This is a genomic window from Parapedobacter defluvii, from assembly GCF_014642075.1.
In the GTDB taxonomy this organism is placed as follows: domain Bacteria; phylum Bacteroidota; class Bacteroidia; order Sphingobacteriales; family Sphingobacteriaceae; genus Parapedobacter; species Parapedobacter defluvii.
In genome coordinates, this window is record NZ_BMIK01000029.1 from 1 (window position 1) to 43,363 (window position 43,363).

At 46.3% G+C, this 43,363-nt stretch carries 46 protein-coding genes and 1 rRNA gene; 21 read left to right on the forward strand and 26 right to left on the reverse strand.

The window, feature by feature from the left end; genetic code table 11:
- Window positions 1-377: 377 nt before the first annotated feature.
- Genes IEX60_RS23085 through IEX60_RS23100 form a run of 4 tightly spaced genes read right to left on the reverse strand, consistent with a single transcriptional unit; the run spans window position 378 to window position 1,684 of the window.
- Window positions 378-719: a hypothetical protein gene (locus IEX60_RS23085; protein WP_188753767.1), complete on the reverse strand. Its 342-nt coding sequence runs from the start codon at window positions 717-719 to the stop codon at window positions 378-380.
- 9 nt (window positions 720-728) lie between these two features.
- On the reverse strand, window positions 729-1,127 hold the full coding sequence (locus IEX60_RS23090; RefSeq protein ID WP_188753768.1) for a hypothetical protein: 399 nt from the start codon (window positions 1,125-1,127) through the stop codon (window positions 729-731).
- Window positions 1,128-1,175: 48 nt separating this feature from the next.
- Window positions 1,176-1,475, reverse strand: a complete 300-nt coding sequence (locus tag IEX60_RS23095) for a type II toxin-antitoxin system RelE/ParE family toxin (protein ID WP_188753769.1) — start codon at window positions 1,473-1,475, stop codon at window positions 1,176-1,178.
- Window positions 1,469-1,684: a hypothetical protein gene (locus tag IEX60_RS23100; protein WP_188753770.1), complete on the reverse strand. Its 216-nt coding sequence runs from the start codon at window positions 1,682-1,684 to the stop codon at window positions 1,469-1,471. The genes IEX60_RS23095 and IEX60_RS23100 overlap by 7 nt, the downstream gene beginning before the upstream one ends.
- A gap of 166 nt (window positions 1,685-1,850) precedes the next feature.
- On the opposite strand from IEX60_RS23100, the gene IEX60_RS23105 reads away from it, so the two are divergent.
- A complete protein-coding gene (locus tag IEX60_RS23105) occupies window positions 1,851-2,309 on the forward strand; it encodes a SecDF P1 head subdomain-containing protein (RefSeq protein ID WP_188753771.1) in 459 nt (152 codons plus the stop codon).
- Here the strand turns inward: IEX60_RS23105 and IEX60_RS23110 are convergent.
- Together IEX60_RS23110 and IEX60_RS23115 are read right to left on the reverse strand one after the other, a co-directional pair.
- A complete protein-coding gene (locus tag IEX60_RS23110; protein ID WP_188753772.1) occupies window positions 2,306-2,476 on the reverse strand; it encodes a hypothetical protein in 171 nt (56 codons plus the stop codon). The two genes, IEX60_RS23105 and IEX60_RS23110, sit on opposite strands and share 4 nt — an antisense overlap.
- A gap of 399 nt (window positions 2,477-2,875) precedes the next feature.
- A complete protein-coding gene (locus tag IEX60_RS23115) occupies window positions 2,876-3,433 on the reverse strand; it encodes a hypothetical protein (protein WP_188753773.1) in 558 nt (185 codons plus the stop codon).
- A 135-nt stretch (window positions 3,434-3,568) separates the two neighbouring features.
- On the opposite strand from IEX60_RS23115, the gene IEX60_RS23120 reads away from it, so the two are divergent.
- Both IEX60_RS23120 and IEX60_RS23125 read left to right on the forward strand, forming a co-directional pair.
- On the forward strand, window positions 3,569-3,892 hold the full coding sequence (locus IEX60_RS23120; RefSeq protein WP_188753774.1) for a hypothetical protein: 324 nt from the start codon (window positions 3,569-3,571) through the stop codon (window positions 3,890-3,892).
- 4 nt (window positions 3,893-3,896) lie between these two features.
- Window positions 3,897-4,436: an SDR family NAD(P)-dependent oxidoreductase gene (locus IEX60_RS23125; RefSeq protein ID WP_188753775.1), complete on the forward strand. Its 540-nt coding sequence runs from the start codon at window positions 3,897-3,899 to the stop codon at window positions 4,434-4,436.
- Window positions 4,437-4,538: 102 nt separating this feature from the next.
- Here the strand turns inward: IEX60_RS23125 and IEX60_RS23130 are convergent, their stop codons facing one another.
- Window positions 4,539-4,892, reverse strand: coding sequence for a VOC family protein (locus IEX60_RS23130; protein ID WP_188753776.1), 354 nt, complete (start codon window positions 4,890-4,892; stop codon window positions 4,539-4,541).
- Window positions 4,893-5,056: 164 nt separating this feature from the next.
- On the reverse strand, window positions 5,057-5,980 hold the full coding sequence (locus IEX60_RS23135) for a hypothetical protein (RefSeq protein WP_188753777.1): 924 nt from the start codon (window positions 5,978-5,980) through the stop codon (window positions 5,057-5,059).
- Between the two features lie 395 nt (window positions 5,981-6,375).
- Here IEX60_RS23135 and IEX60_RS23140 point away from each other — a divergent pair, with 395 nt between their 5' ends.
- Window positions 6,376-7,278 (forward strand): hypothetical protein, encoded by a 903-nt coding sequence (locus IEX60_RS23140; RefSeq protein ID WP_188753778.1) that lies wholly within the window; start codon window positions 6,376-6,378, stop codon window positions 7,276-7,278.
- A 156-nt stretch (window positions 7,279-7,434) separates the two neighbouring features.
- On the opposite strand, the gene IEX60_RS23145 is transcribed toward IEX60_RS23140, so the two are convergent.
- From IEX60_RS23145 to IEX60_RS23155, 3 genes are read right to left on the reverse strand one after another with little or no spacing between them, the layout of a single operon-like run.
- Window positions 7,435-8,370, reverse strand: a complete 936-nt coding sequence (locus tag IEX60_RS23145) for a HipA domain-containing protein (protein WP_229717745.1) — start codon at window positions 8,368-8,370, stop codon at window positions 7,435-7,437.
- Complete coding sequence (locus IEX60_RS23150; RefSeq protein ID WP_188753779.1) at window positions 8,354-8,689, reverse strand: HipA N-terminal domain-containing protein; 336 nt, start codon at window positions 8,687-8,689, stop codon at window positions 8,354-8,356. The genes IEX60_RS23145 and IEX60_RS23150 overlap by 17 nt, the downstream gene beginning before the upstream one ends.
- Entirely contained in the window at window positions 8,689-8,892 is a 204-nt protein-coding gene (locus tag IEX60_RS23155) for a helix-turn-helix transcriptional regulator (protein ID WP_188753780.1), read from the reverse strand. Before IEX60_RS23155 ends, IEX60_RS23150 begins: the two co-directional genes overlap by 1 nt.
- Before the next feature lie 178 nt (window positions 8,893-9,070).
- On the opposite strand from IEX60_RS23155, the gene IEX60_RS23160 reads away from it, so the two are divergent.
- Window positions 9,071-9,550, forward strand: a complete 480-nt coding sequence (locus IEX60_RS23160) for a hypothetical protein (RefSeq protein WP_188753781.1) — start codon at window positions 9,071-9,073, stop codon at window positions 9,548-9,550.
- A gap of 238 nt (window positions 9,551-9,788) precedes the next feature.
- Here IEX60_RS23160 and IEX60_RS23165 read toward each other — a convergent pair whose 3' ends face one another.
- Complete coding sequence (locus tag IEX60_RS23165) at window positions 9,789-9,995, reverse strand: DUF2683 family protein (protein WP_188753782.1); 207 nt, start codon at window positions 9,993-9,995, stop codon at window positions 9,789-9,791.
- A 160-nt stretch (window positions 9,996-10,155) separates the two neighbouring features.
- On the opposite strand from IEX60_RS23165, the gene IEX60_RS23170 reads away from it, so the two are divergent.
- The 4 genes from IEX60_RS23170 (at window position 10,156) to IEX60_RS23185 (ending at window position 13,365) form a co-directional block, all read left to right on the forward strand.
- Entirely contained in the window at window positions 10,156-10,344 is a 189-nt protein-coding gene (locus IEX60_RS23170; protein WP_188753783.1) for a RagB/SusD family nutrient uptake outer membrane protein, read from the forward strand.
- Window positions 10,345-10,425: 81 nt separating this feature from the next.
- Entirely contained in the window at window positions 10,426-11,193 is a 768-nt protein-coding gene (locus tag IEX60_RS23175; protein ID WP_229717748.1) for an endonuclease/exonuclease/phosphatase family protein, read from the forward strand.
- A gap of 247 nt (window positions 11,194-11,440) precedes the next feature.
- Window positions 11,441-11,944 (forward strand): hypothetical protein, encoded by a 504-nt coding sequence (locus IEX60_RS23180; RefSeq protein WP_188753785.1) that lies wholly within the window; start codon window positions 11,441-11,443, stop codon window positions 11,942-11,944.
- Between the two features lie 14 nt (window positions 11,945-11,958).
- Entirely contained in the window at window positions 11,959-13,365 is a 1,407-nt protein-coding gene (locus tag IEX60_RS23185) for a Gfo/Idh/MocA family protein (RefSeq protein ID WP_188753786.1), read from the forward strand.
- 91 nt (window positions 13,366-13,456) lie between these two features.
- On the opposite strand, the gene IEX60_RS23190 is transcribed toward IEX60_RS23185, so the two are convergent.
- The 5 genes from IEX60_RS23190 to IEX60_RS23210 form a co-directional block, all read right to left on the reverse strand.
- Window positions 13,457-14,332, reverse strand: coding sequence for an endonuclease/exonuclease/phosphatase family protein (locus IEX60_RS23190; protein ID WP_188753787.1), 876 nt, complete (start codon window positions 14,330-14,332; stop codon window positions 13,457-13,459).
- Window positions 14,333-14,363: 31 nt separating this feature from the next.
- Window positions 14,364-15,785 (reverse strand): SusD/RagB family nutrient-binding outer membrane lipoprotein, encoded by a 1,422-nt coding sequence (locus tag IEX60_RS23195; protein WP_188753788.1) that lies wholly within the window; start codon window positions 15,783-15,785, stop codon window positions 14,364-14,366.
- A 49-nt stretch (window positions 15,786-15,834) separates the two neighbouring features.
- Window positions 15,835-19,257 (reverse strand): SusC/RagA family TonB-linked outer membrane protein, encoded by a 3,423-nt coding sequence (locus IEX60_RS23200; RefSeq protein ID WP_229717751.1) that lies wholly within the window; start codon window positions 19,255-19,257, stop codon window positions 15,835-15,837.
- A gap of 288 nt (window positions 19,258-19,545) precedes the next feature.
- Window positions 19,546-20,685, reverse strand: a complete 1,140-nt coding sequence (locus IEX60_RS23205) for a FecR family protein (protein ID WP_188753789.1) — start codon at window positions 20,683-20,685, stop codon at window positions 19,546-19,548.
- 41 nt (window positions 20,686-20,726) lie between these two features.
- On the reverse strand, window positions 20,727-21,296 hold the full coding sequence (locus tag IEX60_RS23210) for an RNA polymerase sigma factor (RefSeq protein ID WP_188753790.1): 570 nt from the start codon (window positions 21,294-21,296) through the stop codon (window positions 20,727-20,729).
- Between the two features lie 210 nt (window positions 21,297-21,506).
- Between IEX60_RS23210 and IEX60_RS23215 the strand changes: the two genes are divergently transcribed.
- The 4 genes from IEX60_RS23215 to IEX60_RS23230 all read left to right on the forward strand — a co-directional run bounded on the left by IEX60_RS23215 (window position 21,507) and on the right by IEX60_RS23230 (window position 23,549).
- Window positions 21,507-21,722, forward strand: coding sequence for a hypothetical protein (locus IEX60_RS23215; protein WP_188753791.1), 216 nt, complete (start codon window positions 21,507-21,509; stop codon window positions 21,720-21,722).
- A gap of 38 nt (window positions 21,723-21,760) precedes the next feature.
- A complete protein-coding gene (locus tag IEX60_RS23220) occupies window positions 21,761-21,976 on the forward strand; it encodes a PLDc N-terminal domain-containing protein (protein WP_188753792.1) in 216 nt (71 codons plus the stop codon).
- 185 nt (window positions 21,977-22,161) lie between these two features.
- Window positions 22,162-22,788, forward strand: a complete 627-nt coding sequence (locus IEX60_RS23225; RefSeq protein ID WP_229717752.1) for a SatD family protein — start codon at window positions 22,162-22,164, stop codon at window positions 22,786-22,788.
- Window positions 22,785-23,549, forward strand: a complete 765-nt coding sequence (locus IEX60_RS23230; RefSeq protein WP_188753793.1) for a DUF3307 domain-containing protein — start codon at window positions 22,785-22,787, stop codon at window positions 23,547-23,549. The genes IEX60_RS23225 and IEX60_RS23230 overlap by 4 nt, the downstream gene beginning before the upstream one ends.
- Before the next feature lie 262 nt (window positions 23,550-23,811).
- On the opposite strand, the gene IEX60_RS23235 is transcribed toward IEX60_RS23230, so the two are convergent.
- Together IEX60_RS23235 and IEX60_RS23240 are read right to left on the reverse strand one after the other, a co-directional pair.
- Window positions 23,812-24,969: a MalY/PatB family protein gene (locus IEX60_RS23235; protein ID WP_188753794.1), complete on the reverse strand. Its 1,158-nt coding sequence runs from the start codon at window positions 24,967-24,969 to the stop codon at window positions 23,812-23,814.
- A gap of 2 nt (window positions 24,970-24,971) precedes the next feature.
- Window positions 24,972-25,622, reverse strand: coding sequence for a serine hydrolase domain-containing protein (locus tag IEX60_RS23240; protein WP_188753795.1), 651 nt, complete (start codon window positions 25,620-25,622; stop codon window positions 24,972-24,974).
- 185 nt (window positions 25,623-25,807) lie between these two features.
- On the opposite strand from IEX60_RS23240, the gene IEX60_RS23245 reads away from it, so the two are divergent.
- Window positions 25,808-26,197, forward strand: a complete 390-nt coding sequence (locus IEX60_RS23245) for a (deoxy)nucleoside triphosphate pyrophosphohydrolase (RefSeq protein WP_188753796.1) — start codon at window positions 25,808-25,810, stop codon at window positions 26,195-26,197.
- A 158-nt stretch (window positions 26,198-26,355) separates the two neighbouring features.
- On the opposite strand, the gene IEX60_RS23250 is transcribed toward IEX60_RS23245, so the two are convergent.
- Window positions 26,356-27,147 (reverse strand): hypothetical protein, encoded by a 792-nt coding sequence (locus IEX60_RS23250; RefSeq protein ID WP_188753797.1) that lies wholly within the window; start codon window positions 27,145-27,147, stop codon window positions 26,356-26,358.
- 330 nt (window positions 27,148-27,477) lie between these two features.
- Between IEX60_RS23250 and IEX60_RS23255 the strand changes: the two genes are divergently transcribed.
- Complete coding sequence (locus IEX60_RS23255; protein ID WP_188753798.1) at window positions 27,478-27,972, forward strand: ExbD/TolR family protein; 495 nt, start codon at window positions 27,478-27,480, stop codon at window positions 27,970-27,972.
- Window positions 27,973-27,984: 12 nt separating this feature from the next.
- Here IEX60_RS23255 and IEX60_RS23260 read toward each other — a convergent pair whose 3' ends face one another.
- Window positions 27,985-28,449, reverse strand: a complete 465-nt coding sequence (locus IEX60_RS23260; protein ID WP_229717755.1) for a 3-oxoacyl-ACP synthase — start codon at window positions 28,447-28,449, stop codon at window positions 27,985-27,987.
- 125 nt (window positions 28,450-28,574) lie between these two features.
- Here IEX60_RS23260 and IEX60_RS23265 point away from each other — a divergent pair, with 125 nt between their 5' ends.
- The 3 genes from IEX60_RS23265 to IEX60_RS23275 all read left to right on the forward strand — a co-directional run bounded on the left by IEX60_RS23265 (window position 28,575) and on the right by IEX60_RS23275 (window position 30,708).
- Window positions 28,575-29,435 (forward strand): DUF808 domain-containing protein, encoded by an 861-nt coding sequence (locus IEX60_RS23265; RefSeq protein WP_188753799.1) that lies wholly within the window; start codon window positions 28,575-28,577, stop codon window positions 29,433-29,435.
- Window positions 29,428-29,919, forward strand: a complete 492-nt coding sequence (locus IEX60_RS23270) for a GNAT family N-acetyltransferase (protein ID WP_188753800.1) — start codon at window positions 29,428-29,430, stop codon at window positions 29,917-29,919. The genes IEX60_RS23265 and IEX60_RS23270 overlap by 8 nt, the downstream gene beginning before the upstream one ends.
- Before the next feature lie 213 nt (window positions 29,920-30,132).
- A complete protein-coding gene (locus IEX60_RS23275) occupies window positions 30,133-30,708 on the forward strand; it encodes an RNA polymerase sigma factor (RefSeq protein ID WP_188753801.1) in 576 nt (191 codons plus the stop codon).
- 4 nt (window positions 30,709-30,712) lie between these two features.
- Here IEX60_RS23275 and IEX60_RS23280 read toward each other — a convergent pair whose 3' ends face one another.
- From IEX60_RS23280 to IEX60_RS23300, 5 genes are all read right to left on the reverse strand, one after another.
- A complete protein-coding gene (locus IEX60_RS23280; protein ID WP_188753802.1) occupies window positions 30,713-32,380 on the reverse strand; it encodes a DUF4091 domain-containing protein in 1,668 nt (555 codons plus the stop codon).
- The gene (locus IEX60_RS23285; RefSeq protein WP_188753803.1) at window positions 32,373-33,707 is read right to left on the reverse strand and encodes an IPT/TIG domain-containing protein; all 1,335 of its coding nucleotides are present in this window, start codon (window positions 33,705-33,707) and stop codon (window positions 32,373-32,375) included. The genes IEX60_RS23280 and IEX60_RS23285 overlap by 8 nt, the downstream gene beginning before the upstream one ends.
- A gap of 25 nt (window positions 33,708-33,732) precedes the next feature.
- Window positions 33,733-35,382, reverse strand: coding sequence for a RagB/SusD family nutrient uptake outer membrane protein (locus IEX60_RS23290; RefSeq protein ID WP_188753804.1), 1,650 nt, complete (start codon window positions 35,380-35,382; stop codon window positions 33,733-33,735).
- A 16-nt stretch (window positions 35,383-35,398) separates the two neighbouring features.
- A complete protein-coding gene (locus tag IEX60_RS23295; protein ID WP_188753805.1) occupies window positions 35,399-38,683 on the reverse strand; it encodes a SusC/RagA family TonB-linked outer membrane protein in 3,285 nt (1,094 codons plus the stop codon).
- A gap of 313 nt (window positions 38,684-38,996) precedes the next feature.
- Window positions 38,997-40,142 (reverse strand): FecR family protein, encoded by a 1,146-nt coding sequence (locus IEX60_RS23300; RefSeq protein WP_188753806.1) that lies wholly within the window; start codon window positions 40,140-40,142, stop codon window positions 38,997-38,999.
- A gap of 130 nt (window positions 40,143-40,272) precedes the next feature.
- Between IEX60_RS23300 and IEX60_RS23305 the strand changes: the two genes are divergently transcribed.
- From IEX60_RS23305 to IEX60_RS23315, 3 genes are all read left to right on the forward strand, one after another.
- Complete coding sequence (locus IEX60_RS23305; protein ID WP_188753807.1) at window positions 40,273-41,619, forward strand: deoxyguanosinetriphosphate triphosphohydrolase; 1,347 nt, start codon at window positions 40,273-40,275, stop codon at window positions 41,617-41,619.
- Window positions 41,620-41,647: 28 nt separating this feature from the next.
- Window positions 41,648-42,637 (forward strand): hypothetical protein, encoded by a 990-nt coding sequence (locus IEX60_RS23310; protein ID WP_188753808.1) that lies wholly within the window; start codon window positions 41,648-41,650, stop codon window positions 42,635-42,637.
- Window positions 42,638-43,290: 653 nt separating this feature from the next.
- Window positions 43,291-43,363, forward strand: a 16S ribosomal RNA gene (locus IEX60_RS23315); the annotation flags it as partial.

Genomic DNA, 43,363 nt, shown 5'->3' on the forward strand with positions numbered 1-43,363 from the left:
GAAATCATGTACTTATTGTTGCCGATTTCTCTGTATCCTTATTTTCCATTTTCTCTGCACTTGTATTTACCGATTACAGCTTTGTGATGAGTTGGTAGAGAGGGTTCTTATTTAGCCAGGCTACTGCTAACTTTTAACTATATACTCCCGATGCCAATTCAGCTTATCAAGTTGAGGCAAGTATTTTGTCGATTGAGGCCCATTGATTCTCTTGCCTTGTAATTTTCGTAGGCTGCAATTCCACGAAATGGTCAATATTGGTTAGGCGCGGAAAAGAAAATTGAAGATGTAAAGCTCGGAATTGCAAAGTTACAATTGTTCCTGGGAAAGGAGCGGAAAACGTCCGAACATTTTAGCCCAATGGTCATATGCCAAAATCAACCAAACGCATATCCTAAAACGCATTGTTGTAATACCTTTCTTGAACCGCTGGGGCCAAGCCCACTGAAAATCACGGCTGACATATCAACATTGCTGGGATAGTTGTTTAATATAAAATGTTTCAAATCCCGAATAGTGACTATACCGAGCTCTTTCAGGACATTGACACGATGCTCGGTAACATTGAATTCCGATAGTTTTTTAGCAAGTTTATCGTCATCCATTTCCAGCAAACGGATGACAAAGTCGAACTTCGCTACCCTTTTCTTGCATTCAAGCAGGTAATGGTATTTTCCGAGATTTATAGTTATTAATTCATCTCCATCAAATTGTTCCATACGCAGCTATTATTTAATTAACGTTTTATTTATTGCTATTGCAACGGTTGGATTGGCCGAAGCTGTTTGGCTCTTTTTATAAATGGTCTCGCCAGTGCAAATTACAAACTTACTTTTAAGTGTCCAAAAATCTGCTGAAATACGACTATGCAGAGTTTGGCCGTGTGGTACTGTCGAGAATGGTTTTGGGTCATTCAAGGATTTATCTAACTCATCAAACATACTTTTGAAATCAAAATCCTTGATCTTGGAGTCTTCTTTGGCTTGATTTTGCTTTTTGAGACGCTCAAGAACTAATTCGGCATTACTTTTAATTTCTTGAATATAACATCGATGCTTGCTCCGCAATATCCACTTGTTGGTATTTCCCGAATACTGCGAAAAAATAGATACAAATAAGATGGACAAGCCGATACCCGGGAATTTGCTGATAGGAAAACCGTAATGTAACGCCGATTAAACCGAATTAATAATTAAGCGGCGATCCGCTTGTGTGCCTAAATCGTACGATGCGGATTTCTTTTTCCATTCCCTGTAGGAAACTCGGAAATGGTACTTTTCAAAGGCTCGCCAGGCACCGTCATTGTTCGTTTTGTATTTATCCAATGGATGTTTTAAAGGATTTTCTGGAAGCGCCAACGTTAGATCTACTATGGTTTCCACCACTTTCCGCGCATTCTGAGGGGACTCCAGCGAAATGTATTCGAAGGCTTTGGTCAGTTCGTTTTTGGCGCGTTTGCTCCAAACGGTCACCATTTCTTTATTTCGGCTTTTAGGTCGGTTGCTGTGATGTATTCACCACGTTCGATTTCGGAATCGCCTGCTTCCAAATCTTGATTGTATTCCGCTATGGTCTGTCGCTTTTCCACGGTTTGGAAATCTATTCCCATCAACTTCAATGTGCTCAAAAGCCACTTTTTCTTTTTGGCTTCCTTGATGTTGTCTATATCAATAATCAGTTCCATAGCTTTGAAGCTTTATATTTCCAAAGTTAGCTTTTCTGGAAACAAATCCAAAATCCCCCCGATGACTCCGGTTATTTTTAATGTATCTGTCACAGATTGTAAAGATAAGGGAAAGATTGTACCTTTAGCCAAACAAAACCGTGCCTGCACTGTAAATTGAGCAACGATGAAAATAATGGTGATTGTAGTGATTTTGGGCTTGTTGGGGGTTAGTGGCTGTGGTGATGGAAACAAGGTGGATGGGCAACTTGAAACGGGATGGTACCATGTGGTAGACAGCGGAGCAGGAGTTGAAAGAAAGCTGGGTGATAGCCTAACCTGCTACCTGGATCCGCAACCGGTGGTAACGGCAGCTCATTTTAAAACCGTGAAGACGGAAGCACTTCCGCACGATAGCACCCATTGGCAGGTGGTTGTGCAGTTGGATGGACGTGGCAGGGAGTTGTTTGCCAAAGCTACCGAAGAGCTTATTGGTAAGGACTTGGTTTTTGTACTTGATGATTCCCTATGGAGTGAGCCAATAAGGGTACAGGGAAAGATTCCAAACGGCGTGATGGTGATCAGTAAACGGCAGTTTTCTAAGGAGGATGCGGAGGAATTGAGGGGGAGGATAGATCACCGTTAAATGATTAAGGTCAGATATTCGTGTGCAGGTAAAAACACTATCTTTTTGCCGTCCTTTTCGAACAGATCCCGCTGTGCATGGGTAATCAACAACCCTTCGTTCAATTTGAAATATTCGAGGGCTTCGGTCATCCCATTCAGCTCCCGGTCCAGGTTATCTGCGTTCAACTGGTGGCACACCTGTATTACCGTCTGGATGTTGCCTTTCTCGTATCAGAATGTCTTCCAGTACATAGTTTAAGATGTCATCCACACGTTGTTTTACATATTCCGGGAAACCTCCCACCTGAAGGTATCCGCTTACGGAATCTGATGACGCTTTCTGATGCGTAAATGTGATAAATTCCCGGTAGGAAAACGGGAAAAGTTCTTTGCTTACACTACAAATGTATAAAATTATATATTACTAATATAAGCTTTTATTCATTACTGATGCATAAGATATGTTGCGGTATTCCGAACGGATTATTTAGGTGCTAAGGATTGTCACTCCGTAGCCGGGGGGTGTTGTGCAATAGCAAAAGATTCAGCCGGCGATGGCTAAACGATTTGGCATCGAAGCTATCACTACACCCCGACGACGAACCTATAAAACGTCTTAACCGTAACGGTTAAGGATTTGGTCGTACCTCTCCTTGGTTTGACATGTAGTGTATAGTCAAACTTTTTCTTCATGATATACGGTTTCAGATCCACCGCCCCGTCTGTTACAGGAATAGACAGCGACGTTTCGTATACATCCGGATTGTTGGCGATCTCCGCTATAACCTTCTCTTCAACACCATCGGCTCCGACAGCCATCCGGATAGTTTCCAGGTTTTGGAGGTTGTTGTCCTCGTCTGCATCCGCCAGTTCGATTGTAATGCCGGTGAGATTAATCTCCCTGATATTGTCGGCACTGACCAAAGGGGCATTTTTCTGGATGATCGCATCCAGATCCATCGCTACTTCCTTGGTCACTTCAATGCCTTCGCCTGCAATCGGTACCGCCGGTATAGTCACGGTAATGGCCTCTGCTTCATAGTCAAAATCTGCTTTCAGATTTTCTTTGATTTTCTTGCAAGAAGTCAAAAAGCCTGCAGCGAATATCAAAATGAATACTAAAACTGGATGAATCTTTTTCATATACTAATGAGTATAAATTTTGTCAAAAACTGTTGGCCAGCTTCCATTTCTTCATCGTGTAAGCATCCCAAAGTGCTGGGCCGTGTCAATGTAAGTGATTTCATCAGAACGCTTGTTGTGTTTTAACCAAAACGGATGCCAAAAAGACGTTGCCCCTACAAATTACTCCACCATCCGTCTCTTTGTTCATCACGCGCTCTGAACTTTTCATTCCCTGAGAGAGGGTGTTTATTCCTCCATACTGGGTGTTCATTCCGAGCGGTGCTGGCAGGCAAAGAGCAGATTCGTTTTTTGGATAGCCAATTGAACGAACAAAAGTCCTATGAAGGAATCGTGCAGACGATAGAAAGATTTTTCTTGCCGGTAGTGGATTTCACACCCATAGACGCCGTAATTGAGGAAGCCTTACTTCAAATCAAGAAAAAAAGCGGTGTTGTTTCTATCAATACGCTGATTTGAAGAAGTGAGTATCCAGGAAGCAAGGAAACAGTTGGAAGTAAATTTAATTGGATTGGCCAGAATAACGCAAGTTGTTATTCCATATATGCGAAAACAGCAAAGCGGAAAAATTATCAATATCTCCTCGGTGGGCGGTAAAATGGTTGGTCCATTTGGTGCCTGGTATCATGTTAGTAAATTTGGGGTCGAGGCATTAAGTGATGCCTTACGGTTGGAATTGAAACCTTTCGGAATCGATGTCATCGTAATTCAACCCGGTGGCATACAATCGGAATGGAGTGGTATTGCCATGAACAACTTAAAAAGTACCGCCCATAACAGCGTTTATGGAAGTGCTATTGCCAAAGTGCTTTCAAGTAACGAAGAATTGGAAAGACAATATTCCAAGCCCGCTGTTATTGCCAACTTGATATTAAAAGCCATTCAATCAAAAAAACCTAAAACTAGGTACAGTGGAGGCTATATGGCAGGTTTTATTTTGTTTATCAGACGGGTAGTACCAGACAGAATCATCGATAAAATGATTTTGAGTAAGATCGCTTAGTATTATGTTAGGACTTCAAACAATCATCTTAATTTACAACCCTTACTTTAAGCTCAAAATTGACCAACGGCATCCGCTAAAAATTTGGTGGCCTTGGTTCTTCTAAGAAGAATGCGAAAGAATGTTTACCGTTTTCCCGAAAGGATCCTTCACATAGAACCTTCTGACTCCCCACGGCTCATTTGCTGGGCCGTAGGTAATCGGGAAACCTGCGTCTTTCATTTTAACGTGTATTCCGTCTACATCGTCAACCTCGATTGAAATGTCAGGAACCGGTGTGCCGGACCCTCCTTCGGTAGCGAAACTGATTTGGACCCGCATCTTGTTGTCTGTACCATACGTGCAGATCCACGTTTGATCCATGAGAACCTCAAGCCCCAGAATTTCACCGTAGAAATGCTGTGCCGCTTTGATGTTTTCCGTTGCAATGTTCAAAACAATTCTTCGTACTGCCATAACTCAAAGGTAGTTAAATAAACGATGACTATTGGTTAACAATCCGGGATTTTAACTGTGGCGAATTCGCCGCAATTAAGGGTTTAGTGTAGTGTGTCTGCATCTTGTTCTTGAAGTGAGCGAAGACTTGCTAAAAATAGCTGCTTAAAGGAAAAAGGTCCTAATTACTCATCGACGCTGCCCGCCAACCGTTTGAAATCTTCTTTAGTATGTATGTCAGTGCTTTCAAGCCAATCTACCACCCGCTTAAGCACATTTGCTGCGGTGTAAGGTCTGACCCGCTCATAATTTGTGGATTGCGGTATAATGGCGATCGTGATCTCGTTTTTGGGAACTAATTTATAGGTATCTTTGCGGTTTTTTGGAAATTCGGTGAGTCCCAATAAGGCCATGTTTAAAAGCACCGACCCTTCGCCCAGGTTGTGTGCTGGCCCCTGGTCATTTACGATGGCATACACCAAACTGTCATTTGCGGGATTATATGCGATGACTAGGTCGCCAACCCTGGCCCCAAATTCCCGTACTGTATTGTTGCCCCCTGCCAGCACTAACCCGGGTACCTCCAGGGGGTTTACTTGATCGTTGCAATCACACGCTCCCTTATTGGTTGTTAAGCCGTTGCGCAGCGAGGTCAACGATCCGAAATAGCCGGCGTAAGGCCCGGTCTTAAGGATGCATGGCTTATCGATACCACCCACCCGCTCTGCTGCCAATACATTTTTCCAGGTGATCTCATACCCTTCGGGAATGGTTTCGAAATTTGAATCTCTGTATGCGGCAAACACGTTTACCGCTTCTTTATAGGTATTCTTATCGAGGCAAAGGTTTTTTGACGATCCTTTTTTTCGTACCGCTATGGCATTGCCTATGGTGTTGATCGCCTTGGTCTCTCCATGAAGATCGTAAGGGTGATAGGAGATGGGAGTGCCGTCAGTATTGACCTGAATCTTCGTTTTGAAAACGATAATTTTTTTGTCAGTCAGTGTGTCCTGAAGCAGGAATACTTTCTTCTGCTGAGGCTCAAACAGACCCTGGTCTGCGACCCTGAAACGCTGGGCATAGGTGGAATGTCGGCACGATGAACGCAAGACTGAATAAGAGGGCTGATAAGTTCATAATTAACTAACTTAATGTGTTGGGAATCCGGATCTAATTTTGGAAAAATCCGATACTTCGGAAATACCTGAAAGTGGGTATTTTAATCATGCATTCCGAACTTTTCATTCCTTGAGAAAGGGTGTTTATTCCTCCATAATAGGTATTCATTCCGAGCGGCGCTATTTGATACAGAAAAATCCAGGGTTCAGCACAGGATTGAACGGTCGCCGCAGGTAGTCGTAATTGCTACTGTGGAGGAAAAATACCTAAATGTAGGTATTGTAAGTTTCTGAAAATCATTGTAATTTGGTAACGACACGACTTAAGCCTTATCGCTCATGCGTTCGGACCGTTTAAGCGTGCCGCTGGGTGTAAAATTATTACCATGGGACAAAAATCAACAAAACACGTAAATGACGCGATGAACGACATGGTCGCCAAAAGTGTCAAACCGCCTGCCCTCGAAGAAGCCGAAAGACTATTGGAGGTAAAAAGAAATCAGATTTTCATAGAAGACGATGCATTTATTGGTAACCCATATGCATTGTTAGGCAGAGTGCTTGAAATAAGGTCGAAAAACGGCGTTTGCACAAGCGATGTTAAGGATGGATATGCGGACTTTTCGGCTTTTCCGATTCCAGGGATTGTCGTTGACGAGAATTCCAAAATAAAACAGCCGCAGCAGGTGAAATCCTTCATTGTGGACACAAAACTCAGCACAGAGGTGGGTGTGTTAAATTACTTGAATGCCTCGCTTGATACGGAATCTATCTTTAGCGTAATCATTTCGAACCAAGCTGTAGGCTTGCTCAATATACAGGACGGCAGCTATTTAAATGGGGTAAGAGCATGGGTTAACGATAATCAAAATATAATCAATGATCCCAGTATTTGCCATTTGTTAATTGTGACTGGGGTGGTTATGAAGAATATCATAAGAAAAAAATACAAAAAATTTGATGTCACCTTAAAAGGTGGGGGCTTCGGAATAAATTTCGATGGCAATCTGTACACAAGCGCGGAGGATTATTCGCTTGATATCAGGTTTGGGCTTTCCTATCTTAAGATCCCGATTCCAAACAAAACTGAACTGATAGCAAATGATTTACGGGTTGGGGATCAATTAATTACAAATCAGGATGTGGGCGGTTTCTTTGAAACGGGCATGCTGAAAGGACTGCGCATAAACCAAATGAACAGCGATATCAAACTTGATCTGATTAATGTGATGTCAGAACCTACGGATGACGAGCGGGCATTTATTAATAAGGTTCAATATAGAAAATAAGATTATACCGTTTGTTGTGTGACCAAGATTGCAAAGCAATAGAGCTTGCTGCCAGAAAATTGGAAGAAGCCGAAGGTAAATTTCTAAAAAGGGCGTTATAAAGGCAAACTCACGTGGCTATACGCTGAGTTGGCTACTAAACGGCGATGGAGGAGACTACAAGCCTATCTGGTTCAGTTTCTTCAACACAATTGCAGTATACTCCTCTTTATATCCATCAATTAAAAAGCTCCGATCAATCCAATCCTGAATTTGATCGGCTCTTATAGAAAAGTCTTGATATACGTTATCTCTAACCTTACCCGCAATGCCCAAACTGGTCGCAAACTGATCAAAGTCAGCACGCTTTATTTTGCGTTTTCGAGCATTTAAAGTCAAAGCTAACTCTTCCTGGTCTTTGGGGTAAATCAAATTCACATTCAATAAATCATACGCCGGTGAAAGCAAAATACCCCTTTCGGTATGCATCAACGAAAAGTTTTTTAAATGCATATCATTATTGCCCGTCAGAAAACAGAACAGCACCAATCTAAAGTACTTAATTACGTCCAGTCCCGAATTGGTAGCATACTGTTTGATAATTTTACCGACACGTTCGTACGAACTCTTATATTTTTGCTCGGTAAGCAACTCGGAAAGTTGGCAGAGGTCTTCGATATGAACCTTCTTCCTTTTTACACGATCAAAACGTTTGGTTATATAGGCTAATTCACCACTTGAAGTTTGTATTAACGCATGTTCGGCCGTTTCAATTTTGAATAATTTCGCTAGGTGCATCGTTAGATCCTCTACCTCCGGCATTGAGGGAAAGTCCGGAGATTGGGGTTTCAAAATATAATCGCCCCATAGACCTACCAACGTCAAACGCTTATTACCTTTTTCTCCTTCCAGACTCAAGGATAACTTGGGTTGTACGCCAGTTACCGCTAACCTTTCCTTGACGGTAATTTGAGCCAATTGGTTTAATTTTTCTTTATCTAACTCCAATAACGGAACCTGTGTAGTACCAAAGAATTTCTTCGAACATGCCGGATGATATGTACCAGCCTCAACCTTCTGATAACAGAACAAACAATTAGCCATTTTCTTCATCCTCCACCGGGTATACGGACACAGCTCCTATGGCGTCTCTACATAGGTTGATCAACAATTCAAAGCGATCTCTTGGATCAAGTTTCCAATATTTTTCTCCTATATCCAGCAACCATCCTTCTGGGATTAGCCCATCAAAAAACGGAAACAGTATTTTGCTGTGATATGGATTCTCTGAAAGGGGTAAGGTCAAACTAATAGGCCTCGGATCGACCCCTTTCATATAATCATCTAAATAACTGAATGAATAACCATCATCTCCTTCCGTGAGATATCCAGCCAATTGATCTTGATAGAATATTTTTGCTCGACGTGACATTATCTTTCAGATTTATCAGTTACCCCTACTTCTTTGCCAAACAATGCTAAAACATCATTTACTTTGTCCAGGCGAAGTGTTTTTTTCCCTTGTTCAAGATCACGCACGAATTTCAAACCCACTCCTGCATGTAGGGCGAGCTCTTCTTGCGTTAATTTGAGTTCCTTTCGTTTGGCCTTTACAAAAGATCGTATCGTTGACATAGTATACCCTTTCGGATATAAAGATAGAAAAATTTCGAGAATTATATCTTATCGGATATAAAATAAAATGTTTTGGATAAATTATATGAGATGGGATATAGCCAACACTTCGAAATTCGACGGGGTTGAAAGCAAGCGCTTTTTTTCCTACCTTTAGTCTTGTATAATCAATTGTTCTATGACAAAAATCATCGTAACTATCGTGTTGTTCTTAACGGTCAAAGTTACGTTCGGACAGTCATATCGTTCCTTAGAGAATGAGGAAATTGTGGAGAAACTCACGGCTCTTTTTGATTTGAAACCGGAAGATGCAAAGAGCAGTGGCTATTTATTTGCATCGCATATATTTTGCCTGTTATGTGAGGTAGAGCGCCCGTTTACCCGTGCGAGGCCATACGATCTGGAGCATGAAGAGTTTGTAACCAAATTTTGGGCGGATGTACTATCCTCCGGATGGTTACAAAGAGCCCAAGTTTCTGACCGGGTTTTTATACAGGAAACATTCAACGACCCGGTCGAAAGAAGTGATTATATCGTCTTCTTTACCACACACAAAAAAGATGAAGTGGCAAAGGGGCACGAGGGTGCCCAGTTGGGAATATATTTTAAAAGGGAAGACGGTGTATTAAAGATCAGCGGGTTTGAAACGATCCCTTAGCACGCGCGTTGTGGATGCCTACGATTGCAATAAAAAGCCCCGCGCCGGGGAGACGCGGGGTTCTCAAACTAACCAATTATAAACCTAAATTATGAAAAGACAATTCTACAACCAAAGGTCTTCAAATGGCGTGCCGGGTTAAGCTCGGAATCGTTAAAATTTGTTAAACTTCAACACGTCTGCGCTACGTGGGCGGAAATGAATCTTCGCCTATTATATTGTACAGATAACCACACAGCTATTGGTTTAGTAGCGCATTTAGACCTTCGTATTTTTTAACTCTGCCTGCTTTTACGTCTTTTTGCGCCTTACGCACATCCGCTATGACACACTCCGGAAAAGTGACGGGTTTTTCGAGTTCATATTTGACTCCTAAAGCATCCAAAACAGCTTTGACTGCTTTTTCGGATTTTTTGTTTTCGATATGGACTGTTAATGTAGTCATCACTAAGAAGGTACTTGCTAACAAAGTTACATAGATTGATGCATACAATCAAATTTTGCCCATACGCTTTCTTTGGATAGCTCGAATATAGGCGTTGAGGTAGGAGTAGTGAACGATTGTTTAACAGGTTTATGCACGGCAAATATAATATTGAGGTAACATGGGCATGTTATTTTTGCACGAAAACAGACAAATCACCCATGTACAGAAAGACAAACTCTCTGAGGGAACTTCCGGTCACGTGATTTGGGGTGCGAATGAAGAGCGTAGTTTTGAAGATAAAAAGTATCTTTATCCGATTTCGGATATTGTGCTCAATCCGAACTTGGTGCAAAATCCGGGTTGGTAGCGACGCATATTGACAGCATATCATTTATAACTGCATGTTGAGGTTCCGGGTAGGAACATCAACATGTTAATTTTACTGAGCGTGCCAAACAAAAACTTCTTTTTTTACGGGGTCAGCCTGTTGTTCATGCTATCCAGCTTGCCTTCAAGCGGCCAGAACCTCAAGGTGATGAGCTATAATATCCATCACGGAGCAGATGCCGTAGAGCAAATGACGCTGCACGAAATCGGAGCGTTTATCAAAAAATCAGGAGCAGATTTGGTGGGGTTGCAGGAAGTAGACAGCGTTTGCAGGCGATCGGGAAACGTAGATCAGATGAAAGTGCTCGCCGAGATCACGGGCATGCATTATGCGTTTTATAGGCATTTTGCCTATGATGGAGGTGCTTATGGCTTAGGGATTTTGTCTAGATATCCCATCAAGGAGCAACGCAATAAACGCATCACTTCCATGCAAAACGGAAAGAAAGCGTCTTTGGCCTTCTTGTCCGTCAAGCTTCATACAGGTAGAAAAGAACTAGTGTTCTCCACGGTGCATTTGGCCCTAGATCAGGCGACAAGATTGATCCAGGCGGAAGAAATCATGCGTCATTTAGCAGGGAGCGATCCCGTGATATTGACCGGTGATTTCAATGCCCTGTCCGATACGAAAGAGATTGAATTGATTTCGGAGCGATTACCTTTTATGGATCAGGGGCTGGCGCATACTTTTCCGGCAGCTGAACCCGTCAAAAAAATAGATTATATTTTTGTGTCCTCGTCACTTCTTAAAAAGAAGAATAGCACCCTCGTCCGGAAAGAGATTCTATATTCCGATCATTTGCCGCTGGAGGCAAAACTCAAATTATAAGTCGATACCGGATTTTAATCGCCGGAGCAATAGCGTTTCGGCTTTTTCATTTTTATATTATCTTTAGCAGCAATTATATTAATGGGAATCGCCTTAAAAAAGCAATTTATTCGAATGAAACCGTCATGATTTTCAAAAATCACACAGTGAAATAATTAAACCGAGCTTGCGAGCTCTTGAACACCTTTTCAACAAATAACTGTGAAAAATCATGACAGCTTCATCGCCGATAAAAAGCAAATTTAATATGATGAAAAATATAGTTATCATCTGCACGGTTCTGCTTGCGCTCGGCATGGGGTGCTCCAAAGAAAAAATAGAAAATGAAGACACCGGGGAATTCACTTTCCGGGTAAAGAAAAACGGGAAGGACTGGAAGGTAAACGGAGCCCAAGGCCACCTCAACCGCGAGGATGGTACCTTTTACGTGCAGGCTTCGGGCGAAAACAATGAACTCATCTCATTTAATTTTAGAAGGAATCCGTTGTCTACCGGCAGGTTGGCAGAGTTCAATGCCGATGCGGTGGTACCGGCCTGTGAGCTCTGTGCCGCTATTGCTGCCAGCTATAGCCTGGATCCGGCCAAAGATAATCGCTTCGAAATACTTGGGTTCGACAACCTGGAGAGCCGTATTCTGGGGAAGTTTTCTGTCAATCTGAAAAAGAACCGGCTGCACGATGGCGAATTCACCGAAGAATCCAATGTATACGAAGGGACTTTCAACGTGGTTTATAAGGAACGTGCCTGGTAGTTAGAAACTGTGATATGAAGCAAAAGGAATATTCACGCAAGGAATTTGTAAAAGGAATGGCGATTGCGGCTGCTGGATTTATGATCGTTCCCAGGCATGTGCTGGGAGGAAAAGGGTTTTTAGCGCCGAGCGATAAAATAACGGTAGGGATCGTTGGGGCGGGCGGTAAAGGCAGGGAGAACGCTGCTGAGCTTTTGAAATTGAAGGATGTACAAATTACGGCAATTGCCGATCCTGCCAGCTATTGGGATTTAAAAGATTTCTATTATAAGTCTAAAGCGGGCCGTGAACCGGTAAAGGAAATGATCGAAGGTCACTATAAGTTGATCAATTCTAATTACCGCATCAGCGAATATATCGACTTCAGGGAGATGCTTGAGAGGGAATCTTCGCTTGACGCCATACTTTGTTCGACACCCGACAATACGCATGCTTATGTGTCTATAAAAGCATTGCGGGCCGGTAAACATGTATATTGTGAAAAACCGCTGACACATAACATTTGGGAGGCGCGGAAGGTAAGAGAGATTGCCAGGGAAAGTGGTTTGGCCACGCAAATGGGAAATGTGCTGCATAGTGGGGATGGGATACGGCAGACGGTTGAGTACCTTCGTGACGGTGCAATCGGGAAAGTTGAGGAAGCACATACCTGGGTGCCTGCTTCGCGGTGGAATCCGGGTTTAAAGGGACTACCCGCCGGGCCGGCAATCGATGAACAAGCGATAGGATGGGATTTATGGCTGGGACCTACACCGTATATGCCCTGCCATAAGGAGTATGTCCCGGTAGCCTGGAGAGATTTCTGGGCACTCGGTTGCGGTGCATTGGGCGATTTTGGTTGCCACGATCTGGATGCTTCGGTTTGGGCATTTGACCTCCATGCTCCGGAAAGTATTGAAATATTCCCTGCGGGGTATAGCGATGCGGATATTGCTCCTTATGGTGAAATGGGATATTATCATTTTGCAAAGAAAGACAGCCAGCCTGAATTTAAACAGGTTTGGTATTCCGGAGGTTTAAAACCTGCCCGGCCGGAATTGCTGCCCGATAATGTGGAATTGCCTAGCCGCGGTTCGCTTTTTATTGGAAAGAAAGGTATTATCGTAACAGGTGCAGGAGGTTCAAATCCTCAGATATTCCCTGAAAAGCGCCGCGAGAGATATAATCCACCAAAGCCTAGTATTGCCCGTTCAAATGGACATTTCAGAGACTGGATTGATGCGATAAAGGGCGGGCCTGTTGCAAGTGCTAACTTTGAATACGGGGCACGCCTTACCGAGATTACGCTTCTTGGTGTGCTTTCGCTCCGATTGGGTGGAAAAAAGATTTACTGGGATAGTGAAAACATACAGGTGAAAGGCTTACCGGAAGCAGATCAGTATATCCGGGAGCCGGTTCGACCGGGATGGGAAATGGTTTAATTTGTGCCTCAGGGTTAGTTATTGGTTTTCTATAAACCCATGAGGCTGCCTTAAAAGACAGCCCCATGGGTAAGATAAAGGAAAACGGGGCCTAAAACGTCAACAACGAGGTAACGGGCAGGTGATCCGATGGGTAATGGTTATCGTTATAGACATCGGAAATGACTTTGTAATCTTCGACCTCGAAATGCGGTGTCAGGAAGATATAATCGATGCGATTTTTGGGCTCACCCTGGAAAATGCCCCCGCCTAAGTTGGTGTTTTCCACTCCCTGCCGGGGTGTCTTGCTGCGGTCGTACGCATCGTGGAGTAATGTTTTTATGGCTTTAATCTGCGAGGTTTCAACCGTGGAATTGAAATCGCCCACGCAAATGGCCGGGGCTTCTCCGGCGATTTCCTTGACTTTCCGAACGAGCACCGGGCCTGACTCTCTTTTGGCTACCTCTAATCGCCAGTAGAAATGGACATTGAAAAAGAAAAATTCCTTGCCGGTTTCTTTCACCTTGAACTTTGTCCAATTGCAGATGCGCCGGTCCGTAGCATCCCAGCCAATGCTAGGCTCATCGGGAGTCTCACTGAACCAGAATACACCGCTATCCAGCACTTCAAACAAAGCGGTACGATAAAAGGTGGCGCAGTTATGCAAATCGCCCTTACCACCGTAGGGGTAACCGACGTAATCAAAGCCCGGCAGCATGCCCTTCAGATCGGCCAATTGATTGGCGTGGCCTTCCTGGGTGCCGAATACGTCGAATTGATGGTTGCGGATCACATCAGACAAGGCTCCTTTGCGTACGTCCCAACCGTTGCCGGATTGCTTATCGGCGTCGGCGTCGTAGCGTATGTTGTAAGTTGCTGCACGGAATTGTGTTTTCTCCGTGGAAGGTTGTTGTGCTTCGCTCGTGGAATCTCCGCAGTTAAAGAAAGCGAAACACAGCGTGAATAGATATAATAAGCTCGTTTGCATGATATTGTTGTTTTGAAAGTTACGCTAAAATTCAGTTAACATCCCACCACAGTTTGAAATTAATATCGTCGCCCCCCATCCGATCGATCGCACTTTTGTAATTTTCGGGGTTATAAATTTGTTGTATGCCTGGATACAGCAACCGGGAAGGCATGACTCCATCGTTGAGCATGGAGTTTGTTTTGGGTAAAACGGGGTATCCTGTTCTGCGGTATTCTGACCACTGCTGGAAATCTGTAAAGTACAGGGCGAGGTATTTGTGCAGCATGATGCGTTCCAAGCTGCCATCGTAGGTAGCCAACGGCCTAAGAAAATAGGCATCGTCGATATTTTCTCCCGTGACGATGTTAATGGCAGCGCGGATACCCGCTTTATAGAAATCTTCGGCACCGGTTAAGTAGCCCCGCTGTGCCAGTTCTGCTTTTATAAACGAAACCTCCGCATACGTAAGGATGGGTATCTGCATGGGCACAACCACTTGCTGGTTATTCATGTAAGATGGTGAGTATGAGAATGAAGCGTCATCGTAACCGCTGGGGATGCCCTTGTAACCAATATCAGCACCCTCTGCCCTGGCCTGGGTGACAAAGAAGGGCCGTCTTGGGTCGTCAAGTTCATTGAGGATATCGATGAAAAAGGCAGCCACGGAATGCTGGGTACTGAAGTCAAGCGCGCGTGACCACGGTGAGATATTGGGCGTAATGCCCGTTACCTGTAGGATGACCGACTCTTGGACATTTTCTACGATGGGCGACGCCGCGGGATTTTCGATGATGGAAACCATCTTGGCATAGGCCGAAGGGTCTACATCGGATATCCGCAGCAAAAGCCGTAGGCGCAGGGAATTGGTAAATTTCTGCCACAGATGGGTGTCATTTTCGAATAAAATATCGGTGCCGTAAGCCATGCCGGTGGCGTGGTCATACAGGGAGTTGGCGCGTTCCAGATCTGCCAGCAACTGGGTGTAGATATCCTGCTGGCTATCATACACGGGTTGCAGAATGCCGTCTTCGGCCCGGGAAGCCTGAGAAAAAGGTACATCGCCGAATACATCCGTCAGGTTGGCATAGATCCATGCCCGCAGGGTCAGCGCAATGCCGATATAATTGGACGCATTTTCCTTTTCAGCGGCTTGGAGCATCTCGCTGACATTTTTTGCCCATTTGTAAGATGCATCCCATTGCGAAAGCCCTGTATTTTCGAGGATCTCATAGCGGTGTACTCCTCCGTAGTATTGTGGATAATTGAGTTGTACCTGCATGAGCTGACAAGTGATGTTATAATTATTCCGCAGATTGGTCGACGCCATATTGTAAATGATTTCATTCAATAGGGTGCCGGGGCTTATCTGATCGATCAGATTGGGATTCTTATTGATCGTGTCAAAATTCCTTTTACATGCTGCCGATAACAATACAATGAGTGTTAGGGTCAGTAGCGTAATCCGTTTCATTCTTAGAGAATTTATGATGATTGCTGCAGGTAATTTACCGCGCATTGTGTTAAAAATCTATTTTCAAATTACAGCCATAAACAGCGGTGTAGGGCATGGGCGTGATTTCCAATCCGGGGATAAACACGGTGCCGTTCATAGTGCCTGCCTCAGGATCAAACATCGGGAACTTATCGAACACGGCTAAATTTCTGCCGAATAGGCTGAGGGAAAGGCCGTCGATACGAAACCGTTGAAGGTGCCGCTTGGGAATCTGATAGCTGAGCGATACTTCGCGGAGTTTGATGAAATCGGACGCGAACACGCCGGCTTCTGTGGTTTGGTGAACCTGCCCGTAATACGCCTGAGGATCGGCCTGGACGGTGTTGGGAGTATAGGATCCATCCGGATTTTTCACAACCCCATCGCCAACGATGAATCCTTCATCCCGCCCGGGGATGGTATTGGGCAGCGTGCCGGCCCAAGACGCACGATTATAGGTGCCCGAGAAGATGAGACCGCCATACTGCCCATCCAGCGTAAAGCTTAAACGTATATTTTTATACTTCAACGTGCTGGTTAACCCCGCTTTCCATTCGGGAGCGGTATTGCCGATGTATTCGGGTACGCTTCCGCGTGTGGGCACACCATTGGCAAAAACAATATTGCCGTCCGGATCGCGGATAAATTTGGTGCCCCAGAGGTCTGACGTGCTTCCGCCTACCGTGGCAATGAGATGGCCCTGCCAGACGGTGGTCAGCGTTTGCTGCTCAAGGTTGTCGGTCAATGCCATGATTTTATTGTCGTTGGTTGCCCAGTTGCCGATAACCGTCCATTCCCAATCCGGGCTTTTAATGGGCGTACCGGTTACTACCAGTTCCACCCCTTTGTTGCGCACTTCGCCTGCGTTGATGACGCGGTTGCTGTAACCGGCCACAATATCTGCGGGCAGGGCCAGGATTTGGTTTTCCGTACTGGATGAATAGTAGGTTGCATCGACGCCTAAACGGCTGTTAAACAGCTTAAGGTCAATCCCGGTTTCCCAACTTGATGTGATTTCGGGTTTCAGGTTGGTGTTGTGCATGGTACTGGGTACCTCCGCCGAACTTGGAAAGCCGCTTTGGCTGTAATACTTGCTCGTCTGATAGGGGTCGGCATCGCTCCCCACCCGCGCGTAGGAGGCGCGGTACTTGAGATAGCTTATCTGCTGCGGAAGTTGGAACAGATCGGACAGGATGAAGCTTGAGGTGGCCGATGGGTAGAAATAGGAATTGCTATTGGCCGGCAAGGTGCTAGACCAGTCGTTACGGCCGGTCAGATCGAGAAAGATCTTATCGCGCCAGGAAAGGGATGCCATGCCGTACAGACTATTGATCTGCCGCCTTACATCGTTTGTGGTTACCAACGGATTGTTTACGCCATTGGCCAAACTGAATACCGTAGGAACGATGAGGGCATCCACCGACGACATGACGTTGCGGTGATCATAAGACATCCGGCTTCCGCCGGCCATCACATTGTAATGGAAATCGTCTCCAATGACGTTTTTATAGCTGGTCAGGAAATCCATGTTGATTTCCTGGCTGGCCACATCCTGGCGACCGTAGTAACCGCGGGGGTGTTTCTTGGAGGAATAACCACGCTGGGTTTCCCGCAGCTGGGTCAGTGAATTCATGGATAAACGCCCCATGACATCCCAATTTTCTGAAATCTTGATATCTGTTTTTACGTTGCCCACAATCTGGTTGCTCGAGAGGGGATTTTTGTCTACATACATCAGGAAATAGGGATTGCTGGACCACGCCGAAAAGGGATTCAGCTGCTCCAGGTTTTCTTTTCCGTTCTGCCAAATGGGCTTGTACCAATTGATGTCTACACTGGGCATGAGGAACATCATGAAATAGCCCAATGACCCATTGCTGATTCCAAAAGCGGGTAAATTATCACTCGTGCGGTTGTTGTAGTTGAGCGATGTGGTCAGTTTGACGCGCTGCGTTACTTGATAGTTGCCATTGAAGGAAATTGTATTTTTCTTGAATCCGGTATTGGGCGCAATGTAATTGTTGTCGGTATGGGCAATATTCAATCGCATTGACCCTTTATCGTCGCCGCCCTGGAACGACACGGCATTCTCAAAAGTAGATCCCAACCGGAAGAAATCTTTCATGTTGTTTTTGTAGGGACGCCATAAGGTCCTTTCGGCTCCCTGTGCCTGCGTAACTGGGTCGTATTGGTAATAATATTGACCCTCGAACTTAGGGCCATAAGCCTCCGGGGTATTGGTACTGGGGCCGTCTTCCGAGTCGCCGAAGGAGTAATACGGGTTGCCGTTGGCATCTTTGCGGCTTGTGCCACCCGCGCCGTATTCATATTGATAGTTGGGCCAGTTTATAATATTGTCCAGCAGGGTTGACGAATAGAACGTAATTCCTAATTTTTGGTTCTTTTGCCCGGATTTGGTTGTAATGATCAGGGCACCATTTGCGGCTCTGGAACCATAAAGTGCGGCTGCAGAAGGCCCCTTCAATACTGTCACACTTTGGATGTCTTCCTGGCGCAATTCGGATACCGCATTGCCGTAGTCTACGGGGGCTTCGGTGCCGTAGGCTGCGCCGACATTGTTGCCGTATGCGGTGGTCTCTTGATCCATGGGTACGCCATCGATGACAATAAGTGCGTAGTTGCTTCCGGGATCAAGTGATGTGGCTCCGCGCAGCTGAATACTCTGGGAGTTGATGGGGCCGGTACCTCCCGAAATGATGTTCAAGCCTGCCACCTTGCCTTTCAGTCCTTCAGACCAGTTGCTGGACACAGCGGATGATAATTGCTCAGCATTGAGTGTCTGCTGGGCGTAGCCTAACGCTTTTTCTTCACGCTTGATACCCAGTGCGGTGACGATCACTTCGTCGATGTCGCTTACCGTCTGCTGGAGCAAAATGTTGAGGGTTCGTCGGTTTCCTACGGATACTTGCTTTGTCGCATAACCCACATACTTGAATATCAGTACATCTTCGGGCGAGACTTGTATGCTAAACCGCCCCTGCTCATCGGTGATGGTTTCCAATGCCGAATTTTTTACCGAAATGCTGACACCTGCCAACGCCGTTCCCAATGAATCTTTTACCTGACCCGTAATGGGCTGTTGTGGCTTTTCGACCGGAAAGCTTTCGGCTGCTTCGATATGTCCGCTCCGTTTTGTCCGCTCCCGGGAAATCAATATGTTTTTTCCGGAAAGGGTGTAAGTCAAATTTTTATCTGCCAATAGCAGATCGAGAAAGCTGGACAATGGCATGTTGCGGACCGAGATGGTTACCGGGGGTAATTCTTCCAGTAGTTTGTTGTTATACAAAAAGTTATAACCCGTCTGATTCTTGACGAGCTGGAGAATAGCAGCAATCTCTTTGTGGTTGGTATGAATCGTTACGGTTTGTGACAGACTCTTTGCACTTATATGAAGCGCACATACAAATAATAAAAAGGACAGTATTTTCATCCTCAAGGTTATTTGTTTCAATGACAGGTAGTTCTTCTTTGCTTTTAAAGAAGTCAACTGGTTTTGCATAGTAAATTTTGGAAATAGAACCCTACTCCCGATACTTAGCCTAAAAATTGTATATCCTTTTTAGTTTCCCTAAGTTTGCAGTGTTCTGATAAATCAATTTGTTAATTATTCCTAGTTTAACAGATCTGATCTGGACATTTTTATGGGGAAGTGGTACCAACACTTCTCCATAATTTTACCTATGTCGTTCCTAATGCGTTTTGCTCATGTTCATTTAGATTAATGGATTATTAATTTGTTAGACACCAATTCCAGATTTACGCCTGATCCTTTTAGAAATTCGGCCACGATTTCGAAATCTACCGAACGGCTCAATTGACCGGTGAAGTGTTCCTGGGGGATTTTGTTTCTATATTCGACTTCCAGATCGTACCAACGTGCTATTTGTTTTGCTACTTCCTCAAAAGGCGTCCGGTTGAAGTTAAATTCGCCTTGTTTCCATGAAATTGCCTGTTGTACATCACCCGGTCCGATTCCCAGTTGCTTTTCTTTGCCGGCAACAGCGGCTTGGCCCGGTTGCAACCTGAAACGGTCGTTACCCGTTCTGCCGCGCACTTGCACCGAACCTTCAACGAGGGTCGTTATGTTCAGCTCGTCGTCGGAATAGGCCTTCACATTAAATGTGGTGCCTAATACGGTTATTTCCTGGTAATCACTCTTGACGATAAAAGGCCTTCGGGCATCATGTGCCACTTCGAAATACGCCTCACCGCTAATTTCGACCAGGCGCCGGTCTGTTGCAAATTCCGGCGGAAACTTCAAGGTGGAATTGGAGTTCAGCCAGATGCGGGTACCATCGGAAAGCGTAATCTGATACTCACCGCCTTTGGGTACAACTAAGTTAAGCTGTTGCGTTTCCAGAAAAATGTTGTCGGCAACGGTCTGCCCATCGGAATAGAACATACCTTCATTGGTAACAAGCAGCCCGCGCTCGTCTACTATTTCTTGTTGAAGTCCATTTTCGGCTAGTAAGACCGCTTTCTTTGAGCCGGGCGTAACCTCGGTAACCTGCTCATCGTAAGGGGTAGCTTGCTGGTTAAGAAAGTAAAGACTGCAGAACCCGATAACGACAATTGAGGCAGCGGCAGATAGCCAGGCAATGTGCCGCTTGCGGGTCTTGCTTTTTTGAGAAGTCATCCGATCCAGGAGATCCTGGAACGACATGGAACTGCCTGATGCCACATAATCTGCCCACTCCGGCTCGGATGTGATGGGCCGATTGGGAGAAAAATCCGCCAGGAGTTTACGATATGCCGGATGATTGGCTGCCCACCGTTGCAGTTCGTGCAGTTCATCAGGGGAAATATCGTTTTGGCGATATTTATTGAGAAGGGTTAGTATGCGCGCTGTTTGATTCATCCTATTTAGTTACTTATAGAAACTAAATAGAACAGAAAACCTTACATAAAAAAAGTAAACAACCAATCTTTTTGTTGTTTGAAGGCTTTTTTTAAGGTAGAGATGGCCCGCGAATAATTGACGTAGACCGTGTTTTTGGACATTTGCAGGGCCTCCGATATTTCGGAATGGCTCTTGTTTTCATAGTGACTCAGCTGGATCACTTTTTGTTGGGTTTTGGGTAGTTTTTGGACTTCCTTTGCAATCATTTCCAACAATTCTGCTTTTATCTGTTTCGCGTAGCCTTCGGGGTCTTCGGTGAGCAAATCGTCCGGCAGCTCGGTTTCAAAATGCTGTCGTGCATAAGCAGAATTTAGAAAGGAAAGGCAGGCGTTTTTGGTTACGATATATAAGAAGGCTTTGATTTTTTCTTCGCTGTCGAAACCGGTTCGCTGCTGCCATAATTTAACAAAACTATCTAACACGATCTCTTCCGCTTCGACCGCATGATGTTTGAGAAGTGACTTGGCAAAATAATGAAGGGGTCTTTTATACGTATTAAAGTAAATTTCCAAGGCGGCGGGGTCTCCTGCTTGAAAATTTGCAATGATAGTTGAAAACCGATTACACATTATCCGTACGTTGAATGGCTCAAAGGTACTCCAATTGGCCGCGTGTGTCAAATTAAGTCTTTGTTAATAGGAGGTCTTTTCTTCGTTAAGCTTATTGGCTAAAATAACTGTCTGTAAATATCCAAAATTTTATTTACAACTTAAAACTTGTGAATATGCGGTTAAGCATCTACCTTTAGCTTGCGAATATAAACCGAATAGGAAGTTACAATGAATGAAATTAATAAATCAAAGCTATACCTTGCCGTGCTTATGATTGCAACCCTGCTGTCTTTCGCGGTTCTGGAAGGGTTGAAGAAAGCGGGGCAGCTTCCTGAGTTTCGTGACAATCATCGGCTATACCTGATTACAACGGGCGTGATCCTCGTCGCTCTGATCGGCGTGGTATCGGTGGCCCTGCGGCAACGGGATAAGGCGGAAGATTAGGTTATGCATTAACTGCGCAGCCAGCAAAATGAGGTGATATGGAACTGCTTTTTCTGAACATGGGTACAATGGAATTAATTATCGCGTTGCCGGTAATGGTATTCATGCTCTATTCGCTCTTTCACGCGGCCACAAACATGGGTATCCCGGGTTTACATCGGCTGATCTGGGGCCTGGTCATTTTATCGATTCCGATCTTAGGAAGTATCGCCTATTGGGTGATGGGGCGGAAGCCGGTGGGGCACCGATCATAGGAGGCATCACACACATCTGTTTATAAAAACTTTTCTCTTAATTTTAAAACTAAAAATTTTAGTATTATATTTGCTCTTACTACCTTGCATGGAAAAAGAAACCGGCAACATCGGGTATTGGAGCGATAATTCGTATTATCGGATATATTGCCGATATTTTTATTTATCGGATATATGGCCGATATTTGAAAAAAGATACATTGAAAATGAGCACTGTAGGAATATTAACAGGGGACATTATAAGTTCTCGGTCAAAACTTACCCATGAATGGCAACCCATGCTGACAAGCATTTTAAACCAGTATGGTAAAGAGCCAACTGACTGGGAGTTGTTTCGGGGAGATAGCTTTCAAATCCGTGTTGCTGCCGATAAAGCATTGAAGACGGCAATCCACATCAAAGCAGGAATAAAACAGATAACTCCGCTGGATGTAAGAATAGCCATAGGTATAGGTTTGGAAGACCATCCCTCAAACAGAATCACCTCATCGACCGGTAGCGCATTCGTTCTGTCTGGAGCATGTTTTGATGCCCTCAAGAAACAAACGCTAGCGATTGCGACGGCCGACAACCACTTAGATGAAGTGCTTAACCTTATCTTGTCACTCGCATCGTTGACGATGGACAATTGGAGTCCCGCAACTGCTGAGGCGATCCAAAACGCCATCGAGAATCCTAAAATGAATCAGGAAGCACTAGCTAAAAAGATGAAAAAATCACAAAGCAGCGTCAGCGAAGCACTCAAACGGGGAGGCTATGATGTGGTGATGCGGATGGAGCAATTTTTCAGACGCCAACTTATCGAAACATGATCACTTTAGGCTTAAAATTATTCCTTGCCCATGTTTTGGGAGATTTTGTTTTTCAACCCGACAAATGGGTAAAAGGCAAAACAGAAAAAAAACACAAATCAAAATATTTGTATTTACACGTCGCAGTGCATGCATTGATGCTCCTGCTGCTGCTAAAGTTTGATTTTTTTTACTGGAAAGCGTTTTTAACAATCGTTGCAAGTCACCTAATCATTGATATCATAAAAACACACGTATACGGCCGCGTAAATAAAAAGGTGCTGTTCTGGTTAGATCAGTTGATGCATGTCCTTTTTATCGGGTTGGCTGTCTACCTATATGAGCCCTACACGGTTTCGTTGCAACCACTACTTGCCAACGAAGTGCTGCTGTTTCTGTTGGCAACTGTATGTGTTACGTTTGTGTCTTCGATCGTTATTAAGCAATCGCTGTCAAGCTGGGGCCTCGAAGCACAACAAACAACACCGGAAGAATCAAGTCAACAGGAAATCGTGCAAAAATCTGAGAAAGATTCACTCACAAATGCGGGCAAATACATCGGATATTTGGAAAGACTCTTTCTTTTCTGCTTTATTTTAATGAACCAGTGGCAGGCGATCGGTTTTTTAATCGCAGCCAAATCAATTTTTCGTTTTAGTGATTTATCAACGGCTAAGGATAGAAAGCTGACCGAATATGTGTTGATTGGTACGCTGCTTAGCTTCGGACTGGCTTTGTTGATTAGTTTATCATACAAATACGGCAAACAATTTGTTAGTTGAGTTACCGGCTAACGCACGACAAGTTGGTGGGGACCGAAAACACAAGAAAAGCGACTAATTAATACGAAAGTTATGGCGACTATACTCAGATTGACTAAACTGAAATCGGGAGAACCGGTACGGATAAATTTTGATAACGTAGCGTACTATAAGGTTAAAGGCGAACATACAGAGATTATATTCGTTTCGCCTAAGTACCATGAACACACGCTCCTTGTTAAGGAATCGTTGGAGCAGGTGGATAGGTTGTTAGGGATATAAATTATATTTTAAAGCCGTTTTTCAACCGTGTCAGCCCTTCTTCGAGCAGGGAACGCGGGCAGGCAATATTGATGCGTAGAAATCCTTCGCCGGCGGTACCATAAAGTGTACCGGGGCTTAGCCACAACCGTTGTTCGCGCAGCAGCTTATCGGCAAAATCGGCGGAGGAAGAAATAACCGAACGGCAGTCTAGCCAGACTAGGTAAGTAGCTTGCAACGGGGTTACATTGACCTGTGGCAGGTGGGTACTGCAGAAATCCTTTAGGAAGGCAAAGTTTGCAGATAGATAGGTTTTCAGTGATTCCAGCCAGTCCTCGCCGTGTTCATAGGCGGCAACAAGCGCCTCAATGGCAAGGGGGTTCAGAAGGGTCATCTCCTGCATATCCAGCATATAGCGTACCTGCTTTCGGAGTGATTCATTTTCAGAAAACAAATAGGCGGCCTGTAGCCCTGCGATGTTGAAGGTTTTGGTGGGAGAGCTGACTGTAATGGATTGCAGGGCGGGGTCATGATCCAGCGATGCGAAAGGTACATGGCGGTACGGCTGGTAGACAAGGTCGGAATGGATCTCATCAGATACCACCACAACGTTATGCCGCATGCATATTTCGCCGATGCGTACCAACTCTTCCGCGGTCCAAACTCGGCCTACGGGGTTGTGCGGATTACTGAGCAGCAGTAGCTTTACGGCGGGATCTGCTGCCTTGCGCTCCAGGTCGTCATAATCCAGACCGTATACTCCCTCGTGCAGCCGCAGGTTGTTTTGGACGGCTTGACGGTCGCAGTGGGCAATGGTGGCAAAAAAGTGGTTGTATACCGGTGGCTGCAGCAGGATTTTATCGCCGGGGGCAGTCAGTGCCCGGATCAGGACGGATAGTGCCGGGACGACTCCGGTGACCGGAAGCAGCCAATCGGGATGCAGGGAAAAGCCATGCCGTTTTTTCCACCAGCCAATGATGGCCTCGTAGAATCGCTGCGGGGTTTGGGTGTATCCGAAAACCCCATGTGCCACGCGGTTTTCCAGCGCCTGCTGGATGGCGGGAGCAGCTTTGAAATCCATGTCGGCAATCCACATGGGAAGCACGTCGGGTTCGGCAGTGTCCCATTTAATGCAATCGGTGTGCTTACGATCAACAGGGAGGTCAAAATGATAATTCATCGTCATTTCTTGAAATCCAAATCGCCAAAGAGAAAATCTTGGGAATCGATGTCTAGTTTAAAGTGTTTTATTTTTTTATCGGTACCGCGCTCAAAGATTACTTTTCCGGGAGGTACAAAAGGGTCGTTAAATACAATGGTTAACGTGTCCTGGCCGCTGGCGTAGAGACAGCCGGAAAATGCCTCCTTAGCCGGAGCAATGTTTGACATATCCATAGGAGGTATCGGCTTATTTCGGATGTGCGGAAAGGCAGATCGATGACTTAATAGATCGATTATTGTCAGTTCCTTGGTAATCCATAGGTCGCTCAGTTTAAATTCGGGAAGGTATTGGATGACCTTATCGTCCCAGTTAAGTTTGTTTTCTTCAACGAGGATGCCGAGTGCTACGGCGGTGAAAGATTTGGTACAGGAAGAAATCGGAAAGACCGTTTGCGTATTGACAGCGAGTCCGTTGGAAAGGCTTGTGGTTCCGTAGCCCTTCTTAAAAATCACCTGGTGATCTCTGATGACGCCGATGGCAAGTCCAGGCATTTTGTAATCGACGACCTGTTTGGCGATAAAGTCATCTATATTTGACAGGTGCTGCTGTTGGGCGGGTGCCAGACAGGGAAGAACAACAAGCAGGACAGCGAAGAGGTATTTGCCAATCATTGATATCAAATATGATGATAATCTTATTCATATCCAATAGGTAATTCACTATGCGATTAACGTACGATTTCTTCTAACAGCCTAAGAGATTGTTAGGCAAGGTGTAGTAAATTGAGCTGGGGACCTGATGGGGGAGGTTTGGAAATCAAAGAGCGAGTATTACCTTAGCAAAATAAATGCATCTCATGCTCATTGTAACCTGTGCAATCCTTATTCGGGATGGCAGAATTTTGATTTGCCAGCGTAGCAGCGCGATGAATCTGCCGTTGAAGTGGGAGTTCCCGGGAGGGAAGGTGGAACCGGGTGAAGACGAAACGCTAACCATTGTACGTGAGATCAAGGAAGAATTGAACTTGGACATCGAAGTAATGGGGCGATTAAAGCCGGTGGAACACGATTATCCAACTTTCCGGATTCGCCTGATACCTTTTATGGCAAGTGTGACAGGTGGCGAGCTATTGCTTGAAGAGCACGCGGATGCTAAGTGGGTACAAGTGGATGATCTGGACCGGTACGATTGGGCGCCTGCGGATGTGCCGATTGTTGAACAGTTGAAATCGGAACAGGAAGGGTAGCAGAGGGGGCATCAATCACTTCATAGTTGAAAGAAGGGAACCATTCTGCGGAGATACTGGCCATTTTTGCATTGCTCGACGGCTGAATACAAAAATATCGGATTGGCAGAAATAGGTACGGACAACCTGTTGAACAAAGAGAAGGAAAGGCACTAGCTCTACTCGGGTATGGTGTAAATCAGACTTTTTCCAAAGCCAGAAGGCTGTGTATGTCCATGTATTGTAGTTTCGGAAAACAGTAGCTGCAACAGAAATAGCCCCTTATGCGCCTTATTTATCCAGGTGTAAGTCACAACAGTAGACGTATGTCCGCCGGATGGATGGGTTATATTAATCTCGTATGCACGCTTTATACGTAGGGTATTAGGAAATGTACCTGCAACGGTTTTTAATGTTCCGAAACCGTCCACTTCAACGGTTTGCTTTCCAACCAATACCTCGCTGCCGGCGGTATAACTGTAGCTGTCCGAAAACTTCGAACCATATGACATGGGAAATTTATAGGTTGTCTGTGGATCGTCGTAATGTGTTTTCAAACCATCGGCTCCCATCCCGCCGATGACGTTCAATTCATCGTCAGTAAGTTGATGAAAACTATATTCAATACCTGCCGCAGGGCCCTGAGCTGCGTATACACGGTTAGCCTCCGGGAATTCTGAACAAATTGCCTCACCAGGGCACTCGACGTCTTCAACTGTGGTTGTTATCGCTACCTCATCATAATCGGAAAAATCCCAGGTTACATCCGTACCGGAAGGCCCAGGCTCAATCTCCTTATTATACACATCAACGTGATAACTTGTGTACTTACCTAATTTAGCTATAAAATCGTCCTTTGTGATTACGTTATTTGCATCTGGCTCTGTATTGTCATCGTTTCCCTTATCACAGCCCGAGATATGAACACCGCAAATGAATAGGGAGACCAAGAAGTATATGTTAGCTTTCATAATCGAATGATTGTTTGCCAACAAAATTATGATAACCGAAGAGTTGCTGCAATCCCTATTAGTTAGGGTTTCCATTCTCCTCATTTTTTAGTAGTTCTTTCTTCGATACCTGGACTGTTGCCGCCATTGACCATGGTCCCATGCGGATATCACGCCCCGATACGTCCCACCTTTTCCGCGCCGTAAGTAAGCTAGTCGGGAAGATTCTTACGATCGTGCTGTTTAAGGGCAATCAGAATACCGGCATCCAGGTAACACGATAATCTTTTTTGAGGGATTTATGGAAAATATTGGCAATCGCTATCATTTAAGTAGATAAACTTTAACATCATGGCTGAATTGAACACCGGACGGAGGTTGCAACCCAGGGTTGACCTCACCGCGATGGTAGACCTGGCTTTTCTGTTGATCACTTTCTTTATGCTTACCACCAATATCAACAAGCAGCAGGCACTTGATGTGGCAATGCCCGATATTACGGATTCTACGGACTTTTCTCCTTTGGCAGACGACCGGACCATTACGCTGCTGCTAGGTGCCGATGGCCGTGTGGACTGGTATTGGGGTATGCTGGATAAGCCACTTGCGGGGCCGTACTCATCTAACTTGGGCAAAGGTGGTATCCGGGAAATACTGATGCAAAAGAAAGAAGAGGTGCCAAAGTTGACCGAAGGAGGAAAAGGGATCATTGTGGTGATCCGACCCAGTGCAAAGGCGGACTACCAAAGTTTGGTGGATATTCTGGATGAAATGAAAATCTGTGGCATTAGCCAATACATGATCGGAGAGATAAGTGCGGCAGAGGAGGCGATGGTGGCTTTATGATGTATAATAAGATCACATTACCTGTTTGATAACGTACTCCATGTTGTTGAACGTGAAACGGCTCTCCGCTTGCATACCGACCAAGCGGCTACCGATAGGAGAAGCGGTGGATACAACCCAGTAGGTGCGGCCCTCCACGTCTATGCGGCCCACGCTGACGGCAAGGAAAAAGATACCGCGGTTGGTTTCCACAAGGCTGCCCAATCTTGCCGGACCTGATTGTGGGCGCACATCCAAGGAAATCAGTACTTGGTCCATCCGCTCCGCATCTGCCAGCAGTTGCTGATGGCGAGCAATTTCCTGCTGCATCATTTCACGTGTGGTTTCAAATTTATCGCCTGCGCTGCTTTTGGTGTCATCGGCGGCGGCATCACTGGCCGAAGCAAGGGCCTGTTGCGCATTGGCTATGCGTTCACCCACGTAGCGCTGACAAGCGGCGAGAAGGGCGGTTTTGAGGGCATGGTAATGATTGTCCACGTTTATTCAAGTCAAATGTTGCTGTTACCCGCAAAATACGAGCCGAGTTTGAAACTGCTGTTTAACGGTATGAGGGAAATACCGGCTGAATTTATATTTTTACAGCCATACTATTACAGGAAAATATGGCATCAGGTTTTTTTGCGATTCTGGACGATATAAGCGCTTTGATGGACGATGTGGCCACTACGGCGAAAGTGGCGACCCGCAAAACGGCTGGGATATTGGGAGACGATTTGGCGGTCAATGCGGAAAAGGCAACGGGTTTTCTGGCCTCGCGGGAATTGCCGGTGCTGTGGGCCATCACCAAAGGATCGTTGATCAACAAGCTGATTATTGTACCCATTGCACTGGTGCTTAACGTATTTCTTCCGGTTGCCATAAAGGTTATCCTGATTTTGGGTGGTTTTTACCTGGCATATGAAGGGGTTGAAAAAATTATAGAATATCTCTTTCACCGTCCGAAAGAAGGCCATGAGGTGGTTGAGGAAAGTAATGAAAGCCGCAACGGTGCAGAGAAGATAAAGATAAAATCGGCTGTGACTACCGATTTCATTCTGTCTATTGAGATTGTGATCATCGCATTGGGAACCGTTTTGGAAAAAAGTTTATCGATACAGATCCTCACCGTTTCGGTAGTTGCCTTGCTGGCTACCGTGGGGGTATATGGCATCGTAGCACTCATCGTCCGGATGGACGATGCCGGCTTCAATTTGATAAAACGTACCCAGAATAAGGGGTGGCTCGCCAAGTTGGGGCACCTGTTGGTAAATTTGCTGCCGGTGGTGATCAAGTGTTTGGGAGTAATTGGCACCGTTGCACTGATTTTGGTTTCGGGCGGTATATTCGTCCATAATATCGACTACCTACATCATATGTTAGCTACGTGGCCTTCGTTTCTTAAGGAAATGGCGATCGGTTTCGTGGCAGGGCTGATAGCCGTTGCGATTTTGACAATTGGCAAAAAAGTGTTTTTCCGTGGCTGAATTGATATTGCGCCGATTTGAAGAGGTTGATTTCGACTGGCTGCAAAGCTGGGTGACTTCACCTGAACTACTGTTTCAATTTTCCGGTGAGCGATTTTCCTATCCACTTAGTCTTGAACAGCTTACAGAATACCGTGCTGAGTACCCTGACAGGCGGATGTATATAGCATGGGTGCAGGGGCAGCCTATGGCATTTGGTGAGATCATCCCGCAGGATAACGGCCGGCCCAGGCTGGGAAGGATTCTGGTGGGGAATCCGGCTATACGTGGAATGGGGATAGGTGCCCGTTTTATTACAGCATTGGTGGATGAATGCGGACGGTTATATGATTGCGATGCTGTGGAGTTAAACGTGTGGGATGAAAATATATCGGCCATACGCTGTTACGAAAAGGTAGGCTTTGTCTTTCAGGCAGATGACCGGACGGTGCTTTCTGCTTTCGGACGTACTTTCAATATCCACAAGATGGTGAAGATGCGATAGGTGGGAATTTTTCCTGCGTGGCAGCTGTGACTTGATCTTCGGCTGCGGCAATCCTGAATCGGGATATCCGAGCCGGTTTTTATTTCATGCATTGCTGTATAGAAAAAATAGCGAATCACGCAAACGTTTGATATTGCGGAGGCTATTGATTTGGGGCGTTACAAAGGTTACATTTGAAAAGCATGGCAGGATACGCTATATTTAGCTTGTTATATGAACCGCTATTCAACATGTACGGATGCCGAACTGACCGACTTACTCCGGAAGGGAGACGGTGCTGCATTTGCGGAAATCTACCAGCGATATAGCCCTGTTTTATATCGACATGCCTATAACAAGCTGCGGGATAAGGAGGAAGTGCGTGATCTAATCCAGGAACTTTTTATCAACCTGTGGGATAGACGACAGGATATTGTGCTTGCATCGAGCCTCTCTTCTTACCTTTATGGTGCGGTCAGAAATCGGGTGATCAACGTTTTTGCCCACCAGAAGGTAGAAGAACGGTACTTGGCTTCTCTTGTTGATTTTGTGGAGGCCGACCAGGTCACTGCGGATCAATGGGTGCGCGAGCGTGAATTGCGTGCACAGATTGAACGGGCCGTGGCTTCCCTGCCGCGGAAAATGAGGGAGGTGTTCGAGCTGAGCCGCATCGAACACCTGAATCATAAAGAAATAGCTGAGCGACTGGATATTTCGGATCAAACGGTCAATAAGCAGGTAAAAAATGCCCTGCGTATCCTCCGATCCAAACTGGGAGCTTTCCTGTTCAGCTTTTGGGGAATCTTTTGATAAGCTAGCCGAGTTTGGCGGCTAAGCTGGCTTTGTGCTTGAGGTATTCCTGTACATCCCGGGTATAGGCGCTCATGGATTGTGCCACCTGTGCGGCAAGTTCCAAGGTTGCGTTTTTACCCAATTTGGCCTCTACGAGTTTGTAATATTCATATTCCTCCAAACCTTTCCGGATATTTTCCATCCGGATGCTGCTTAGCGGACCATCGGTGCCTGGATAGATCAGCAACCCATCGCCGTGTAGCCATTTATATTCTTCGGTCGGGGTAGTTATGGACATATCAAGTTTTAGGGGAGTGTTCCTGCTGATGGGTCTAGGCGTTTCCCATTGGCCCTTGTTGTATTGATTGACTCCCCAGTATAGGAAACCGTCAAACCGCTCGTGATAGGCCATGGCACTGAGTAGTACCCGGGTCTCGATGAGCGCATTTTCAATACGCCAATTGGGCATGGGATGATAGGGCTGCAGCGAAATATACCCCCATACTTTTTTGCCGGCCGCACGTAATTGATCGGCAAAAGGATTGTTATAGATGCCATCGGTTATGTGTAATACCAGAATGTCGACGTGTACCGCTTCGAGCTGTGCCAGTGATTGGATGTGCATTGATGTCGTCGCGATTGGAATATCGGGATACCGACTTTTGATGTGCGCATGCACGGCTTTCATCGTGTCAAAATGCTCAGGTTCGTTTTCGTCAAATCCATAGAACACGCCCTTGCCGCCCGCTGCGGCACCGGATGCGATGATGGCATCGATGTATCTGCGGTTTTCTTCAAACCGTTGGATGAGCACCTCAGCCGGGGCGTTGCGGTCTTCCCACGTGACAGTAATGGGATAAATGACAAATCCATTGGTTTGCCCATTGTAGTGTACATATTCTTCGGGAGTAATCCGGTAGGCACCATCCGGCCCTTGTAGGTCAATGTAAAGATCGGTAGGCATGATACGCCGCTCGGCCAGAAAGTCCAACCAATTTTTGCGTATTGCCGTGGGCAGCCCCGGGTAAACTTTTGCCAGGTACTCCAAAGCAAGAGAAAACAACGAGGGAAGCGAGGGAACGGCTGGGATGGAGAATCCGTAGACGGTAGCTTCAATATGGATGGTCTCTGTATGGGGGCCGATTTCCAGCTCCACGGTACCTTGGTAGGTACCCGCCGGCGTGCCGGCAGGTGCATGTACCGTGACCCAAATGCTGTTTGACCAGTTTTCAATTAGATGGGCGTGGTCACGCGTTAGCAACGGATCGGGATACCATCCCGATAATTTGCCGGAGACATCAGCAGGGACCGGGTGTCCGGCGAAAGTGCTGATATATACGTAACCGACTTGATGCCATGTGTGGCCACTGATGCGATTGCTGCCACTTACCAGGTCATTCACAGTGACACTTACCCGCTCAACGGTGGTTTCTGGCCGGATTACGATCTGGAAGCATTCAGTTTCGTTGCCTGCAATGCCGAACGTGACCGTATCACTTTCCGGCAGGATGTCTTCAGGCATGATCTTTACAGCACCCGATGCGGTTGATATCCGGTAATTTTTGGGTTGGGTACCGGTGTCGGCCGGTTTGGTCTGGGTGCGCTTTGAACAGCTGATGCTATCGGCCCCAAGCACGGCGGTACTGCAACCGAGGAAAGTAGACGCTTTGATAAATTCCCACCTATTCATAGACTTCCTCCCTCACGATTTTACGGATGCTGTGGTTGTTGGCATCTACGATATAGACGCTACCGTCAGGACCAACGGCCACACCGGTTGGGTTATTAAATCTGGCCTCCTCCAACGATCCGTCTACGTAACCCCGTTCGGGGGCTCCGGCAAAGGTGCTGACTTCCCAGCCGCGCGGATTAATCTGACGGATGCACTGATTGGTATTATTGCCCCCATCGTCGTACCACGGGCCGCCGTAGGGACCGGCATCTCCGGCTACAAACAACATGCCTGTGACGGGACTGATGGCTATACCCCAAGGTCTATCAAATTTTGCGGATGCTCCCGGTCCATCTTCCCAGCCGGTCTGACCGGGCATACCGGCGATGATTGTCGAAACGCCGGGACCGTCTACAACAGATTTCAGATCAAGACGGTGGATAACCGATTTTCCGGTCTCTACTACGAAGAGAATACCTTCCTCGTTGATGGCTAAGCCGCTTACCCAGCCCAATCCCTGAAGTACTGTGGTGAGATTGCCGCTGTCTTCTACACGGTAAATAGCTCCATTCGTCAGCGACGATACAAGGACTTGGTTATTACGGGGATCGATGGCGATGCCTACAATGTCTCCAACCCCTGTAACGGTGGAAACCGTACCTTCAGGTGTAATTTTTCGGAGTTTGGCATTCCATGTATCGGCGACAAATACGTTATTGTCTTGGTCTACGGCTACGTCAAAAGGTGTGTCGAACTGGGCTTGATCTGCACCGCCATCGGCATAACCTGCCACCCCTGTTCCGGCAAAGGTTGATACCTCGCCTTGAGGGGTAATCTTACGGATGCAGTGGTTGCCGGCATCCGCCACGTAAACATTGCCCTCAGCATCTACGGCTAAGCCCGGTGCCCGGTCAAAGCGAAACTGCGCTGCACTGCCCGTACCGTCAGCATAACCCGCTTGCCCACTGCCGGCCAGGGTGGTAACCCGCCATTGGAATACGGGGGGAAATTTGAATGGCACTGTGCTGCTTCCTTTCTGATTGCCGATCTGCACTTCGACCAACCCGGTTCCTGCCCCTTCGGGTACAGTAAGTAAGATCCGCTCGTGATTGATGCCGGTGACGGTGGCCCGTGCACCGTTTACCGTAACTACCACACCGGTGGTGTCACCGGAAAAATTACGACCGAAAATCATCATCTCCGTACCTCCTTGCCCTTCTTCAGGGATAAAGCGGTCAATGACAATGGGAGTGCCGGGGTTGTGTCTGGGCAAATCGTTCTGCTTGCAGCCGGTTATCCCAAGAAGGATGACGAGCCATATATATAGTTTGTTTATCGTATGCATTTTGTATTCCTTTTGAGGTAAATGATTAATTGTAACCTGGATTTTGCACCAGCTTGCTATTCCTGTTGATCTCAGATTGAGGGATTGGAAAAAGATCGTACATGTTCTTGTAATACCTGTTTTCCAGCGGGAACCGTTCGTAATTCCATTCGCTTCCCGCACGTGTTATTCTCATACCCTGAACGGATTTCAATACCTGCTCACCGATGCGCCACCGTCTGATGTCCCAGAATCGGTGTGATTCGAAGGCAAGCTCCACGCGACGCTCATTGTGGATGCGTGCGCGCATATCTGCCTTGTTCAGCCCTGCGGGTAGAGGAGGCATATTTACGCCAGTGCGGGCACGCACTTGATTGATAGCGTCATAAACCGATGGGTCAGGACTTTCCAAACTCTCGTTTTTGGCTTCGGCGTAGTTGAGCAGAATCTCGGCGTACCGGATGTATACAAAAAAATGACTGCCCGGCCGCCATATCGGTGTGAGACTGCCGTTCTCATCAAGGGTTTTGGCCAGGTAGTAACCGGTGCGGGTATAATTATCTCCACTGCCGTTCAATCCATCGAGCCCTCCTTCGAATGTTTCAATTGGAAAGCCACGCCAGGGATGGAGGTTGTAGACGACGGTCATGGCCAGTCTTGGATCGCGGTTGGCATAAGGTTGTTGCGGATCATACAGATCTGATTCGTTGTACAGTTTGCCATCGGTCATTTCGAAGGCGTCTACGAGCTCCTGTGTAGGTTGCACAATGGAAAAACCACCCTGGCTGGGCATCAAATTGTTGCGCAATTGGTCTTCGTAGTTTGCCGTATGCTGGAAAATGATTTCAGGTGATTGCCGTGTGTGCAGAACATCCTTGAACGATCCATGCAGTTGGTATATACCCATGGTAATGACATCCTGAGCCGCCTTGGCGGCACGTTCCCATTTTTGGCGGTCGTTATCGGGATTATGCAGTGGACTGGCTGCGTACAGCAGCATCCTGGATTTGAGTGCAAGTGCGGCTCCGGCCGTTGCCCTGCCCAGATCTTTTGAGCTGTACTCTTCGGGCAACAACGAAGCGGCCCGGTCACAGTCTTCGACAATGAAGCCGATGATCTCATCGGCAGTGGCTCTGGGGATATTCAGATCCTCATCTACCTGCAATACTTTGCTGATCAAAGGCACGCCTCCGTACCGTTTGAACAGTTCGGCATAAAACCAAGCCCTCAGGAAAAATGCTTCTCCTTTCATACGGCTTTTGCCGGCCACTTCTTCGGTATTGGAGGAGGAAACCGGGAGGCCATCTATCTTTTCGAGAAACATATTTACACGGCGGATGGCCGCGTAGAGGTCTGCCCATTGGTCAATGGGGTTATTGGCAGGTGTGAGGTTACCATCATAAACAAATTTCGGGCTTGGCCAGTACCGGTAATGACAATAACCGTTGTCCGTAGCGCCATCGTAGGAAAAAGACCAAAGGTTTCCACCGACCCAATCAATGGTGAGGCCGGTTCCATATACTTGTGCCAGGAAACGCTCGGTTTGCCTATAGTTGCTAAAGACTTCTTCTTCGGTCATGCCGCCTGACTCTGCTTTGTCTAGATAAGCATCGAACTTACTGCAACTTACCAGCAGAATCAGTACCGTTGTTCCTGCATAGTGAAACAACCTATTTTTTAGTGAATTTTTCATCATTCAAGTTTTTATCCCATTAAAATGTCACCGATGCCCCGAAATTGTATACACGCTGTTGCGGATAATTATTGCCGCTTCCGCTCCGCGTTTCAGGGTCATATGAACCACCAATGCGGTCCCAAGTGATGAGATTCATCCCATTGGTATACAGGCGTACTGCAGACAGCCCTTTATTTTTTGTCAACTGGATGTTGCGGAACGTGTAGCCAACCTCTGCGTTCTTGAGCCTTATATAGCTGGCATCCTTGAGGAAAAAGGACGACGGGCGGTGGTTGTTATTGTTGAACCCGTAGTGCAATACGGGATAAGTAGCGGTAGCTGCTGTTTCAGATGTCCATCTTCCCAGGTGATGTTTCAAGACGTTGCGTCCTTCCACAAACTCGTAAGCAGCCTGGTCACTAAGCATCACGTTAAATCCGGAGGCTCCCTGAAAGAGACAACTGACATCCAGGTTTTTCCAATTGATGCCCAATGCGAGCCCATAAAACATCTCCGGCACGTCAGACTTGCCGATTGGGCCGGCATCATTGGGGTCAATGAACTGATCGCCGTTGAGGTCGATGTACCGGAGATCGCCGGGAATGATCTGGCCGAATTGCTGTGCAGACTGCTGGATTTCTTCCATGCTGTTGAAAAAGCCGTTGGCGGTAAGCCCGAAAAACTGGCCCAACGGGCGGCCTGTAAGCGATAGATAGGGATAGGGTTTCGGTTCCTCATCCATGAAAATGATTTTGTTGCGGGCAAAAGAGGCATTGCCCCTGATAAAATAGTTTACCTGACCGATACGCTTGCGATGATTAAGTTCGATTTCAAACCCTTTATTTTCTGTAGCGCCAAAGTTGACGGGGGCCAGGTTACCGCCGGGTATACCGATGATGGAGGGTACCGAGCCGCGGGTAATCAGGATGTCGTTTCTTTTTTCATGGAATAGATCAATGTTTAAGTCGATGAGATCGGTCCACAGCTTCATTTCGACACCGATGTTGGTTTTGTGTGCCACCTCCCAAGTGACCGAAGGATTGGCAATAGCGCCTTCGCCAACACCGCTCATCCAGGTGAGTGGATCGCCAAAATTGTATCCAGACAGGTCGTTAAATTCGGAAATAAAAAGCCACCGGCGACCGTTAAGCTGGTCGTTACCAGTGAGTCCAAATGAGCCCCGGATTTTCAGCAATGAAAGGACCGGGTTATCGCGTAGAAACTCCTCGTCCGACACTACCCACGCGGCGGAGATTGCAGGGAAAAACCCATAGCGGTTGCCCTTAGCAAAATTATCCGTGCCGTTGTACCCGGCGTTGAATTCGGCGAAGTACTTGCTCCGGTAGTCGTATGTAATCCGCGAAACCAATCCTTGCGATACGAATGGAATCTGTCCGCCAAGTACTTTTTGTGTACGGTTTGCCAAGAGCATGCCGGTGATGTTATGATTTCCGAGGCTTCTGACATAATTCAAGGAGACATCCATCCAGATATCCCGATTCTGACCAAAAGAAGAGGAAGGCGCAGATAATGGCAGATCCTCCCCTGTATAGGTATAGTTAGCCGGATCTGCATAATCTCCGGTACCGCTGTAGTACGCGGCACGTTCGCTCCGGGTGCGGGTGAAGCGGTTTCGGAAATATCCATCAAACGAGTAGTTCCCTTTAATGGAGAGCCCTTCGGTGATAAAATTCAATTTACGGGTCACCGACAGCATGCCGGAGAGCGACGAGTTGAAGTTCTCACTGTATCCCTGGGTGTTTAACCAGTAAAAGGGATTAAGCAATGCGGGGGTCTGGGCGTAGTAACCTGTTGGATATCGTATTGGAAATGCGTTGGGAGTGACTTTCTGGAGCATATCAAATAGCTCCGCGGCGGTTGACCGCGGATAACGGCTGTTTTCGATGGCGCCAAAAAGATTGAGTGACATGGTAAAGTCATCGTCAAAATCCACGTCGACATTCGACCGGAAATTATACCGCTTAAACGACACGTTCGGGTCATATTTGGGTTGTTTTTCCGCCCGGTAGATTCCGTCCTGATCCGTATAGCCAATATTAACGAAATAGCGTGTCCTGGGGCTTCCTCCGCTAATGTTGAAGTTTGATTGGGTAAGCAGGGAAGGCTTCAATGCCTCTTCCATCCAGTTTACATCCGGGTATTTCAGTGGGTTGATCCCGGTCCGGTAAGCCTCCAGGGCGATTTCAGAATAGGGGAGCAGCGTGCCCTGCGGATTGTCATTCCGGTAGGCTTCGTTTGATAGCAATGCGTAGTCGTAAGATCCCAATATCTGCGGTAACCGGGTAGGCGTCTGGATGGCTGTCTGCGTGGTTACCTGTATGGCGGCGGGACCTTCTTTCCCTCGCCTAGTAGTAATGATGATCACACCATTGGCCCCCTTTACGCCATAGAGTGCCGTAGCGGAAGCGTCCTTTAGGATCGTGATGTTTTCGATTTCATTGACATCCAATAAATTGATGGAGGCATAATCTTTCTGAACTCCATCAATGGTGACTAGGGGAGATGTGTTGTTGAAAGTAGATCTGCCGCGTATTAATAAATCCGAATTGTCATATCCCGGTTCGCCACTCCGCTGCAAGGTAATCAGCCCCGGAAGGCGCCCGGCCAAAGCATTGGTAACGTTGGCTACAGGGCTTTGACGCAGTTCTTTGGTTGATACGGATGCGATGGATCCGGTTTGGGCAATTTTCTTCTGAGATTGCCCAAAGCCCAATACGACGACTTCCTCCAGTTCACTTAAATCCTGTTCCATTGTGACATCGACTGCTTCCAAACGGATGAGGTTGACTTCCATTTCCGTAAATCCGACCAAGGAAAACCGGAGTGTTTCACTGGACGATGCCTGAATGGTATAGTAGCCATTTTCGTCGGTAGCGGTACTTCGGGATGTACCGATTACGGTAACAGTGACCCCCTGTAACGGTGACCCGTCTATATCCGTGACCCGCCCGCTAGCCGACTGCTGATGGGGAGGACGCCGCATGACGTTTTCCCCGGGGGCGTGTTGTTCACTGTTTTTGACGATGATCGTGTTATCCTGTATCAGCCATTCGAAGGGTTGGTTTTTGGTAATTGCGTTCATGGCTTCTTCAAGGCTTGCCTTGGATAGGTTTACACTGATTCTCGTCTCAGCTTGTTCCTTGCCGCGCAGAATAAAAGGGAATCCGCTTTGTGTCTGGATATCTTCCATTACCTCTGCCAAAGGCCGATTGGTGGCCTTCAGCGATATCTGCTGCGAATAACTTTCTGCAGTGGCATTCAAAACGAAGAGTAAAGTCAATACGATGGTTAATTTCATCATCAGCAGTAGCCTAAAAATCAATGGTGGGTATAAACTACCTACCTTGGTTGGTACACATTGGTTCATGTATTGTATTGCTTTCCAGCAACTACATAGAAAATCTCCAGGAAATATTTCCTATGTTTGTACTGTTTGGGTTAGTCTAATTACTTTAATCCGGTGCCATTAAAGGCATTGTATTCAGGCGACTCAAATACATGGGGTAGTGGCGCAAACGCTACCCTTTTTTGTATCCGATCGCTTCCTCGTTAGCTTTTTCTTTTTTTCATGTCTTTTTTCATTAAGTGGTTAATTGGATTGCCGTTACGGCGGGCTATGGGTATACCGTTACTTTTTGGGTGTCTCCCGTCTTGGTTATTTTAAAATTCAGACCGCTGCCTTTCAGGATCCGGAGTACGGCAGACAGGTTGTTGTCGCGGCTTATCTGACCATAATAATGGGTATCGGGAATATCCCCGATATACTCGACGTCCATGTCATACCAACGGCTTAATTGGCTCATCACCGATCGTAATTCCGTTTCTCTGAATTTAAAGAGGCCGTTCTTCCATGCAGTATACAGCTCCACATCAACGGCTTTAACATCGATTCTATTCCCCTTGATAACGGCCTGTTCACCAGGATTGAGGGTAACGGCGGACGTTCTGTCGCGGCTGTCTTCTTTATTTACTTGCACAGCTCCCTCTACCAGGGTGATTCGCATATCCTGCTCTTCGGCATAGGATGATACATTAAATGAGGTGCCCAAGACCTGGATGGTATGGCCGTTTACCCGCACAGTAAACGGGCGTGAAGCATCCCGTACGATTTCGAAAAAGGCTTCTCCTTCGATGGCTACCTCTCTTTTATCCGTGGTAAACCGGGAGGGGTATCGGAGTACCGAAGAAGCATTTAACCAAACTTTGCTGCCGTCGGTCAGTGTGATTTGATACTGCCCGCCTTTGGGGGTACTAATGGTATTGGACGGGAATACGGCATTTTGTCCGGTTGTTTCATAACCGGCAATGAGTGATCCGTCTGTATAGGTTATGGCGTCTGGTGCCACGACCACCCCCTGCTGTGCATCGCTGAGCTCCAAAGTCTTTCCATCTGCTAAGGTCAAGGTTGCCCGGTTGCCTCCGGGCAGGATATCCACGGGCGTATCAGCCAATTGGTGTTGTTGTCTGTGGTCGCTCGTGAAAAATAAATACAGCACTATTCCTATAAATAGCACGGCGGCGGTGGTTGCAACCCATTTGTACAAGACGCCGACTCCACTTGAGCTACGTTTTGGGCGCACATGTTTGCCAATATGCGACCATATGAGGTCGAGTTCGCCTTCCAACTCGTCGTTATCTATTTCAGAAGTACTGTCGCTATTGTACTTTAAATACCAGCTCTCAACGATTGCCCGTTCTTTAGGAGTACAGGTTCCGTTCTGATATTTTTTAAGCAATTGCCTGATTGCTGTTTTATGCATAATCTGCTGATTTCTTACCGATGTCTATGAGTAAGACAAGTAACCGGCTGCAAAGGGGTAGATTTTTTTGGAAGATCTTCGCCAAAGCATAGAACGGTAGATTTCTTACCTTTGCTTCGACATGGGTATTATGAATTGGCAACAATTGTTGTCCGCTAAACGATGGGGATATGAATCCCGCAAACAGGAGGATCACCAGGATGCACGTTCGGAGTTTCAGCGTGACTACGACCGGTTAATTTTTTCGTCGCCGTTTCGCAGGCTACAGAATAAAACACAGGTTTTTCCCCTGCCTGGCAGTGTGTTCGTGCACAACAGGCTGACCCATAGCTTGGAAGTGGCGAGCGTAGGGCGATCTCTTGGACGTATTTTCTACAATGAGATGAGAAAGGCGAATCCGGATATTGACGGGCAGCTTCCGTACCTGCAGGAGGTGGGAAATATTATTTCTGCTGCTTGCCTGTCGCATGATCTGGGTAATCCGGCGTTTGGCCACTCGGGGGAAGCCGCCATTTCCAATTACTTTACAGCAGGTATGGGGGCCGTATTTGAGAAGCAGGTAACCGAAGAAGAATGGGCAGACCTGACACATTTCGAAGGCAATGCCAACGCACTACGAATATTGACTCACCCGTTTGCCGGCAAGGACGAACATGGGTTTGCCCTCACGTATAGTACGTTAGCGGCTATTGTGAAATATCCATGCGCGGCCGCGGACGGCCATAACAAACGGGTGCATCATCGAAAGAAATATGGTTTTTTCCAATCGGAACGAGCCGTTTTTGATAAAATAGCCGTCGAATTGGGATTGGTAAAAGATTTAGATACTCCAACAGGCTATAAACGACACCCATTGGTATATCTGGTGGAAGCTGCCGATGATATCTGCTACAACATTATCGATTTGGAGGATGCGCACAGGTTGGGTATTCTGCCCTATGAGCAGGTGGAGGGTTTGCTGTTGCCGGTTTGCCGGGATGAGCAGCTGAAAGAGCGCCTGCAGAAACTGGCTGATTTTGATAGCCGGGTCAGTTTGCTGAGGGCTAAGGCTATCAACACATTGATTGGAGAATGTGCGACCGCATTTACCAGAAATCAAGATGTGTTCTTGGAAGGTGCGTTCGGTAGATCGCTTATGGAAGCAGTGGATACGGATTTAGTGGACGCCATGCGCACCATTGAACAGGTATCAATCGAGCGGATTTACAATGCGCAGTCGGTCGTGCAGATTGAGGTAGCCGGCTACAAGGTAATGAATGGGCTGCTCGAAGAGTTTATTCCTGCTTATCTCAAGCAGCATAAGACGCCATACGATGGCAAGCTGTTGGCGCTAATGCCGAAACAATTTCATACCCAGCGTGACGATACTTACGCCAAGATCCGCTCGGTGTTGGATTTTGTTTCCGGGATGACTGACTTGTATGCAGTGGAACTGTACCGTAAAATAAAAGGAATATCGTTCCCCTCCCTGGATTGACGAGAAGATGGAACCTAGCTCGATAACCATGCCGATACATTTATATAACCCCTTTACGCATTTCCATTTTGATAACAAGACCTGTTTCCTGAGTGGGCAATCTCTGCAATCAAACGATGAACAGATACAGGTTTTTCCCCATTGGCTTATGCGGAAGTTTGACCTTGAAGATAAGCCTTTCAAATTGCTTGATGAGAGTATTCGTACCTATAAACAGTTGCAACTGCCCTGTGCGACAGCCGTAGCTGAGCGGATTGCCGAAATGGATAAACAGTTGGAATTGGCATTCAACAAAGGATACGAAGCGGTGAGGCAGGTAGACAGCCTGTTGCTTTTTCAATGGGTGGCGAGGATGGTATATGGGGTCGTATTCAATGAAATACAGGCGGGCATCCGGCAGCAGGCATTAAGCGGGGAAGCAATGAATTTTTCGCAGGTGCTGGCGCATAAATTCAAAAACCTGCATTTAATGTTGCAGTCATTGATTTTACCGATGCAATTTGATGGCGGGATACCATTTACGGTGTTGGTTTTCGAAGTTGACAATGACGAACAGACATTTAATTACCGGGATGAGATCAATACGTTGGTGTATTCGCTCCGGATGAACGACGTGGGTATTATTGTATGCCTGCAGGATAATGGAACGAATGGTGTTTACCACCGGGAGTCTGTGCAGAAGGTGGAGGGACGGTGCCTTCATCCGATTCAGTTTGAAGAATTATGTGCGCGTTTCTTCTACTCTGCTTACCTATTTAACCGCTTGCCTGAATATACCGTTTTGCCGACGGATGAACAGGTTTACCTCGAACCGATGCCTTTAGCTGATATGAGTATGAAGCCTATTTTTGACTCCTGGCAAGTAAAAACGTATGGGCAGGTACTGGAGAATTTTTGGAAACCTTGGGGATATACGTTGTTTGAAATCATCAAGGACCCTGAAAAGCCGATGTCGTTTTTGGTAGATGGGGAAGGTAATCCGGTGTCTGGTAGTGCGATAAACCTACCTAAGGCATGAAAGCGCGATTTCAGGGAAAATGTGCAGTTTTATTTGGAATCGTACTTGAATTATCCGTATTTTTGTAGTCCTGCTCTTTTTTTAGCAGGGTTCTTTCATTGAAGAAAGTTAGATTGTAAAAAAAATAATTAGGCTGATAATCAGTAGATCATTCAAATAGTTTAATTTTTTATTTGCATTCAGAAAAAACGTTTTTAGTTTTGCACCCCGCGATCGGCAAAGGGAAGAAAGTGAGGTCAGAAGCGGACGTTATTTGAAAGAATCGGTAGAGAATTTGGAGGGAAGGTTAGTCGTGGAAACACGGTGCGTGAGAAGGAAAAAAATAAAAAAATATTTTTTGTTTTTAGATAAACATTTCTACCTTTGCAGTCCCAAACGGAACGGGGTGTTCGAGAGAGCAGGGGTTCCGGTCCGGAAGCGCGATGCGACCGGGGTTTGAAATCGAGAAAATCGACTGGTTCTGAACCGGTTTGAAATAAAAGAGCCGAAGCGTGAGCGGAGGCGGGATAGTTCTTAAAGATATTGATATTCATGTAGCGTAACGAGTAGTCTGTTTTCAGGCGAAAGTTAAAACAGACCTAAGTCAATCAGTAAATAGACATAATAACAAAGATTGATTCCGAGGATATCGGGTCAGATCATTACTTCATTTTACAATGGAGAGTTTGATCCTGGCTCAGGATGAACGCTAGCGGCAGGCCTAATACATGCAAGTCGAACGGGATC

Bases quoted from the DNA above. Each gene is read 5' to 3' on its own strand.
- IEX60_RS23085 (WP_188753767.1), bottom strand. From the start codon at position 719: ATGGAACAATTTGATGGAGATGAATTAATAACTATAAATCTCGGAAAA.
- IEX60_RS23095 (WP_188753769.1), bottom strand. From the start codon at position 1,475: ATGGTGACCGTTTGGAGCAAACGCGCCAAAAACGAACTGACCAAAGCC.
- IEX60_RS23100 (WP_188753770.1), bottom strand. From the start codon at position 1,684: ATGGAACTGATTATTGATATAGACAACATCAAGGAAGCCAAAAAGAAA.
- IEX60_RS23105 (WP_188753771.1), top strand. From the start codon at position 1,851: ATGAAAATAATGGTGATTGTAGTGATTTTGGGCTTGTTGGGGGTTAGT.
- IEX60_RS23115 (WP_188753773.1), bottom strand. From the start codon at position 3,433: ATGAAAAAGATTCATCCAGTTTTAGTATTCATTTTGATATTCGCTGCA.
- IEX60_RS23120 (WP_188753774.1), top strand. From the start codon at position 3,569: ATGCCAAAAAGACGTTGCCCCTACAAATTACTCCACCATCCGTCTCTT.
- IEX60_RS23130 (WP_188753776.1), bottom strand. From the start codon at position 4,892: ATGGCAGTACGAAGAATTGTTTTGAACATTGCAACGGAAAACATCAAA.
- IEX60_RS23140 (WP_188753778.1), top strand. From the start codon at position 6,376: ATGGGACAAAAATCAACAAAACACGTAAATGACGCGATGAACGACATG.
- IEX60_RS23145 (WP_229717745.1), bottom strand. From the start codon at position 8,370: ATGAAGAAAATGGCTAATTGTTTGTTCTGTTATCAGAAGGTTGAGGCT.
- IEX60_RS23150 (WP_188753779.1), bottom strand. From the start codon at position 8,689: ATGTCACGTCGAGCAAAAATATTCTATCAAGATCAATTGGCTGGATAT.
- IEX60_RS23155 (WP_188753780.1), bottom strand. From the start codon at position 8,892: ATGTCAACGATACGATCTTTTGTAAAGGCCAAACGAAAGGAACTCAAA.
- IEX60_RS23160 (WP_188753781.1), top strand. From the start codon at position 9,071: ATGACAAAAATCATCGTAACTATCGTGTTGTTCTTAACGGTCAAAGTT.
- IEX60_RS23165 (WP_188753782.1), bottom strand. From the start codon at position 9,995: ATGACTACATTAACAGTCCATATCGAAAACAAAAAATCCGAAAAAGCA.
- IEX60_RS23170 (WP_188753783.1), top strand. From the start codon at position 10,156: ATGGGCATGTTATTTTTGCACGAAAACAGACAAATCACCCATGTACAG.
- IEX60_RS23180 (WP_188753785.1), top strand. From the start codon at position 11,441: ATGATGAAAAATATAGTTATCATCTGCACGGTTCTGCTTGCGCTCGGC.
- IEX60_RS23185 (WP_188753786.1), top strand. From the start codon at position 11,959: ATGAAGCAAAAGGAATATTCACGCAAGGAATTTGTAAAAGGAATGGCG.
- IEX60_RS23190 (WP_188753787.1), bottom strand. From the start codon at position 14,332: ATGCAAACGAGCTTATTATATCTATTCACGCTGTGTTTCGCTTTCTTT.
- IEX60_RS23195 (WP_188753788.1), bottom strand. From the start codon at position 15,785: ATGAAACGGATTACGCTACTGACCCTAACACTCATTGTATTGTTATCG.
- IEX60_RS23200 (WP_229717751.1), bottom strand. From the start codon at position 19,257: ATGAAAATACTGTCCTTTTTATTATTTGTATGTGCGCTTCATATAAGT.
- IEX60_RS23205 (WP_188753789.1), bottom strand. From the start codon at position 20,685: ATGAATCAAACAGCGCGCATACTAACCCTTCTCAATAAATATCGCCAA.
- IEX60_RS23210 (WP_188753790.1), bottom strand. From the start codon at position 21,296: ATGTGTAATCGGTTTTCAACTATCATTGCAAATTTTCAAGCAGGAGAC.
- IEX60_RS23215 (WP_188753791.1), top strand. From the start codon at position 21,507: ATGAATGAAATTAATAAATCAAAGCTATACCTTGCCGTGCTTATGATT.
- IEX60_RS23220 (WP_188753792.1), top strand. From the start codon at position 21,761: ATGGAACTGCTTTTTCTGAACATGGGTACAATGGAATTAATTATCGCG.
- IEX60_RS23230 (WP_188753793.1), top strand. From the start codon at position 22,785: ATGATCACTTTAGGCTTAAAATTATTCCTTGCCCATGTTTTGGGAGAT.
- IEX60_RS23235 (WP_188753794.1), bottom strand. From the start codon at position 24,969: ATGAATTATCATTTTGACCTCCCTGTTGATCGTAAGCACACCGATTGC.
- IEX60_RS23240 (WP_188753795.1), bottom strand. From the start codon at position 25,622: ATGATTGGCAAATACCTCTTCGCTGTCCTGCTTGTTGTTCTTCCCTGT.
- IEX60_RS23245 (WP_188753796.1), top strand. From the start codon at position 25,808: ATGCTCATTGTAACCTGTGCAATCCTTATTCGGGATGGCAGAATTTTG.
- IEX60_RS23250 (WP_188753797.1), bottom strand. From the start codon at position 27,147: ATGAAAGCTAACATATACTTCTTGGTCTCCCTATTCATTTGCGGTGTT.
- IEX60_RS23255 (WP_188753798.1), top strand. From the start codon at position 27,478: ATGGCTGAATTGAACACCGGACGGAGGTTGCAACCCAGGGTTGACCTC.
- IEX60_RS23265 (WP_188753799.1), top strand. From the start codon at position 28,575: ATGGCATCAGGTTTTTTTGCGATTCTGGACGATATAAGCGCTTTGATG.
- IEX60_RS23275 (WP_188753801.1), top strand. From the start codon at position 30,133: ATGAACCGCTATTCAACATGTACGGATGCCGAACTGACCGACTTACTC.
- IEX60_RS23280 (WP_188753802.1), bottom strand. From the start codon at position 32,380: ATGAATAGGTGGGAATTTATCAAAGCGTCTACTTTCCTCGGTTGCAGT.
- IEX60_RS23285 (WP_188753803.1), bottom strand. From the start codon at position 33,707: ATGCATACGATAAACAAACTATATATATGGCTCGTCATCCTTCTTGGG.
- IEX60_RS23290 (WP_188753804.1), bottom strand. From the start codon at position 35,382: ATGATGAAAAATTCACTAAAAAATAGGTTGTTTCACTATGCAGGAACA.
- IEX60_RS23295 (WP_188753805.1), bottom strand. From the start codon at position 38,683: ATGATGAAATTAACCATCGTATTGACTTTACTCTTCGTTTTGAATGCC.
- IEX60_RS23300 (WP_188753806.1), bottom strand. From the start codon at position 40,142: ATGCATAAAACAGCAATCAGGCAATTGCTTAAAAAATATCAGAACGGA.
- IEX60_RS23305 (WP_188753807.1), top strand. From the start codon at position 40,273: ATGAATTGGCAACAATTGTTGTCCGCTAAACGATGGGGATATGAATCC.
- IEX60_RS23310 (WP_188753808.1), top strand. From the start codon at position 41,648: ATGCCGATACATTTATATAACCCCTTTACGCATTTCCATTTTGATAAC.